The organism is Acidovorax sp. LjRoot117 (assembly GCF_964252695.1).
Lineage (GTDB): Bacteria > Pseudomonadota > Gammaproteobacteria > Burkholderiales > Burkholderiaceae_C > Acidovorax.
Genome location: NZ_CAXUPO020000015.1, coordinates 1 through 57047, shown reverse-complemented (window position 1 = coordinate 57047; position 57047 = coordinate 1). Strand labels below are relative to the sequence as shown.

At 67.6% G+C, this 57047-nt stretch carries 47 protein-coding genes and 1 other RNA gene (1 of these 48 running past the window's edge); 33 read left to right on the top strand and 15 right to left on the bottom strand.

Annotated features, from left to right (window positions below; all coding sequences use genetic code 11):
- The 3 genes from carB to ACSQ3D_RS25045 all read left to right on the top strand — a co-directional run.
- Nucleotides 1-69 carry the 3' end of a carbamoyl-phosphate synthase large subunit gene (gene carB / locus ACSQ3D_RS25055; protein ID WP_436128635.1) on the top strand. 3198 nt of this gene lie to the left of the window's left edge, so 69 of the gene's 3267 nt are visible here — the last part of the coding sequence; its start codon lies off the left edge, out of view; its stop codon occupies nt 67-69.
- Nucleotides 70-244: 175 nt separating this feature from the next.
- On the top strand, nt 245-721 hold the full coding sequence (gene greA, locus ACSQ3D_RS25050) for a transcription elongation factor GreA (protein WP_056413507.1): 477 nt from the start codon (nt 245-247) through the stop codon (nt 719-721).
- An 11-nt stretch (nt 722-732) separates the two neighbouring features.
- A complete protein-coding gene (locus tag ACSQ3D_RS25045) occupies nt 733-1203 on the top strand; it encodes a DUF4149 domain-containing protein (protein ID WP_056413505.1) in 471 nt (156 codons plus the stop codon).
- 156 nt (nt 1204-1359) lie between these two features.
- Here ACSQ3D_RS25045 and ACSQ3D_RS25040 read toward each other — a convergent pair whose 3' ends face one another.
- Nucleotides 1360-2154 carry a glycosyltransferase gene (locus tag ACSQ3D_RS25040; protein ID WP_436128634.1) on the bottom strand — a complete coding sequence of 265 codons (795 nt, stop codon included), beginning with the start codon at nt 2152-2154 and terminating at the stop codon, nt 1360-1362.
- Nucleotides 2154-2627 (bottom strand): YhbY family RNA-binding protein, encoded by a 474-nt coding sequence (locus ACSQ3D_RS25035; protein ID WP_056413300.1) that lies wholly within the window; start codon nt 2625-2627, stop codon nt 2154-2156. The genes ACSQ3D_RS25040 and ACSQ3D_RS25035 overlap by 1 nt, the downstream gene beginning before the upstream one ends.
- Before the next feature lie 70 nt (nt 2628-2697).
- Between ACSQ3D_RS25035 and ACSQ3D_RS25030 the strand changes: the two genes are divergently transcribed.
- The 6 genes from ACSQ3D_RS25030 to ACSQ3D_RS25005 all read left to right on the top strand — a co-directional run bounded on the left by ACSQ3D_RS25030 (nt 2698) and on the right by ACSQ3D_RS25005 (nt 9753).
- Entirely contained in the window at nt 2698-3360 is a 663-nt protein-coding gene (locus tag ACSQ3D_RS25030) for an RlmE family RNA methyltransferase (protein ID WP_056413296.1), read from the top strand.
- A gap of 179 nt (nt 3361-3539) precedes the next feature.
- The gene (gene ftsH / locus ACSQ3D_RS25025; protein WP_056413293.1) at nt 3540-5462 is read left to right on the top strand and encodes an ATP-dependent zinc metalloprotease FtsH; all 1923 of its coding nucleotides are present in this window, start codon (nt 3540-3542) and stop codon (nt 5460-5462) included.
- A 168-nt stretch (nt 5463-5630) separates the two neighbouring features.
- Nucleotides 5631-6476 carry a dihydropteroate synthase gene (gene folP / locus ACSQ3D_RS25020; RefSeq protein ID WP_436128633.1) on the top strand — a complete coding sequence of 282 codons (846 nt, stop codon included), beginning with the start codon at nt 5631-5633 and terminating at the stop codon, nt 6474-6476.
- 125 nt (nt 6477-6601) lie between these two features.
- Nucleotides 6602-7936 carry a phosphoglucosamine mutase gene (glmM, locus tag ACSQ3D_RS25015; protein WP_436128632.1) on the top strand — a complete coding sequence of 445 codons (1335 nt, stop codon included), beginning with the start codon at nt 6602-6604 and terminating at the stop codon, nt 7934-7936.
- A gap of 185 nt (nt 7937-8121) precedes the next feature.
- Nucleotides 8122-8694: a GNAT family N-acetyltransferase gene (locus ACSQ3D_RS25010; protein ID WP_436128631.1), complete on the top strand. Its 573-nt coding sequence runs from the start codon at nt 8122-8124 to the stop codon at nt 8692-8694.
- 21 nt (nt 8695-8715) lie between these two features.
- Nucleotides 8716-9753 carry an amino acid ABC transporter substrate-binding protein gene (locus ACSQ3D_RS25005; protein WP_436128630.1) on the top strand — a complete coding sequence of 346 codons (1038 nt, stop codon included), beginning with the start codon at nt 8716-8718 and terminating at the stop codon, nt 9751-9753.
- A gap of 244 nt (nt 9754-9997) precedes the next feature.
- Here ACSQ3D_RS25005 and ACSQ3D_RS25000 read toward each other — a convergent pair whose 3' ends face one another.
- The gene (locus ACSQ3D_RS25000; RefSeq protein ID WP_396505784.1) at nt 9998-12223 is read right to left on the bottom strand and encodes an EAL domain-containing protein; all 2226 of its coding nucleotides are present in this window, start codon (nt 12221-12223) and stop codon (nt 9998-10000) included.
- 173 nt (nt 12224-12396) lie between these two features.
- Nucleotides 12397-15378 carry a bifunctional diguanylate cyclase/phosphodiesterase gene (locus ACSQ3D_RS24995; protein WP_436128629.1) on the bottom strand — a complete coding sequence of 994 codons (2982 nt, stop codon included), beginning with the start codon at nt 15376-15378 and terminating at the stop codon, nt 12397-12399.
- Between the two features lie 177 nt (nt 15379-15555).
- Between ACSQ3D_RS24995 and ACSQ3D_RS24990 the strand changes: the two genes are divergently transcribed.
- The 5 genes from ACSQ3D_RS24990 (at nt 15556) to ACSQ3D_RS24970 (ending at nt 21057) form a co-directional block, all read left to right on the top strand.
- On the top strand, nt 15556-16392 hold the full coding sequence (locus ACSQ3D_RS24990; RefSeq protein WP_436128628.1) for a GNAT family N-acetyltransferase: 837 nt from the start codon (nt 15556-15558) through the stop codon (nt 16390-16392).
- Entirely contained in the window at nt 16392-17270 is an 879-nt protein-coding gene (locus tag ACSQ3D_RS24985; protein ID WP_056163685.1) for a UDP-2,3-diacylglucosamine diphosphatase, read from the top strand. The genes ACSQ3D_RS24990 and ACSQ3D_RS24985 overlap by 1 nt, the downstream gene beginning before the upstream one ends.
- The gene (locus ACSQ3D_RS24980; RefSeq protein WP_056413263.1) at nt 17267-18358 is read left to right on the top strand and encodes a glycosyltransferase family 4 protein; all 1092 of its coding nucleotides are present in this window, start codon (nt 17267-17269) and stop codon (nt 18356-18358) included. Before ACSQ3D_RS24985 ends, ACSQ3D_RS24980 begins: the two co-directional genes overlap by 4 nt.
- Before the next feature lie 93 nt (nt 18359-18451).
- On the top strand, nt 18452-20596 hold the full coding sequence (ppk1, locus tag ACSQ3D_RS24975; protein WP_436128684.1) for a polyphosphate kinase 1: 2145 nt from the start codon (nt 18452-18454) through the stop codon (nt 20594-20596).
- Nucleotides 20593-21057, top strand: a complete 465-nt coding sequence (locus ACSQ3D_RS24970; protein WP_056413260.1) for a SixA phosphatase family protein — start codon at nt 20593-20595, stop codon at nt 21055-21057. The genes ppk1 and ACSQ3D_RS24970 overlap by 4 nt, the downstream gene beginning before the upstream one ends.
- Before the next feature lie 130 nt (nt 21058-21187).
- Here ACSQ3D_RS24970 and ACSQ3D_RS24965 read toward each other — a convergent pair whose 3' ends face one another.
- Together ACSQ3D_RS24965 and ACSQ3D_RS24960 are read right to left on the bottom strand one after the other, a co-directional pair.
- The gene (locus ACSQ3D_RS24965) at nt 21188-21790 is read right to left on the bottom strand and encodes a hypothetical protein (RefSeq protein WP_436128627.1); all 603 of its coding nucleotides are present in this window, start codon (nt 21788-21790) and stop codon (nt 21188-21190) included.
- A 73-nt stretch (nt 21791-21863) separates the two neighbouring features.
- Nucleotides 21864-23342 (bottom strand): Ppx/GppA phosphatase family protein, encoded by a 1479-nt coding sequence (locus tag ACSQ3D_RS24960; protein ID WP_436128626.1) that lies wholly within the window; start codon nt 23340-23342, stop codon nt 21864-21866.
- Nucleotides 23343-23606: 264 nt separating this feature from the next.
- On the opposite strand from ACSQ3D_RS24960, the gene pstS reads away from it, so the two are divergent.
- From pstS to phoR, 7 genes are all read left to right on the top strand, one after another.
- Nucleotides 23607-24629 carry a phosphate ABC transporter substrate-binding protein PstS gene (gene pstS, locus ACSQ3D_RS24955; protein ID WP_056413251.1) on the top strand — a complete coding sequence of 341 codons (1023 nt, stop codon included), beginning with the start codon at nt 23607-23609 and terminating at the stop codon, nt 24627-24629.
- A 97-nt stretch (nt 24630-24726) separates the two neighbouring features.
- Nucleotides 24727-25749, top strand: a complete 1023-nt coding sequence (gene pstC, locus ACSQ3D_RS24950; RefSeq protein ID WP_056413248.1) for a phosphate ABC transporter permease subunit PstC — start codon at nt 24727-24729, stop codon at nt 25747-25749.
- A 36-nt stretch (nt 25750-25785) separates the two neighbouring features.
- Entirely contained in the window at nt 25786-26640 is an 855-nt protein-coding gene (pstA, locus tag ACSQ3D_RS24945; RefSeq protein WP_396505776.1) for a phosphate ABC transporter permease PstA, read from the top strand.
- 58 nt (nt 26641-26698) lie between these two features.
- The gene (pstB, locus tag ACSQ3D_RS24940; protein WP_056413242.1) at nt 26699-27481 is read left to right on the top strand and encodes a phosphate ABC transporter ATP-binding protein PstB; all 783 of its coding nucleotides are present in this window, start codon (nt 26699-26701) and stop codon (nt 27479-27481) included.
- A gap of 12 nt (nt 27482-27493) precedes the next feature.
- Nucleotides 27494-28195 carry a phosphate signaling complex protein PhoU gene (gene phoU, locus ACSQ3D_RS24935; RefSeq protein WP_056163712.1) on the top strand — a complete coding sequence of 234 codons (702 nt, stop codon included), beginning with the start codon at nt 27494-27496 and terminating at the stop codon, nt 28193-28195.
- Nucleotides 28196-28304: 109 nt separating this feature from the next.
- Nucleotides 28305-29012 carry a phosphate regulon transcriptional regulator PhoB gene (gene phoB / locus ACSQ3D_RS24930; RefSeq protein ID WP_056163714.1) on the top strand — a complete coding sequence of 236 codons (708 nt, stop codon included), beginning with the start codon at nt 28305-28307 and terminating at the stop codon, nt 29010-29012.
- Nucleotides 29013-29206: 194 nt separating this feature from the next.
- Complete coding sequence (gene phoR, locus ACSQ3D_RS24925) at nt 29207-30559, top strand: phosphate regulon sensor histidine kinase PhoR (protein WP_436128625.1); 1353 nt, start codon at nt 29207-29209, stop codon at nt 30557-30559.
- Nucleotides 30560-30639: 80 nt separating this feature from the next.
- Here the strand turns inward: phoR and ACSQ3D_RS24920 are convergent, their stop codons facing one another.
- The 5 genes from ACSQ3D_RS24920 to trxA form a co-directional block, all read right to left on the bottom strand.
- A complete protein-coding gene (locus tag ACSQ3D_RS24920) occupies nt 30640-31977 on the bottom strand; it encodes an MATE family efflux transporter (RefSeq protein WP_436128624.1) in 1338 nt (445 codons plus the stop codon).
- A 219-nt stretch (nt 31978-32196) separates the two neighbouring features.
- Nucleotides 32197-33894, bottom strand: a complete 1698-nt coding sequence (locus ACSQ3D_RS24915; RefSeq protein ID WP_056413231.1) for a hypothetical protein — start codon at nt 33892-33894, stop codon at nt 32197-32199.
- A 228-nt stretch (nt 33895-34122) separates the two neighbouring features.
- Complete coding sequence (locus tag ACSQ3D_RS24910; RefSeq protein WP_056163725.1) at nt 34123-34377, bottom strand: type B 50S ribosomal protein L31; 255 nt, start codon at nt 34375-34377, stop codon at nt 34123-34125.
- Nucleotides 34378-34648: 271 nt separating this feature from the next.
- A complete protein-coding gene (rho, locus tag ACSQ3D_RS24905; protein ID WP_056067265.1) occupies nt 34649-35911 on the bottom strand; it encodes a transcription termination factor Rho in 1263 nt (420 codons plus the stop codon).
- A gap of 261 nt (nt 35912-36172) precedes the next feature.
- Nucleotides 36173-36505 carry a thioredoxin TrxA gene (trxA, locus tag ACSQ3D_RS24900; protein WP_056413228.1) on the bottom strand — a complete coding sequence of 111 codons (333 nt, stop codon included), beginning with the start codon at nt 36503-36505 and terminating at the stop codon, nt 36173-36175.
- Nucleotides 36506-36614: 109 nt separating this feature from the next.
- Here trxA and ACSQ3D_RS24895 point away from each other — a divergent pair, with 109 nt between their 5' ends.
- From ACSQ3D_RS24895 to ACSQ3D_RS24885, 3 genes are all read left to right on the top strand, one after another.
- On the top strand, nt 36615-39197 hold the full coding sequence (locus ACSQ3D_RS24895; RefSeq protein ID WP_436128623.1) for a PD-(D/E)XK nuclease family protein: 2583 nt from the start codon (nt 36615-36617) through the stop codon (nt 39195-39197).
- Nucleotides 39198-39380: 183 nt separating this feature from the next.
- Nucleotides 39381-43052: a UvrD-helicase domain-containing protein gene (locus tag ACSQ3D_RS24890; RefSeq protein ID WP_436128622.1), complete on the top strand. Its 3672-nt coding sequence runs from the start codon at nt 39381-39383 to the stop codon at nt 43050-43052.
- Nucleotides 43053-43108: 56 nt separating this feature from the next.
- Complete coding sequence (locus ACSQ3D_RS24885; protein ID WP_436128621.1) at nt 43109-44476, top strand: TIGR03862 family flavoprotein; 1368 nt, start codon at nt 43109-43111, stop codon at nt 44474-44476.
- A 137-nt stretch (nt 44477-44613) separates the two neighbouring features.
- Here the strand turns inward: ACSQ3D_RS24885 and ACSQ3D_RS24880 are convergent, their stop codons facing one another.
- Together ACSQ3D_RS24880 and ffs are read right to left on the bottom strand one after the other, a co-directional pair.
- Complete coding sequence (locus tag ACSQ3D_RS24880; RefSeq protein WP_436128620.1) at nt 44614-45411, bottom strand: hypothetical protein; 798 nt, start codon at nt 45409-45411, stop codon at nt 44614-44616.
- A gap of 316 nt (nt 45412-45727) precedes the next feature.
- Nucleotides 45728-45824: signal recognition particle sRNA small type (gene ffs / locus ACSQ3D_RS24875), an RNA gene on the bottom strand.
- Between the two features lie 200 nt (nt 45825-46024).
- Here ffs and dnaX point away from each other — a divergent pair.
- The 6 genes from dnaX to ACSQ3D_RS24845 all read left to right on the top strand — a co-directional run bounded on the left by dnaX (nt 46025) and on the right by ACSQ3D_RS24845 (nt 51825).
- Nucleotides 46025-48067, top strand: coding sequence for a DNA polymerase III subunit gamma/tau (gene dnaX / locus ACSQ3D_RS24870; protein WP_436128619.1), 2043 nt, complete (start codon nt 46025-46027; stop codon nt 48065-48067).
- A gap of 235 nt (nt 48068-48302) precedes the next feature.
- Complete coding sequence (locus ACSQ3D_RS24865) at nt 48303-48635, top strand: YbaB/EbfC family nucleoid-associated protein (protein WP_396505769.1); 333 nt, start codon at nt 48303-48305, stop codon at nt 48633-48635.
- Between the two features lie 483 nt (nt 48636-49118).
- Nucleotides 49119-49709: a recombination mediator RecR gene (recR, locus tag ACSQ3D_RS24860; protein ID WP_396505768.1), complete on the top strand. Its 591-nt coding sequence runs from the start codon at nt 49119-49121 to the stop codon at nt 49707-49709.
- A gap of 104 nt (nt 49710-49813) precedes the next feature.
- Nucleotides 49814-50239 (top strand): MAPEG family protein, encoded by a 426-nt coding sequence (locus ACSQ3D_RS24855; protein ID WP_436128618.1) that lies wholly within the window; start codon nt 49814-49816, stop codon nt 50237-50239.
- Between the two features lie 191 nt (nt 50240-50430).
- Nucleotides 50431-51483 carry an ABC transporter substrate-binding protein gene (locus ACSQ3D_RS24850; RefSeq protein ID WP_436128617.1) on the top strand — a complete coding sequence of 351 codons (1053 nt, stop codon included), beginning with the start codon at nt 50431-50433 and terminating at the stop codon, nt 51481-51483.
- Between the two features lie 189 nt (nt 51484-51672).
- Nucleotides 51673-51825, top strand: a complete 153-nt coding sequence (locus ACSQ3D_RS24845) for a DUF3096 domain-containing protein (protein WP_082485775.1) — start codon at nt 51673-51675, stop codon at nt 51823-51825.
- A 118-nt stretch (nt 51826-51943) separates the two neighbouring features.
- Here ACSQ3D_RS24845 and ACSQ3D_RS24840 read toward each other — a convergent pair whose 3' ends face one another.
- Nucleotides 51944-53494, bottom strand: coding sequence for a transglycosylase SLT domain-containing protein (locus ACSQ3D_RS24840; protein ID WP_056413205.1), 1551 nt, complete (start codon nt 53492-53494; stop codon nt 51944-51946).
- Nucleotides 53491-54267 carry a hydroxyacylglutathione hydrolase gene (gloB, locus tag ACSQ3D_RS24835; RefSeq protein WP_436128616.1) on the bottom strand — a complete coding sequence of 259 codons (777 nt, stop codon included), beginning with the start codon at nt 54265-54267 and terminating at the stop codon, nt 53491-53493. Before gloB ends, ACSQ3D_RS24840 begins: the two co-directional genes overlap by 4 nt.
- On the opposite strand from gloB, the gene ACSQ3D_RS24830 reads away from it, so the two are divergent.
- The 3 genes from ACSQ3D_RS24830 to ACSQ3D_RS24820 all read left to right on the top strand — a co-directional run.
- Nucleotides 54266-55189 carry a class I SAM-dependent methyltransferase gene (locus ACSQ3D_RS24830; protein ID WP_436128615.1) on the top strand — a complete coding sequence of 308 codons (924 nt, stop codon included), beginning with the start codon at nt 54266-54268 and terminating at the stop codon, nt 55187-55189. The two genes, gloB and ACSQ3D_RS24830, sit on opposite strands and share 2 nt — an antisense overlap.
- On the top strand, nt 55186-55635 hold the full coding sequence (rnhA, locus tag ACSQ3D_RS24825; protein WP_056413196.1) for a ribonuclease HI: 450 nt from the start codon (nt 55186-55188) through the stop codon (nt 55633-55635). The genes ACSQ3D_RS24830 and rnhA overlap by 4 nt, the downstream gene beginning before the upstream one ends.
- Before the next feature lie 220 nt (nt 55636-55855).
- Nucleotides 55856-57047 (top strand): efflux RND transporter periplasmic adaptor subunit (locus ACSQ3D_RS24820; RefSeq protein ID WP_436128614.1); only part of this gene is annotated, 1192 nt, incomplete at its 3' end.

Genomic DNA, 57047 nt, shown 5'->3' with positions numbered 1-57047 from the left:
GGCATGAAGTACATGGACAAGCTCGACGTGTATTCGGTGCAGGAACTGCACGCGCAACTGGCGGCCTGAAGGCCCCCAAAAGCGGCATAATTGGCCGCTGAACAACACCGCCGCGCGGCAACGTGCGGCGGTTTCCTTTTGTAGGGTCGCCAATCGCACAGCATTGCTTGCCTTGCGGGCTGACCGACCGGTGCCGTGCCCCCGTGGCAGGCGCCGGCCTTGTTGACCTATGGAGACGAAAAACATGGCCACCATTCCAATCACCAAGCGCGGCTCGGAGAAGCTCAAGGAGGAGCTGCACCGCCTCAAGACCGTGGAACGCCCCGCAGTGATCACCGCCATCGCCGAAGCCCGTGCGCAGGGCGACCTGAGCGAAAACGCCGACTACGACGCTGCCAAGGACCGCCAGGGCTTCATCGAAGGCCGCATCCAGGAAATCGAAGGCAAGCTCTCGGTGGCGCAGGTGATCGACCCCAGCGCTGTGGACGGCGGCGGCAAGGTGGTGTTCGGCGCCACGGTCGAGCTGGAGGACGAAGAGTCCGGCGAAGCCGTCAAGTACCAGATCGTGGGCGAGGACGAAGCGGATCTGAAGCAGGGCCTGATCAATATTTCGAGCCCCATCGCCCGTGCACTGATCGGCAAGGAAGAGGGCGACACGGCCGAAGTGCAGGCGCCCGGTGGCATCCGCCGCTACGAAGTGGTGGGCGTGAGCTACCAGTGACCGGCCCGGGCATGCGCCAGCGTCTTCCCGCCCTCGTGGCGGCCCTGTGGTGGGGCAGCCTCACCACCATCGGATTCCTGGTGGTGCCGCTGCTTTTTGCCCACCTTCCGTCCCCGTCCATCGCCGGCAACATGGCCGCCAGGCTGTTCGCCGCGCAGACCTGGGTGGCGGTCGCATGCTGCGTGGTGCTGCTGCTGATGTCGCGTCCCAAACACGCGGTACGGCAATACCCGTGGGCGCAGGCTGCTATGGTTTTCATACTGGGGGGCATGCTGCTGGCATTGTTGTCCCAGTTCGGCGTGGCGCCGCGCATCGTGGCCCGCCAGGATCTGCGCCTGTGGCACAGCGTGGGGTCCGTCATGTATGTGCTGCAGTGGGGCTGCGCCCTGGCGGTGCTGTGGAGCACCTTGCGCCCAGGGGCCACCGATGCGCCCGGGTCGCCAGCGGACGATGCGGCCGGCGCGCCTGTCGACGGGCACTGACGCTGCGTCGAACCGTTTGAAGGGGCGCTGCCCGGGGCGGGCGGCGGTGCTGTGTGGCGTGCGCGCCCAAGCTTCGGTGCCGCCGTCAGCCAGTCACCGCAACGCCTGGCGTCGTGGGGGGCGGTGCAGTGCCCTGCAACACGCGCCTCGTCTGTCTTATTCCCGCCAGTGTTCCGCCACCCACGTGGCCGGGCGGATATAGCGAAACCGCCGATTGCGCCGTCCTGCCAGTGCATCGGGCGGATTGCATTCCCCGTGAAAGATCACGATGCGGGCCCCCGGCGGCACAAAAGGAGGCCGCCAGTAGTTGGTGGGCCAGGGCGGGATGCCGTGGTACTTGAAGCTCGGGCACCACTCGGCGGGCCAGTACTGCAGCTTGCCCTGCTTGTGCAGGAAGTCCGACAGGTACGCCTGCTCGTTGCGAAACTCCTGCCGGATCTCGGCAAAGTGCGCGCGAAAATGCTCCAGCACGTCCGGGTGCGCACCCAGCTCGAACCGGTAGACCGATGAATTGCCGGTGATGCGCCACGGGCGCTTGTAGTCGTGAATGATCAGGAACTGGCCGGGCTGGGTGAAGAACCCCTCCAGGCTACCGGTGACGACCACGTCCACATCGAGGAACAAGGCGGTGCCCCGCAGCCCGTGCAGATCAGCGGCGAAGGTGGCCAGCTTGGTCCAGCCGCGCTCCGGAATGCCGGGCGGCAGGTCGAGCGCCGGGATGGGCAGGCACAGCACCTCGGCGCGAATGCCCGCGCTGTCGTCCGTCAGGCAGACGAAGCGGAAGTCCCCCGCCAGATGCCTTCGCACCATCGCATACAGCCGATTGACATACTCGGGGCCGTACTTCGTGCCCCACTTCATGCACAGGATGTGGCGCACGGGCGCCGGGCCGGCCGGGCCGGGTGGGGCGGCAGAAGCTGCAGGTTCTGCAGAGACTGCGGGCAGGCCCATCAGTCGGCCTGGCGCTTCTTGATGGACTTTTGCTTGGGCTTGGCGCGCTTGATCTGGCCGCCGGAGGTCAGGCGCTGGTTGCCCAGCACGCGCAATTGCTTGATTTCCGGGCGCTGGCCGCCGCGCTTGCTGAACTTGAGCACCTTCACGTCGCGCGGGCCGGGCATGCGGTCTTCATCCACCGCCTTTTCCTTGGCGGGCACGGGGCGCCACAGCACCAGCAGCTTGCCGATGTGCTGCACGGGGGCGGCGTTGAGGTCGGCAGCAAGCTCCTGGTACATCAGCTCGCGGGCTGCGCGGTCATCGCCGAACACACGGACCTTGATGAGGCCGTGGGCATTGAGCGCAGCGTCGATCTCTTTTTTGACGGCAGGGGTCAGGCCGTCGCCGCCGACCAGGACCACGGGGTCCAGATGGTGGGCATCAGCGCGGTGAAATCGGCGCTCGGCGGGGGTCAGTTGAATTTGGGGCATGGGCCGTATTATCCGCGGCCTGCCGTCCGGTGCCCCGGTCATCTTGCGTGTCGGGAGACAATACGGCCGTATGAAAGTCAAAACGCAGAGCAAGAAGGTCAACAAAGCCTGGTTGAACGACCACGTGAACGACACGTACGTCAAGCTGGCCCACAAGGAGGGCTACCGCGCACGGGCGGCCTACAAGCTCAAGGAGATCGACGAGCAGCTGGGGCTGGTCAAGCCGGGCCACACCGTGGTGGACCTGGGCTCGACCCCCGGCGCCTGGAGCCAGTACCTGCGCCGCCGCATGTCACCCGCCGGGGCGGCAGCGGGGCAGCTCAACGGGACGATCATCGCGCTGGACATCCTGCCCATGGAGCCCATCGAAGGCGTCACGTACCTGAACGGCGATTTCCGCGAGGCCGATGTCCTCGCACGGCTGGAAGAAGCCCTGGCAGGCAAGGTGGTGGATGTGGTGGTGTCCGACATGGCGCCCAATCTGTCGGGGATCGAGTCGGCCGACGCAGCGCGAATCGCCCATCTGGTGGAGCTGGCGGTGGATTTTGCTTGCAACCATTTGAAACCGGATGGCGCGCTGGTGGTCAAGCTCTTCCATGGCAGCGGCTACAGCGACCTGGTGACGCTTTTCAAGCAGACCTTCAAGGTGGTGAAACCCTTGAAGCCCAAGGCGTCGCGCGACAAGTCGTCGGAAACCTTCCTGGTCGGGATGGGGCTCAAGAAAACCGCCTGAATCGCCTTGTCCGGGGTCAAGAAGCGTGACGGATGGCCGCAAAGTCCGTGCTGTTTCCATGGCCGATAGGGGGAATAGCTATGGCCGGGTGGCTTGAAAGACCTAAAATGGGCCACACATGCAAGCCGTGACGTGACGGCAGTGTGTCCGTTTTCTGTTTCCTGCAACTGGAGCCCCGCTTGAACAATCAGTGGTTTTCAAAAATTGCCGTGTGGCTGGTCATCGCCATGGTGCTTTTCACGGTGTTCAAACAGTTTGACACCCGTGCAGGCGCCAGCGCAGGCCACGTCGGCTACTCGGAGTTCCTCGAGGAAGTCCGCAGCAACCGCATCAAGAGTGCAACCATCCAGGAAGGCCAGGGCGGCACCGAGATCGTGGCCGTCACCAACGACGACCGCAAGATCCGCACGACCGCCACCTACCTCGACCGCGGCCTCGTGGGCGACCTCATCAACAACAACGTCAAGTTCGACGTCAAGCCCCGCGAAGAAGGCTCCCTGCTCATGACCCTGCTGGTCAGCTGGGGCCCCATGCTGCTGCTGATCGGTGTGTGGGTGTACTTCATGCGCCAGATGCAGGGCGGCGGCAAGGGCGGTGCCTTCAGCTTCGGTAAAAGCAAGGCGCGCATGCTCGACGAGAACAACAACCAGGTCACGTTCGCGGACGTGGCTGGCTGCGACGAGGCCAAGGAAGAAGTCAAGGAAGTCGTGGACTTCCTCAAGGACCCGCAGAAGTTCCAGAAGCTCGGCGGGCGCATTCCGCGCGGCCTGCTGCTGGTCGGCCCTCCCGGTACCGGCAAGACCTTGCTGGCCAAGTCCATCGCGGGCGAAGCCAAGGTGCCGTTCTTCAGCATCTCGGGTTCGGACTTCGTGGAAATGTTCGTCGGTGTGGGCGCGGCCCGTGTGCGCGACATGTTCGACAACGCCAAGAAGAACGCTCCTTGCATCATCTTCATCGATGAAATCGACGCCGTGGGCCGCCAGCGTGGCGCGGGCCTGGGCGGCGGCAACGACGAGCGCGAGCAGACCCTGAACCAGATGCTGGTCGAGATGGACGGTTTCGAGACCAACCTGGGCGTGATCGTGGTGGCTGCCACCAACCGCCCGGACATCCTGGACGCCGCCCTGCTGCGCCCTGGCCGCTTCGACCGCCAGGTGTACGTGACGCTGCCCGACATCCGGGGCCGTGAGCAGATCCTGAACGTGCACATGCGCAAGATCCCGATCGGGCAGGACGTGGCGCCCGGCATCATCGCCCGTGGCACGCCCGGCATGAGCGGTGCCGACCTGGCTAACCTGTGCAATGAGGCGGCCCTGATGGCGGCCCGGCGCAATGCGCGCACGGTGGAAATGCAGGACTTCGAGAAGGCCAAGGACAAGATCCTCATGGGTCCCGAGCGCAAGAGCATGGTCATGCCCGAGGAAGAGCGCCGCAACACGGCCTACCACGAGTCCGGCCACGCCCTGATCGGCAAGCTGCTGCCCAAGTGCGACCCGGTGCACAAGGTCACCATCATTCCCCGTGGCCGTGCCCTGGGCGTGACGATGAGCCTGCCGGCACAGGACCGCTACAGCTACGACCGCGAGTACATGCTCAACCAGATCAGCATGCTGTTCGGTGGCCGCATCGCTGAAGAAGTGTTCATGAACCAGATGACCACCGGCGCCAGCAACGACTTCGAACGTGCCACGCACATTGCGCGCGACATGGTCACCCGCTACGGTATGACGGATGCCCTGGGCCCGATGGTCTATGCGGAAAACGAAGGCGAGGTGTTCCTGGGCCGTTCGGTCACCAAGACCACCACGATGAGCGAGCAGACCATGGAAAAGGTCGACATGGAAGTGCGCCGCATCATCGACGAGCAGTACAACCTGGCCCGCCGCCTGATCGAAGAGAACAGCGACAAGATGCACGCCATGGCCAAGGCCCTGCTCGAATGGGAAACCATCGATACCGAGCAGCTGGACGACATCATGGCTGGCAAGGAACCACGTCCACCCAAGGACTGGACGCCACGCACGCCCCCCTCGTCGGGTGGCGACAATTCCAGCGGCGGCACACCGGCCGTTGCCACGGACACCGCTCCTTCGGCTGCCTGACGGCTGGGGTGCGTTCCCATCGCTGAATGAACGGGGCCTTGTGCCCCGTTTTTCTGTTTCAGCGCGCCGCATGATGCCCCGCGTTTGCCGGCCGCTCCGATCCATGCCATCCGGGCGGGCCGTCCCGCTGCAGCCCAATTCCACAGAGTCTTTTTCCTGCGATAGACCATGATCTGGCAGACCTCCCGTTTCGTCATCGACCTCAGCAGTCCGCAGATCATGGGGATCGTCAATGTCACGCCGGACTCGTTCTCCGACGGCGGACACCATGGGTCCACGCTGGCCGCATTGAGGCACTGCGAACAGTTGCTGCAGGACGGCGCGGACATCCTCGATATCGGGGGGGAGTCCACGCGCCCTGGCAGTCCGGCGGTCCCTCTGGACGAGGAGCTCGCCCGTGTGGTGCCGCTGGTGCGCGACGCGGTCAGCCTCGGCGTGCCGATCTCGGTAGATACCTACAAGCCTGAGGTCATGCAAGCCGTCCTGGACCTGGGTGCTGACATCGTCAATGACATCTGGGCCCTGCGGCAGCCGGGCGCTGTTGCCGCCGTGGCCGCGCACCCGCGCTGTGGCGTGTGCCTGATGCACATGCACCGCGATCCGCAGACCATGCAGGCCGCGCCGATGGAGGGCGACGTGGTGGCGCAGGTGCTATCTTTTTTGCAGCTGTCGGCGCAGAATCTGCTGGCCGCAGGCGTGCACAAGGATCGCATCGTGGTCGACCCGGGCATCGGCTTTGGCAAGACCGTGGCGCAGAACTTCGCCCTGCTCGCGCACCAGAAACGGCTGCGCGATGCGGGCCATGCAGTGTTGGCCGGGTGGTCGCGCAAGTCGTCGCTGGGTGCGGTGACGGACCTCCCGGTGGACCAGCGCATGGTGCCCAGCGTGGCCGCTGCCGTGCTGGCGGTGGAGCGCGGTGCGTCGGTCGTGCGCGTGCACGACGTGCGAGACACCGCCTCGGCATTGAAGGTGTGGAGTGCGTGCCATGCAGCAAGCCGGGGGCCGATGCAGTGAGATGGATGCAGCCGGCGCCCGAAGGCGCAGGCGCAGCGGATTCGAGGGCGCCGAGGGTGGCCCGCGACCGGTAGCCAATAAATAGCCAACAACCAACAACGAGATACACGAGGAGACGCTCCAACATGACGCGCCAATATTTTGGAACCGATGGCATCCGCGGCACGGTGGGCCAGCCCCCCATCACCCCGGATTTTGTGCTGCGCCTGGCCCATGCCGTGGGCCGCGTGCTGCGCCGCACCGAAGAGCGCCCGACGGTGCTGATCGGCAAGGACACCCGCATCTCGGGCTACATGCTGGAGAGCGCGCTCGAGTCCGGCTTCAATTCCGCCGGGGTGGACGTCGTGCTGCTGGGCCCATTGCCCACGCCGGGCGTGGCCTACCTCACGAGGGCCCAGCGGGCCAGCCTGGGCGTGGTCATCAGTGCCAGCCACAACCCCTACCCTGACAACGGCATCAAGTTCTTCAGTGCCCAGGGCACCAAGCTGTCCGATGCCTGGGAGCTGGCCGTCGAGGCCGCCCTGGCCGAGCCCCCGGTGTGGGCCGATTCCGCCAACCTGGGCAAGGCGCGGCGCCTGGACGATGCGGCCGGCCGTTACATCGAATTCTGCAAGAGCACCTTTCCGCAGGACCTCACGCTCAAGGGCCTGAAGATCGTGGTCGATGCTGCACACGGCGCGGCCTACCAGGTGGCGCCCAAGGTATTCCACGAACTGGGGGCCGAGGTGCTTTCCATCGGCTGCTCGCCGGACGGCCTCAACATCAACCGCGACGTGGGCGCCACGCACCCCGATGCGCTGGTGCGGGCGGTGCGTGCCAACCGCGCGGATTACGGCATTGCCCTGGATGGCGACGCCGACCGCCTGCAGGTGGTGGACGCCACGGGCCGTTTGTACAACGGCGACGAACTGCTGTACCTGATGGCCGCCGACCGCATGGGCCGCGACGAGCATGTGCCTGGCGTGGTGGGCACGCTGATGACCAACATGGCGGTGGAAGTCGCCTTGCAGGCACGCGGCGTGAAGTTCGTGCGCGCCAAGGTCGGCGACCGGTACGTGCTGGAAGAGCTGGCCCGCCACCGCTGGGTGCTGGGCGGGGAGGGCTCCGGCCACCTGCTGGCCCTGGACCGCCACACCACGGGCGACGGCCTGGTGAGTGCGCTGCAGGTGCTGCAGGCCTGCGTGCGCAGTGGCCGTACGGTGTCCCAGCTGCTGGCCGAGATCACGCTGTACCCGCAGGTGCTGCTCAACGTTCGCCTGGCGCCGGGCCAGGACTGGAAAGCCAATCGCCTTTTGGAAGACACCACGCGCAGCGTGGAGCAAGAGCTGGGCTCGTCAGGCCGGGTGCTGATCCGCGCCAGCGGCACCGAGCCCTTGCTGCGGGTGATGGTGGAGGCGCGCGACGCCCAGCAGGCCAGCCTGTGCGCGCAAAGGCTCGCGGATGCGGCCCGAGCGGGCTGATCGCGCCAACAAGCACCTCGCTTCCGGCACGCCGAGCCCCAAACGCCGTTCAGCGCCGCCGCGCAGCCCTCCATCCCTAGTTCATCCATTTCGCTCGGCCTGGCGGCGAGCGGGCGGGGTGGGCGATCCGGTACGCTGTCACTTTTGCGGCTGAAGCTCCTCGGCCGCCGCTCAGGATTCCTCTCATGCCGTCTACCGCTTTGACTTCCACCTCGACACCCCTGGCCATCCACGTCCGCCGCGTCGACTTTGCCAACGCCCGCGATGCGCGGGCGCTGGTCGATCTGCTCGATGGCTATGCACGCGACGCAGCGGGCGGCGGAAAGCCGCTCAGCGACGAAGTGAAGCAGGGGCTGCCCGCGGCCCTGCGGCAGCGCCCCCAGGCCTTCAGCGTGATCGCCTGGGCTGCAGACGCTGCCGCGCCGCACGGCGAGGTTCCGGTGGGGCTGATCAATTGCCTCGAGGGGTTTTCCACCTTTGCCTGCAAGCCGCTGGTCAACGTGCACGACGTGGCCGTGGCGCCCGGGTGGCGCGGCCACCGCATCGCGCAGCGCATGCTGCAGGCGGTGGAGGTGATCGCCCGGGAGCGGGGCGCCTGCAAGCTGACCATGGAGGTGCTGTCGGGCAACCACAGTGCCTTGCGCGCGTACGAGCGCGAAGGCTTCGCGGCCTACACTCTGGACCCCGGCATGGGGCAGGCGCAATTCCTGCAGAAGGTGCTGCACGGCCCCGGGCCCGCCGCAGCGCCCGCACTCTGAACTTTCCCCGGAGACCTCCGCATGAAGACATTTTGGCACCGGATCGCTGTGATGGGATGGGCCGCGCTGGCGGCTGTGGCTGCGGTGCCCGCCGCGCACGCAGGCAAGACGCTCGACGGCATCAAGGCGCGGGGGCAGGTGGTGTGCGGCGTCAACACCGGCCTGGCCGGGTTTGCGATGGCGGACGCGAGCGGCAAGTGGTCGGGCCTGGACGTGGACGTGTGCCGCGCCCTGGCTGCGGCCGTGCTCGGCGATGGGCACAAGGTCAAGTACGTGCCGGTGGACGTGCCCCAGCGCTTCACCGCGCTGCAGTCCGGCGAGGTGGATGTGCTCTCGCGCAACACCACGTTCTCGCTCACCCGCGACGCCTCGCTGGGCCTGCACCAGACCGTGGTGACCTACTACGACGGGCAGGGTTTCATCGTGCCCGCCAAGAGCAAGATTAAAAGCACCCGCCAGCTCAAGGGGCAGACCGTGTGCGTGCAGTCGGGCACCACCACCGAGAAGAACCTGCTCGACTACTCCCGCACGAACGGCCTGGACGTGAAGCCGGTGATGTTCGAGAAGATCGATGCCGCCACCAGTGCCTATCTGGCCGGCCGCTGCACGGCCTACACCACCGATGCGTCGGGCCTGGCCTCGCTGCGCAGCACCATCCGCGATGGCGCCGCCACCCATGCCATCCTGCCCGAGCTGATCTCCAAGGAGCCGCTGGGGCCCCTGGTGCGCCGGGGCGACGACGAGTGGTTCGCCGTGGTGAAGTGGGTGATCTACGGCCTGATCGAGGCCGAGGAATACGGCGTGACCCAGGCGAATGCGGAGCAGCTGAAAACCAGCAGCACCCATCCCGTGGTGCAGCGCATGCTGGGCACGTCGGAAGACACGGGCAAGCTGCTGGGCCTGGACCGCGACTGGCTGCTGCGGGCGGTGAAGACCACCGGCAACTACGGCGAGATCTTCGAGCGCAACGTCGGCCCCAAGTCCGCGCTGGGGCTGCCGCGCGGCCTGAACAACCAGTGGAACAAGCAGGGACTGATGTACGCCGTACCGATCCGCTGAGCGCGTGGTGGCAGGTGGGTGCGCACGCTTTGGGTGGGCGCCATGGCGCCACGGTCGCATGGGCTGACATGCCCCGTGCCTCGACGTAGCAACGTTTGCTATTGAAAATATAGCTGCCCGCGCTTGTCCATCAAGCGGTAGAGCCTGTTTTTATCTGAAGGCGACGGTTGGGCGGGCACGGGCCGGCGCTGCCCTCGCGTTCTGCCGGCCGTGCTGCAGCGCTGCCGTCGTGCCTGCTGGCGTGTCAGTGCGCCAGCCGGCGCATGAAGGCTTCCAGCTCGGGCGCTGCCAGCGGCATGCTGAAGTGGTAGCCCTGCGCTTCGTCGCAGCCCTGTTCCAGCAGGAAGGCGAGCTGCCCTTCGGTTTCCACGCCTTCCGCCGTGGTGCGCATGCCCAGCGCCTGCGCCATGCGGATGATGGCGCTCACGATGGCGCGGTCGTTGCCCGCGTCGCCCAGGTCCCGCACGAACGACTGGTCGATCTTGAGCTTGAAGATCTGAAAGCGCTTGAGCTGGCTCAGTGATGAATAGCCCGTGCCGAAGTCGTCCATCGACATGCGCACGCCGCGCGCATGCAGCTGGTCCATGGTGGCCACGGCGGCATGGGGGTCGTCCACGGCCACGCCTTCGGTCAGCTCGAGTTCCAGCGCATCGGGGGGCAGGTCGAACTCGGCGAGGGTGCGGCTGACCATCTCGGGCAGCTGCGGCTGCCGGAACTGGATGGCCGACAGGTTGACCGCCATCATCAGCCGGGGGAAGCCGCTCGCGCGCCACACCTTCAGCTGCGCGAGCGCGGTGCGCAGCACCCATTCGCCAATCTGCAGGATCTGGCCGCTGTCCTCGGCGATCGGGATGAACTCGGCCGGCGATATGCCGCCCAGTTGCGGGTGGTTCCAGCGCAGCAGGGCCTCCACGCTGCGCACGGCGCCCGTGGTCAGGCTCATCTGGGGCTGGTAGTGCAGCTGGAGCTGGTTGCGCTCCAGGGCCCGGCGCAGGGCGTTCTCCAGCTGCAGCGCGCGCACGGACTGGGCCTGCATCTCCGGCGTGAAGAACTTGAAGGTGTTGCGCCCGTCGAGCTTGGCGCGGTACATGGCCACGTCGGCCGACTGGGTCAGCGTGTCGAAGTCCGCACCGTCCTGCGGAAACAGCGCAATGCCCATGGACGGCGCCATGGTCAATTCGTGGTGATCGATCTGGTAGTGCTGGCGCGAGGCCTCCTGCAGCTTGCCCGCCACGCGGGCCGCGCCGTGGGCGTTGGCCCCGGGCAGCAGCAGCACGAACTCATCGCCACCCAGGCGTGACACCGTGTCCTTGTCCCGCACCACGGCGCGCAGCCGCTTGGCGATCTCCACCAGCAGCGAATCGCCCACACGGTGACCCAGCGAGTCGTTCACGTGCTTGAAGTGGTCCAGGTCCAGGAAGATCACGGCCAGGGGCGTGTTGCCTTCCTGCGCCACGCGAATGGCCTGCTGCGCGCGTTCGGACAGCAGCGTGCGGTTGGGCAGGCCCGTCAGGGCGTCGTAGTGGGCCAGCCAGTAGATGCGCTCCTGGTCGGCCTTGCGGTCGTTGATCTCGCGGTGCAGGTCGTCCACCGTCTCGCGCAGCTCGCGGGTGCGGTCCTGCACCTGCTGCTCCAGGTCCTCGTGTGCGCGCGCCAGGGCCGCCTGGGCCTGCTTGCGCTCGGTGATGTCCATGGTGATCCAGATGGTGCCCTGGGACGGGTCTGACGCGTCCAGCGACTTGCTGCGCACTTCGCAGATCACCGGGGTGCCGTCCTTGCGGCGCAGCTCGACCTCGCCCTCGTAGGTCAGGCCCGCTGCCATGGGGGGATAGCACCGGCGTCCCACTTCGTCCCAGGCCGCATCGCTGGCATACCAGCGGCGCGACGGGCTGCCGACCAGCTCGCCAGGCTGGTAGCCCAGCATCTGCTCGAAATGGTGGTTGCAGCGCGTCAGCTGCCGCTCGCGCAGGAAGACGATGCCCACCATGGCGCTGTCGAACAGCAACTGCTTTTCCGTCACGGCCGCGTTCAGCGCGGCGGCGGCGCGCTTTTGCTCGTCGATGTCGTCCACGATCCAGATCGAGCCTTCGGCCGTGTCGTGCGGGTTGATCAGGCGCCCGGTCAGGCTGGCCCAGAACAGGCTGGCGTCACGCCGGCGCAAGGGGCGTTCGACGCGGAAGGAGAGCCCTTGCGCCAGCACGGGATAGGCGGTGCGCCCCAGCTCGCGGAAGGAGTCTCTGTCGGGGTAGAAGGCTTCGGTGTTCAGCCCGACCAAACGCTCGGGGGCGGCATAGCCGAAGATCTCGGCGTACCGCTGGTTGCAGCGCACCACGCTGCGCTGGCGCAGAAAGACAATGCCCACGCCTGCACTGTCGAGCAAGGTTTGCTGTTCGCGCAAGGCGCGCTGCAGAGGCGTTTGGGGGGCGGCTCCAGGACGCTGCAACTCTGGAGCGCCGTAGGGCGCGGACATGGAACCGGGAAAAATGGAAAGCCGGGCGGCAGAAAATTTGTACCAAAGTGTAGCAGTGCTGCCTTACAACCGTTCCTGCCAGGGTGTGGCGCGCAGCCTGAAGGCCGGCCTGTGCATTGCGATGCGGCGGCCAGCGCGGAACGGCCCCACTTTCCCCGCGCCCCGGAGGCTGCCTAGGCAGGCAGGCGCAGCTGGTCCCGCAGATACGCCTCAAACGCGGCGGCGGGCAGGGGGCGGCTGAAGAGATAGCCCTGGCCCTCGTCGCACCCCTGGGCTCGCAGAAAGTCCAGTTGCCCGTCGGTCTCCACCCCCTCGGCCGTGGTCTGCATGCCCAGGGCCTGGGCCATGCGGATGATGGCGCTCACGATGGCGCGGTCGTTGGCATCGTCTTCCAGGTCCCGCACGAACGACTGGTCGATCTTGAGCTTGTAGATCTGGAAACGCTTGAGGTAGCTCAGCGACGAATACCCGGTGCCGAAGTCGTCCATCGACAGGCGCACGCCACGGTCGTGCAGCTGGTCCATCATGGCCAGCGCGGCGGCGGGGTCGTCCACCGCGGCGCCTTCGGTCAGCTCCAGCTCCAGCCGCCGGGCGGGCAGCCCGGCCTGCTCCAGGCAGCGCGTGACCATCTCCGGCAACTGCGGGTGGCGGAACTGCACGGCCGACACATTGACCGACACCGCGCGCAGTGGCAGCTGCATGTCCAGCCAGCGCTTGATGTCGCTCACCGCGGTGCGGATCACCCATTCGCCGATCGCGACGATCATGCCGCTGCTTTCTGCCACCGGCACGAACTCGGCCGGCGACACCATGCCCAGCTCAGGGTGGCGCCAGCGCAGCAGGGCTTCCGCGCCCATCAGCTTGCGGCTGTCCAGCGACACCTGGGGCTGGTAGTGCAGCTCGAACTGGTTGCGCTCCAGGGCGCGGCGCAGGGCGTTCTCGATCTGCAGGGCCCGTGCGGTGCGGGCTTCCAGATCGGCGGTGAAAAAGCCGTATCTGTTGCGGCCGTTCTGCTTGGCGCGGTACATGGCCGCGTCTGCCCGCTGGTACAGCGTGTCGAACGACTCACCGTCCGCCGGATACATCGCAATGCCCACCGACAGCGTGGTCGTGAGCTCGTACGTGTCCAGCTGAAAAGGCTCGGCCACTGCCGTCAGCAACCGGTTGGCCACCTCTGCCGCTGCCGCTGCGGAGGTGGCGGGCAGCAGCAGCAGGAATTCGTCGCCGCCCAGGCGCGACACCGTGTCGTGCGGCTGCAGCAGGGACTGCAGCCTCCGCGCCACGGCGACCAGCAGGATGTCGCCGATGCGGTGGCCCAGCGAGTCATTGACGTTCTTGAAGTGGTCCAGGTCCAGAAACAGCAGCGCCAGGGTGCCGCCACGGGAGCGCTCTTCGTCGATATGCCGCTGCGCGCGCTCGGCCAGCAGCGCGCGGTTGGGAAGCTCGGTGAGCGGATCGAAGTGCGCCAGGCGCTGGATGCGGTCCTGCGCATCGCGCTGCTGGGTGATGTCGCGAAACAGCGTGATCGAGTGCGTCACCACGCCTTTGCCGTCGCGCACGCTGCTCACCGACAGCCATTGCGGGTACGTGGATCCGTCCTTGCGGCGCCCGCGGACCTCGCCCTCCCAGCGCCCGTCCTGCGTGAGACGGGCGTACACCGTGTCGGTGTCGAAGTCGCGCACCGATTCTGCCGCCGTGAGCAGCCGCACAGACTGCCCGATGGCCTCGCTCTCGGAGTAGCCGGTGATGCGGGTGAACGCCTTGTTGATGCGCACCACCGTGTGCGTCGCATCGGCGATGACGATGGCCTCGCTGCTCTGGTCGAACACCTGCGCGGTGAGCTGCAATTGCTCCTGTGTGCGCTTGCGGTCGGTGATGTCGCGCGACAGCACGATGTACCGCGGTACATCGCCCGGGGCGGTGGCCTTGCGCGCGGCGGACAGCTCGAACCAGCTCGTGCCCAGCCCGGGCAGGTCGACCATGATCTGCCGTCCCGTGGACCAGCCTTGCTGCTGCGCCTCCTGCAGCACGTCCATCACCGCCAGGGCCGCAAGCGCGGGCAGCATGTCCGTCACGTTGCGCCCGATCAGATCGGCAGCGGGTGCCATCAGCAGCTCGGGCCGCTGGCTGTGCACGCTGCAATAGAGACCTTCCTGGTCGATCTCGAAGAGAGGATCGGGAATGGCGTCGATGGTGGCGCGCAGCTGCTGCTGCGTGGCCTGGATCTCGGCCGTGCGCTGCGCGACCTGCTGCTCCAGGCCTTTTTCGTGGGCCTTGAGCCTGAACAGCAGCCAGGCCAGGTACGCCATCATCAGTGCGAACCCCAGCCCCAGGGCGCACCGCACCGCCAGTACGCCGGGGTTGCCCCAGCCCTTGTCAGGGGCCAGGCTCAGCGTCCATTGCCCGTTGGGCAGGTTGAGCGCGCGCCCGACGGCCTGGTCTGCCGCAGGGGGTGGCGTGGATTGCGCAATGGTCTGCTCTTCGGACGTGCCGGGCCGCACGCGCCACAGCCGGTAGTGGTAGCCCCGCTGGGTCAGCTGCGGCAGCCGCGCCACCTCCAGCACGTCCGGCAGGCGGATCGTGACGTAGGTGAAGCCCCAGAACGTGCGCTGGCCCTGGGCGTTGTCCAGGTACACCGGCTGGCGGCCCACCACGCCCAGCCCGCCCTGGACCAGCTCCAGCGGCCCCGCGAGCGTGAGTCGCCCGGATTCGCGGGCCAGCACCGCCTCCGGACCCTGGCGGGGGTCGTTGAGCTGGTCGAATCCGATGATGTTCTCGTTGCCCTGCCGGGGCACCACCTGCCTGACGACGCCTTGCGGAGCAAGGCCCATGGCCGCAATGCCCGGGTAGAAGGGCAGCATCTGGGTGCCGATGTCCTCGAACTGGGTCACGGTGCCCTGGCCCTGCCGCACCAGGGCCACCAGGGTGTTGTTGGCCGACAGCGCCAGCTCGATGGCCCGCTGCAGCGCCTGCACATGGTCGCCCGCGATATCGGCCACCTGCGTGTGCTGCTGGTCGCGTTCCTGCTGCTCCAGCGTCCAGATCAGCCCGGCCGCACACAACGCCGACAGAACAAAAACCACCAGGGGGCCCGTGAGGGACCTGCGGGATCGGGTGGGAGGAGGTGTCTGCACAGCGTGGTTTCCTGAATCCATTATGCAGGCCCACAGGCCGGCTCCCGCGTCGTGGAAAACGCTTGCCTGTCATGCCGCTGACATGCTGTGGACATGGCGATGTCATGGACGAATCCCACACTGCGACCCAGGGACCCGGTTCCCTGGCCGCTGCGGGAATGTTCGCTGCGCCGGCCCTACATCAGGAGATGTTGCACCATGAATGAGCTGTCCGCCTTGACGCCGATCCTGCCCCACGATGCGCAGCCCCGCAGCGCCCTGCAATCCCCCGGCGCGGTGCCCGGCGCAGCCAGGGCAGCGCCCGAGCGCGGTGCGATTCAGGTCACCTGGGCACGGCATGAAGACGAGGTGCGCCAGGCGCAGAAGCTGCGGTTCGATGTGTTCGCGGCGGAGATGGGCGCTCGATTGACGACCCCCATCCCCGGCCACGACGTGGACCTGTTCGACGATTATTGCGAGCACCTCCTGGTGCGCGACGCGCAGAGCCAGCAAGTCATTGGGACTTACCGGGTGCTCACGCCGGCGCAGGCCAGGCGCGTGGGCAGCACCTACAGCGACACCGAGTTCGACCTGACCCGCCTGCGCACCCTGCGCCCCCGCATGGTCGAGCTGGGCCGCAGCTGTGTGCACCCCGACCATCGCCACGGCGGCGTGATCATGGCCCTGTGGAGCGCGCTGGCCGACTTCATGGTGCGCAACCAGCTCGACACCATGATCGGCTGCGCCAGCATTCCCATGCTGCACAACGGCGTGATCAGCGGCGATGCCGCCGCCAGCATCTGGAACCAGGTGCGCCAGACGCACCTGGCCCCCATCGAATACCACGTGCTGCCCCGCCTGCCGCTGCCCATCGACCAACTGGACGGCTCGGTCTTCGTGGAGCCGCCGGCCCTGATCAAGGGCTACCTGCGCCTGGGTGCGCGGGTGCTGGGCGCCCCCGCGTGGGACCCGGACTTCAACACGGCAGACCTGCCCATGCTCATGCGGCTGGCAGACCTGCACCCGCGCTACCGCAAGCACTTTCTGGGGGCCTGATGCGCGCCGCGTTCGACGCGCTCGGCGACTGGACTGCACACGTGGGAGGTGGGCAGGACCCTGCCGCCGACGCCGCCGACGACGCGCATCCACCAGGACACCGGCATCTGCGGGCGGTGTTCATCTCCGACCTGCACCTGGGCACCCCCGGCTGCCAGGCCGAGGCCCTGCTCGACTTCCTGAAGCACCACCCCAGCGACCATCTGTACTTGGTGGGCGACATCGTGGACGGCTGGCAACTGCGCCGCCGCTGGTTCTGGCCCCAGGCCCACAACGATGTGGTGCAAAAGCTGCTGCGCCGTGCGCGCAAGGGCTGCCGCGTGGTCTTCGTGCCCGGCAACCATGACGAGTTCGCCCGCGCCTTCGTCGGCCACTCGTTCGGCGGCATCGAGGTGGCCGAGGACACCGTGCACACCACGGCCGACGGCCGCACGCTGTGGGTGACGCACGGCGACTACTTCGACGGCGTGATCCAGTGCGCCAAGTGGCTCGCCTACGTGGGCGACAACCTGTATGAGTTCACCCTCAAGCTCAACCGCTACCTGAACACCCTGCGCGCACGCATGGGGTTGCCGTACTGGTCGCTGTCGGCGTACCTCAAGGGCAAGGTCAAGAAGGCGCTGAACTACGTGACCGACTTCGAGGTGGCGGTGGCTGCCGAGGCCCGCCGCCGCGGCCATGGCGGTGTGGTGTGCGGCCACATCCACCGCGCCGAGATGCGCGAGATCGACGGCACGCTGTACTGCAACGACGGCGACTGGGTGGAGAGCCGCACTGCGCTGGTCGAGCACATGGACGGCCGGCTCGAACTGGTGCAATGGCATGCGCCCGCGCCGCAACGCGCAGCGTCCCCTGTGGCAGCGGAGGCTACGGTATGAGAATCGCACTGGTCACCGACGCATGGCGTCCCCAGGTCAACGGTGTGGTCACCACCCTCCTGGAGCTGGTGCAGGAGCTTGAGGCGCTGGGGCACGAGGTGCGGGTGATCGAGCCCGGCCAGTTCCAGACGCGTCCATGCCCGGGCTATGCGGGCATCGACCTGGCGGTGCGCCCCGCAAAGCAGGTGGCCCGCATGCTCGACGAGATCCAGCCCGACGCCATTCACCTGGCCACCGAGGGCCCGCTGGGCTGGGCCGGGCGGCGCCATTGCCTGCGCAAGGGCCTGGCGTTCACCACGGCTTTCCATACGCGCTTTCCGGAGATATTGCAGGCAGCGCTGCGCGTGCCGCTGTCGTGGGGGTATGCCTTGTTCCGGCATTTCCACCGGCCGTCTTCAGGTGTCATGGTGCCCACGCAGGGCGTGCTGCAGATGCTGGCCCAGCGGGGCTTTCGCAATTTGCGCCTGTGGACGCACGGTGTCGACACGCAGGCGTTCTCCTTCCATGGCGCGGTGACGCACAGCCCGCTCACCGGCACGCTGGCCCACCCCGTGGCCCTGTATGTCGGGCGGGTGTCGTACGAGAAGAACATCGAGGCCTTCTTGCAGCTGGACATGCCGGGCACGAAGGTGGTCTGCGGCGTCGGTCCGCTGGAAGAGCGCCTCAAGGCACGTTATCCGCAGGTCCGCTGGCTGGGCATTCTGGAGCGGTCGGCGCTGGCACAGGTCTACGCGGCAGCCGATGTGTTCGTGTTTCCGAGCCGCTCGGAAACCTTTGGCCTGGTGATGCTGGAGGCCATGGCCTGCGGTACGCCGGTGGCGGCGTTTCCGGTCGACGGGCCCATGGAAGTGCTCGGGGCCCATGCGGGCGAGGCGCCGCAGGGCGGGGTGCTGCATGACAGCCTGCTCATTGCCGCGCAGGAAGCGCTGGCCATTCCCCGGTGCGAGGCGCGGGCCCGCGCGCTGGATTTCACCTGGGCGCACGCGGCGCGCCTGTTCGAGCAGCACCTGGTGCCTGTGCGTTCCGGCGCTGTGACGGTGCCGGCGGCTGTCACAAAATCTGTCACATCATTGTCATCTGGGCGTTAAATACTGAGGCCATCCCGCACTTGCCGCGCTTGCGTACCCATGCTGCCTTTGCCTTTTGATGACGCTGCCGCCATGCGGTTCGATACCGCTGCCATGACCGAACACCCTCCTGCTGCCTTGTCACATGACCGTCATGACGGTGCCCCGGCTGCACTGGCGCAATCCGCGCAGTGGCCGGCTTTCCTGGACCGGGACCACAGCATCCTGGCCTTCAACGAGCGCGTGCTCGACTGGGCCGTGCGCAGCGATGTGCCGCTGCTGGAGCGGCTGCGCTACCTGTGCATCGTGTCGTCCAACCTCGACGAATTCTTTGAAGTGCGCGCCGCGCCGCACATCACCGCGGCGCAAAAAGGCGAGACGCAGGGCCGCTATTCCACCGCGTCGTTCGAGGCTGTGGCCGCCAAGGTGCATGGCCTGGTAGAGCGCCAGTACGCGCTCTACAACGAGGCGCTGGTTCCCGCATTTGCCGAGCACGGCATCCGCATCCTGGGGCATGGCGAGCGTTCGCCGGCGCAAAAGCGCTGGGTGCAGGAGTATTTTGCAAGCGAAGTGCGGCCGCTGCTGATCCCGGTGGGGCTCGACCCCGCGCACCCGTTTCCGCAGGTAGCCAACAAGTCGCTCAATTTCATCGTGCGGTTGAAAGGCCGCGACGCCTTTGGGCGCGAAAACGAAATCGCCATCGTCAAGGTGCCGCGGGCGCTCCCGCGGCTGGTGCGCATTCCGGAGCGCGCTGCCTCCGAGCGCAATCAGTTCGTCAGCCTCTCCAGCATCGTGCGGTCGCACCTGGAAGACCTCTTCCCCGGCCGCGAGGTCACGGAGTTCTCGCAGTTCCGGGTGACCCGGCACTCGGACCTGGCACTGGACGAGGAAGACGTGCGCAACCTGCGGACCGCCTTGCGCCAGGGGTTGCAGCACCGCCACTACGGCCAGGCCGTGCGGCTGGAAGTGTCGTCCGGCTGCTCCCAGTTCCTGTCGGACTTCCTGCTCGCGCAATTCGGCCTGCCTGCTGCTGCGCTGTACCGGGTTCAAGGCCCCGTGAACCTGGTGCGCCTGACCCAGTTGGTGGACCTGGTGAACGACCCGTTGTTGCTGTTTGCGCCGTGGAACTCGGCCTGGCCGCGCCAGTTGCAGCCCGGCATGCCGATCATGGACCAGATGCGGCGCCGCGATGTGCTCATTCATCAACCGTTCGAGAGCTTCGACGGGCTGCTGGCATTCCTGCGGGAAGCGGTGAACGACCCCAACGTGCTGGTCATCAAGCAGACCATCTACCGCACGGGCTCCGACTCCGAACTCATGGATCTTCTGACCGAGGCAGTGCGCCGCGGCAAGGAGGTGATGGCGGTCGTGGAGCTGAAGGCGCGCTTTGACGAAGAAGCCAACATCAACTGGGCCGAGGCGCTGGAGTCCATCGGCGCGCAGGTGGTGTACGGGGTGGTGGGGCTCAAGACCCACGCCAAGATGCTGCTCGTCACGCGCAGGGAAGGGCGGCAGCTCAAGCGCTACGGACACCTGTCCACCGGCAACTACAACATGCGGACTGCCCGGCTCTACACCGACCTGAGTTACCTCACCGCCGACGAAGACATGACCGCCGACATGGACGGCGTCTTCAACCATCTGGCCAGCCAGAACAGGCCACCCCGGTTGCGCAAGCTCATGCTGGCCCCGTTCCATCTGCACCGGCGCATGCTGGAGAAGATCGAGCAGGTGGGCCTGGCCGCCAGCCGGGGCGAGGGCGCGCGCATCGTCGCCAAGATGAACTCCCTCACCGACGAGGCGCTCATGCGGGCCCTCATCCTGGCTGGGCAGCGCGGTGCGCGCATCGACCTCATCGTGCGCGGCGCGTGCATGCTGCCGGCAGGGCTGCCGGGCGCGACGGAGAACATCCGGGTGCGCTCGGTCATCGGGCGGTTCCTGGAGCACACGCGGGTCTTTTACTTCCTTGCGGGCGAGCAGGAGGACCTGTACCTCTCCAGCGCCGACTGGATGAACCGCAACATGATGCGGCGTGTGGAACTGGCCTGGCCCGTGACCGACCCATCGCTGCGCCAGCAGATCGTGGACGAGTGCCTGGTGGCGTATCTGCACGACAACCGGGATGCCTGGACGCTGAACGCCGAGGGCGGTTATGACCGTGCGGAGCACCCCACCGACGGCGTGGGCGCGCAAGACGCACTGATGGTTCGCTACGGGCCTGTGCCGCCCGCGGGGGCTGTCGAGCAAGGGGCTGCATGATGGACCTCATCCTGTGGCGGCATGCAGAGGCGGAAGAGCCGCAAGAGGGCCATGACGACCTGGCGCGGGCGCTGACGCCGCGGGGGGAAAAGCAGGCTGCGCGCATGGCCGCCTGGCTGGACCGGCAACTGCCGGAAGGCTTGCGCGTGCTGGCCAGCCCCGCACGGCGCACCGAGCAGACGGCCAGCGCGCTCGGCCGCAAGTTCAAGATGCGGGCCGAGCTGCTGCCCGGCGGGACCCCGCAGGAACTGCTGGAGCTGGCGCAATGGCCGCGTGCGAAGGGGGCTGTGCTGGTCATCGGGCACCAGCCCGTGCTGGGGCAAACCATTGCGCAGCTGATGGGGCTGCAGGCGGCCGACTGCGCCGTGCGCAAGGGGGCGGTGTGGTGGCTGCGCCAGCGGCAACGCCTGGATGAGAGCCAGACCCTGCTGCTGGCGGTGCAGTCGCCCGACCTGCTGTAGCCGCCGCGGCGCGCCGGGTGGCGGGGTCCGCTGACGGGCCTTGCCTGCCCGGGCCCGCCTGGCCTGCCTGGCCTGCCTGGCTCTAGCAGGACCAACCGGTGCCCTGCAGAAGCATCGCAGGTGCCTTGGGTTACTTGCGGCTGGCTTTGGCCGTCTTCGAGGCCGTCTTTGCAGTCGCCTTCACAGCCGGCTTGGCGGCGGGCTTGGTGGTCGTGGAGCTTGCCGGCGCGGCCACCGGCTTTGCTGCAGGGGCCTCGGCCTTGGGGCGGCCCGTCTTGATGGACGGCACGGCTTGCAGGGCGGAGCGCAGGGCAGTGTCGGACAGGGCTGCCAGCACCTTGAGACCGGCACGCAGCAACTCGCTTTTCTTGACGGGCTGGGCCAGTGCCGCCGAGCGCTGCTTGAGCGTCTCGATGACGGCGTACTCGTCCTTGGGGATGGTGAAGCTGTCGCGCACCAGCTTGGGCTTCTTCGCCTTGCTGTCTTTCGCGCTCTCTGCGGGCGCTGCCTTGGCGGCTTTTGCAGGCTTGGCGGGCTTGGTCGCCTTGGCAGCAGGCTGCTGGGCTGCGGCCGCCTTGGGTTTGGCGGCGGGCTTGGCGGCGGTTTGTGCGGGGGCCTTGGCCGCTGGCTTGGGGGCTGCTGCAGCGGTGGTTTTCACCGGCTTGGCGGCAGGGGCAGGGGCAGCGGGCACTGCGGAAGTGGCTGGAAGCGGAGCGCTGGAAGAAGTAGTCATGGCATCGATGAAATAAACGGTATAAACAGTTTATACCGTTTTATGTCAGCGCTCAACACGCCCGCTCCCGACTTCAGGCCAGGCTGACGGCCAGCTCCCAGGGGGTCTTCAGCCATGCCAGCGCTTCCTCGCGCAACAGGTGGGCCGATTGCGGGTACGCCGCGGCCCAGCCACCGCGTGTTGTCAGATGAAAGCGCGCACCGTCCTGGCGCAGCGCCAGGCCCGCGGTGTCGGGGTCGCGACGCGCATGGCACAGGGCCACGGCCAAGCGCAGGCTCAGCAACTGCAATGCGAACATCGGGTCTTGCAGGTCCGCTTCGATCTTGCGGACCTTGCCGCGCTGCCCCTGCACCAGGATTCCCAGGCGGTGCAGCTCGGGCACGGCAAATCCGGCGGCATCGGTGTTGTCCAGGATGTAGGCACCGTGGCGGTGGTAGTCGCTGTGCGAGACGAGGCAGCCGATCTCGTGCAGGCGGGCTGCCCAGTCCAGCTTGCGTGCGGCGCGCTCGCTGCCGGCAGGGGCGGCCTGGTCGAACAAGGCGCATGCCGTGCGCGCCACCCGCTCGGCATGTTCCGCATCCACCCCAAAACGCTGCATCAGCCCGTTCACGGTGGTGGTGCGCAGGTCGGTGCCGGGCTGCTCGCGGTCCAGCAGGTCGTACAGCGCGCCCTGGCGCAGCGCGCCTTGCGCGACCTGCATCTGGTCGATCTCCAGCAGGTCGAACACGGCCCGCAGCACGCTGACGCCGCCGCCGATCACGGCGCGGCGCTCTTCCTTCAGACCGTCCATGCGCAGGCGTTCGGCAGTCTGCGCCCGCAACAGCCGCTCGTGCAGCCACGCCAGCCCCTCGCGGGTGATGGTGCCGGGCGTGCCCCCGGCAGCGGCCAGAATGTCGCCCACCGCGCCTGCGGTGCCGGACGAGCCATAGGCCACTTCCCATGCATCCGGGCGGAACGTTCCCAAGGCCTCGTCGAGCACGGCCTTGGCCGCAATCTCCGCGGCAAGGAATGCCGTGGCCGTGAATTCGCCTTGCGGAAAGTAGCGCTGCGACCAGGCCACGCTGCCCACGCGAAACGATGCCACCGCATGGGGCGTGAATTGCTGCCCCAGGATGAGTTCGGTAGACCGCCCGCCGATATCGACCACCAGGCGGCGCTCGTCGGACTGGGGCAGCAGGCGCGCAACGCCTTGGTAGATGAGGCGCGCTTCTTCGGGGCCCGACACCACGTCGATCGGGTAGCCCAGCATCTCGCTGCCGCGCGACAGGAACTCCTCGCGGTTGCGCGCTTCGCGCAGGGTCTGCGTGGCCACCGCACGCACCTGGGCGCGGGGGAACCCGGCCAGGCGTTCGCCGAAACGCGCGAGACAAGCCCATCCACGCTCCATGGCCTCCGGTGTCAGGTTGCGGTCTTCGTCCAGGCCGTTGCCCTGGCGGACGGTTTCCTTGAGGTATTCGACGCGCTGAATGTGTCCGAACTCGTAGCGCCCGATTTCAAGGCGAAAACTGTTGGAGCCGAGGTCGACCGCGGCGAGGCGTGTGCCGTTGTGCATATTGTTCTGGTAGGAGCTTCGACCGGCATCCTACCGCGTGCCACGGCGCATGGAAGCTGCTGCCCGCGCACGGCAGGAGAAGAGGAGGGAATGGCCAGCGTCAAGCCAGTGTGTTGTGGTTGTGTGACGGGTTCGTGACATTGCCTTTTGGGTGTTTTACCTCTGTAGCGCACGGTCAAATGGGTGGCTTTTTGTCACTGAATTGTCATCTTGGCCCCCTAGAGTTCACGGTGTTCCTGTTAACCCTAGTCCAAAGGTAACCTCATGAAACGCACATTTCTCAAAACCGTTGCAGTCGCACTGGCCACCTTCGCGGTCGGTGGTGCCTTTGCAGCGGACATCACCGGCGCTGGCGCTACCTTTCCCTTCCCGATGTACGCCAAGTGGGCAGAAGCCTACAAGAAGGAAACCGGCACGGGCCTGAATTACCAGTCCATCGGCTCGTCCGGCGGCATCCGCCAGATCCGCGCCAAGACCGTCGTGTTCGGCGCCACCGACGCCCCGGTCCCCGGTGCTGACCTCGACAAGGACGGCATGGTGCAGTTCCCCGCCATCATCGGCGGCACGGTGCCCGTGATCAACCTGGACGGATTCAAGCCCGGCGAACTGCGCGTCACGGGCCCCGTGCTGGCCGACGTGTTCCTGGGCAAGATCGCCAAGTGGAACGACGCCAAGCTGGCGGCCCTGAACCCCGGCAAGACCCTGCCTGACCAGAACATCACCGTCGTGCACCGCGCCGACGGCTCCGGCACCACCTTCAACTGGACGGACTACCTGTCGTCCGTGAGCAAGGAGTGGGCTGACTCCGTGGGCAAGGGCGCTGCCGTCAAGTGGCCCGCAGCGTCGTCCGTGGGCGGCAAGGGCAACGAAGGCGTCGCCGCCAACGTCTCCCGCGTGAAGGGCTCCATCGGCTACGTCGAATACGCCTACGTCAAGAAGAACAACATGAACTTCCTGCAGCTGCAAAACGCTGACGGCAAGTACGTGAGCCCGGACGACAAGACCTTCGCCGCCGCTGCCGCCAGCGCAGACTGGTTCAGCGTGCCCGGCATGGGCATCTCGATGGTCAACGCCAAGGGTGCCGACAGCTGGCCCGTCAGCACGGCCTCGTTCATCCTGATGTACAAGGACCCGGCCGACAAGGCGCAATCGGCCGAAGTGCTCAAGTTCTTCGAATGGGCCTTCAAGAACGGCAAGGGCATGGCCACCGAACTGGACTACGTGCCCCTGCCTGACAGCCTGACCGCCGAGATCCGCTCGAAGGTCTGGTCGCAAATCAAGAAGTAATTAACTCCAACAATAAAAGCAGTCTGCCCCAAAATAGTACCCATCGGCCGGCCGGTCTGGCCGATGGGTACTGGTTTGTGGGGCCTCCAGAAGCCAGATGGGAGTCAACATGAGCGTGGGAACCACCATGAGTTCGCAACCCGTGTCCGTCAATAAAGTGACGGGCGCCCCCACAGAGTCCATGGTCTCGATTGCCAAGCGGCAACGCCTGCAGGACATCTTTTTCCATCGCCTGACCCAGAGCCTGTCGCTGCTCGTGCTCGCTGCGCTGCTGGGCATCATCGTTTCTCTTTTCGTCTACGCATGGCCCACGTTCCACAAGTTCGGCGTCCAGTTCATCTGGCGCGTGGAATGGGACATCATCAATGAACAATTCGGTGCTGCGATCGCCATCGTCGGCACCCTGGCCAGCGCGGGCATTGCGCTGCTGATCGCCGTGCCGCTCGCTTTCGGCATCGCCCTGTTCCTGACCGAAACCTGCCCTGTGTGGCTGCGCCGTCCGCTGGGCACGGCGGTAGAGCTGCTGGCGGCCGTGCCGTCCATCATCTACGGCATGTTCGGCCTGTTCGTGTTCGCGCCGCTGTTCGCGGACTATTTCCAGATGCCGGTGCAAAAGCTCCTGGGCTCCATGCCGCTGGTGGGCTTCCTGTTCGGTGGCAGCACCAACGGCTTCGGCATCCTGGCGGCGGGCATCGTGCTCGCTTTCATGGTGCTGCCCTTCGTGGCGGCCGTGATGCGCGACGTCTTCGAGATCGTCCCTCCCATCCTGCGCGAGTCGGCCTATGGCCTGGGCTGCACGACATGGGAAGTGGTGCGCCGCGTGGTGCTGCCCTACACCCAAAAGGGCGTGATCGGCGGCGTGATGCTGGGCCTGGGCCGCGCTCTGGGCGAGACCATGGCCGTGACCTTCGTCATCGGCAACGCCAACCGCATGCCCACGTCGCTCTTCTCGCCCGGCACGTCCATCGCCTCCACGCTGGCCAACGAGTTCGGCGAGGCCGCGGACTTCCACCTCTCCACGCTGTTTGCCCTGGGCTTCCTGCTCTTCGTCATCACCTTCGTGGTGCTGTCGGCCGCCAAGATCATGCTGCTGCGCGCCGAGAAGGCCAAGGGCCTGTAATCTGGACCATGAACCCACTCAATTGAGACAAGCTCCATGGAATTCAACCAACAACTGTACAAAAAGCGCCAGCGCTCCAACGCCATCGGCCTGACCCTGTCCCTGGGCGCGATGGTGCTGGGCCTGTTTGTGCTGCTCTGGATCCTGAGCGTGCTGCTGTCCAACGGCTTCGCCGCGCTGGACTGGAACATGTTCACCCAGTCCACCCCAGCCCCCGGCTCGGAAGGTGGTGGCTTGGCCAACGCCATCGTGGGCAGCCTGATGATGGTGGGCTTCACCGTGCTGGTGTCCACGCCCATCGGCGTGCTGGCCGGCGTCTACCTGGCCGAGTACAGCGGCCAGAGCAAGACCGCCGAGCTCACCCGCTTCGTGACCGACATCATGCTGTCTGCGCCCTCCATCGTGCTGGGGCTGTTCGTCTACGCGATCGCAGTGGCCACCGTGGGCAACTTTTCCGGCTGGGCCGGCAGCCTGGCGCTGTCGCTGATCGCGGTGCCCGTGGTCGTGCGCACCACCGAGAACATGCTGCGCCTTGTGCCTGGCAGCCTGCGCGAAGCGGCGTTTGCGCTGGGCGCACCGCGCTGGAAGGTGTCCGTCATGGTCACCCTGCGCGCAGCACGCAGCGGTGTGATGACCGGCCTGCTGCTGGCCGTGGCCCGCATCAGCGGCGAGACGGCGCCCCTGCTGTTCACCGCACTGAACAACCAGTTCTTCAGCACCAACATGAATGCGCCCATGGCGAACCTGCCCGTGGTGATCTTCCAGTTTGCGCTGAGCCCCTACGAAAACTGGGTGCGCCTGGCCTGGGGCGGCGCACTGCTCATCACGCTCTCGGTGCTGATCCTCAACGTCGTGGCGCGGGTTTTCCTGCGCGAGAAGAGCCGCGCCTGACCTGTCTGCCCCCGTACGCAGACACCCCCCAGACAGTCCCCATTTTCAGGATTTGACAATGACCGCTACTGCTACCGCCACTGCCAGCAAGAACGCGCTGGAACTGCGCAACCTGAGTTTCTTCTACGGCAAATTCCAGGGGCTGCGCAACGTCAGCCTCAACATCGCAGAACACAAGGTCACCGCTTTCATCGGCCCCTCGGGCTGCGGCAAGTCGACCCTGCTGCGCACGCTCAACCGCATGTACAGCCTGTACCCCGGCCAGCGGGCCGAGGGCAAGATCAACTTCTACGGCCAGGACATCCTGGACCCCAAGCAGGACATCAACCTGCTGCGCGCCCGCATCGGCATGGTGTTCCAGAAGCCCACGCCGTTTCCCATGTCCATCTACGACAACATCGCCTTCGGCGTGAAGCTGTACGAGAGCCTGAGCAAGAGCGAGATGGACGACCGCGTGGAATGGGCGCTGTCCAAGGCCGCGCTGTGGACCGAGGTGAAGGACAAGCTGCACCAGAGCGGCCTGTCGCTGTCCGGCGGCCAGCAGCAACGCCTGTGCATTGCACGCAGCGTGGCGGTCAAGCCTTCGGTGCTGCTGCTCGACGAGCCCACTTCGGCGCTGGACCCGCTGTCCACCGCCAAGATCGAAGAGCTGATCGACGAGCTCAAGCACGACTACACCATTGCCATCGTGACGCACAACATGCAGCAGGCCGCACGCTGCAGCGACTACACCGCCTACATGTACCTCGGTGAAATGATCGAGTTTGGTGCCACCGAACAGATCTTCTTCAAGCCCGAGCGCAAGGAAACCGAAGACTACATCACCGGCCGTTTCGGCTAAGGAGACAACGAGATGCCCGATAAACATCTTTCCTCGCAGTTCGACAGCGAACTCAACAGCGTCTCCGCCCGCGTCATGGAGATGGGCGGCCTCGTGGAGTCGCAGATCCGCCAGGCGGTCTATGCCCTGTCCCAGTTCAGCCTGGAGGCCGTGGAAACCGTCGCCTCGATGGAGACCCGCATCAACGCGATGGAGGTCGAGATCGACCAGGAGCTGTCCTCCATCATCGCCCGCCGCCAGCCCACCGCGCGCGACCTGCGCCTGCTGCTGGCCTTCTCCAAGGCCACGGCCAACCTGGAGCGCATGGGCGACGAGGCCAACAAGATGGCGCGCATGGTGCGCTCCATCATCGAGAGCGGCGCCCCGCGCTCGCTGCCGTCGAGCGACCTGCGCACCGCCGCCGAGCTGGCCTCGGGCCTGCTGCGCAAGACGCTGGACGCGTTTGCGCGCCTGGACGTGAAGGCCGCCGTGGCCATCCTCAAGGAGGACGACCTCATCGACAAGGAGTTCGACGGCTTCGTGCGCAAGCTCGTCACCTACATGATGGAAGACCCCCGCACCATCTCCCCCAGCCTGGACCTGCTGTTCCTGGCCAAGGCGATCGAGCGCATCGGTGACCATTCCAAGAACGTGGCGGAGCTGATCATCTATCTGGTCAAGGGCAAGGATGTGCGCCACACTGCCCTCGACGAGATCGAGTCGGCCGTTCTATAAGAAGAAAGGGCTTTGGCAACACCATGACAGAACTCACCCCCACGCTCCGCCGCCGCGCGGGTCGCTGCTTTCTGAGCGCAGCGCTTTCTCACCTGGGGGCGGCCCAGCGATGAGAAAACTCCCACGCGTCCTCATCGTCGAGGACGAACCCGCGATTGCCGAGCTGATTGCCGTCAATCTGCGCCACAACGGATTCCAGCCCTTCTGGGCGGAAGACGGCGAGTCCGCCCAGCGCGAGCTTGATGCCGTGCTGCCCGATGTCATCCTGCTGGACTGGATGCTGCCGGGCCAAAGCGGCCTGTCGCTGGCCCGCAAGTGGCGTGCCGACAGCCGCACCAAGCCGATCCCCATCCTCATGCTCACCGCACGCGGCGACGAGCCGGACAAGGTGGCGGGGCTCGATGCCGGTGCCGACGACTACATCACCAAGCCGTTCTCCACGCAGGAGCTGCTGGCCCGCATCCGCGCCGTGCTGCGCCGCCGCGCGCCGGAGCAGGTCAGCGACAGCGTGACCATCGGCGAGCTGGTGCTCGATGCCGGTACATACCGCGTGACCTTCCAGGGCCAGCCGCTCAAGGTGGGCCCCACGGAGTTCAAGCTGCTGCACTTTTTGATGAAGCATGCCGAACGCGTGCACAGCCGCTCGCAGCTGCTCGACAAGGTGTGGGGCGACCACGTCTTCATCGAGGAGCGCACGGTGGACGTGCACGTCAAGCGCCTGCGCGAAGCCCTCGGGTCCGCGTCCGTCATGGTGGAGACCGTGCGCGGCGCAGGCTACCGCCTCACGGCGCAGCCGCAGGTGCAGTTGCAGGCCTGATATCCATTTGCCTTCAAAAATATAAAACCCGTTCACGCTGAGCTTGTCGAAGCGCCGCGCGAGGCTTCGACAAGCTCAGCCCGAACGGCATTGAATGATTGAACGCAAATCCGTATGAGCTTGTTTTTCTTGCTGTCTTGAACGGGGCGCACGCGTTGCGCCCCTGGTGTTTTTGAAAAGGCGTTGCGGACCGGATGCTGTGGCGAATTACGTATTTTCTGCTCTGGCAGATTGCGGGCGGTAGCCTGGGCTGGTGGCAGGGAGGGCCGTGGGGCGCCGCACTGGGTGCCGCGCTGGCCGGGTGGGCCTGGTTTGTGTGGGACCTGCTGCGCGGCGCGCGCGTGCTGCGCTGGCTGCGCACGGGCGATTTGACCGACGTGCCGTCCATGCGCGGCATCTGGGGCGAGGCGGCCGACCGGGCGCGGCGCCTGCTGCGCCGGCAGGAAGCGCAGATCCGCGACAGCCAGGACCGGCTGCAGGAGATCCTCGCCGCCCTGCAGGCCACGCCCAACGGCGTGGTGCTGCTCGATGCGCAGGGGCGCATCGAATGGTGCAACCAGATGGCGGCCAACCAGTTCGGCTTCGACGCGCAGCGCGATGTGATGCAGTCCATCGGCAACCTGGTGCGCGACCCCGAGTTCACCGCGTATTTTGCCGAGCAGGACTTTGCGCACGACGTGGTCCTGGAAGGGCGTTTCAGCACGCCGTCGCGGCCGGTGCGCATTTCGGTGCACCTGCACCCCTACGGTGATGGGCGCACCCTCCTGCTGTCGCGCGACGTCACGGCCCTGGAGCAGGCCGACGCCATGCGGCGCGACTTCGTGGCCAACGTGTCGCACGAGATCCGCACGCCGCTCACGGTGCTGACGGGCTTTGTGGAAACCCTGCAGACCCTGCCCTTGAACGCCGACGAGCGCTCCCGCTACCTGGGCATGATGGCGCAGCAGGCCCAGCGCATGCAGAGCGTGGTGCAGGACCTCTTGACCCTGTCGCGGCTGGAGGGCAGCCCGCCGCCCGGCATGGCCGAATGGACCCCGGTGCAGGCGCTGCTGCAGCGCTGCGAGGAAGAGGGGCGCGCGCTGTCTGCGCTGCTCACGCAAAACCTGCCGCTGCAGCATGTGATGGTCTTTCCGGGCGCTGAGAGCCTGCGCATGGAAGGCCAGATCGCCGGCGTGCCTGCCGAGCTGCAAAGTGCCCTGTCCAACCTGATCAACAATGCCGTGCGTTACACGCCAGCAGGTGGCTCCATCACGATCGCCTGGCAGCGCAAGGACGACGGCAGTGCCGTCTTCTCGGTGCAGGACACCGGTCCCGGTATCGCGCCCGAACACATCCCCCGCCTGACCGAACGCTTCTACCGCGTGGACCGCAGCCGCTCGCGCGAGACCGGTGGCACCGGCCTCGGGCTGGCCATCGTCAAGCACGTGCTGCAGCGGCACGGCGCCACGCTCGAGATCTCCAGCACGCTGGGCAAGGGCTCGGTGTTCGCGGTGACCTTCCCTGCCAACCGGTTGCGCGGCTTTACGCTGCCTGCGGTGGCCGCCTGACAGGCCAGACGGTCAGACGAACCACGCAGGGCAAGATGGGGCCAGGCAGGGCCAATGCGCGCAACCGAAGGCGGCGCACCTCAGCCCTTCCGGTGAATGGCCCGCCACAGCATGGCCACGAACAGCAGCGCCGTGGCCAGCAGGGCCGCCGCGCTGGCGGCCCAGAACGGCATGGGGGAGGGCGCTACCGCCCACATGCCCGCGCCGTGGTAGGCCCACAGGTAGCCGCCGCCCAGGCCCGCGCCCCACAGCAACACGCAGTACACCACCAGCGGTGCCACCGTGATCCGGTAGCAGCGCAGCACGAACACGCACAGGGTCTGCATCGCATCCGCCAGGTGGTAGGCGGCCACCCAGACCAGCACGCCGCCCGCCATCGCCACCACCGCAGCATTGCTGGAGTAGATGCTGCCCAGGTGGTGTCTTGCTATGAATAATATAGCTGCCAGCGCAATGGCAGAGAGCGCCGCAAGCCTCAATCCCAGCAGAACCACCTGCCGGGCACGCGCCGGCTCGCCCGCCCCCAGCCAGTAGCTGGTGCGTGCGCTGGTGGCGATCGACAGCGACAGCGGCACCATGTAGAGCACCGCTGCCAGGTTGGACGCGATCTGGTGCGCAGCCGATGCGATGGTGCCCTGGCGCGCGATGAACAGCGCCATGAGCGTGAACGAGGTCACCTCCACCATGACTGCCAGCCCGGCCGGCACGCCCAGCCGCGCGAACCCGGCGATGGTGGGCCAGTGGGGGCGCTCCATGCGGCGCCAGATGGCGAGCGGGTCGTAGATGTCCCGCGTGCGCAGCAGCCAGATGGCCAGGCCCAGCATGCTGCAGTTGACGATGAGCGTGGCCCAGGCGCAGCCCACCACGCCCTGCGCAGGCAGCCCCATGCCGCCGAAGGTGAACCAGATCGACAGCGGCAGCTTGATGAACAGCGAGCCCACCTGCAGCCAGGTGACGAGCTGCGGGCGCCCCAGCGCCTGGTTCAGGGTGCTGTAGATGCGAAAGAGCAGGGCCGGTGGCAGCGCCAGCGCGAGCACGGCCAGGTAGCGCTCGACCTCGGTGCGCAGGGCGGGCGGCACTTCCGTCCAGCGCAGCAGGGGGCCGGGCGATAGCAGGATGGCCATGCCCACCACCGATGCCGCCGCGCACAGGTACATCGCCTGCCGCAGTGACCGGCCGATGGCCTCGGTCTGCCGCGCGCCGCGCTGTTCCGCCCACACCGGCAGCAGCGCCTGCAGCACGCCGATGAGCGCCACGTACACGCTGATGAAGATGGCCGAGCCGACCGACAGCGCGGCCAGCGAGGCCTCGCCATAGCGGCCCGCGACGATGGTGTCCGTCACGCCGAACGCCATGACGGCCAGTTGCCCGGTCAGAACGGTGGCGGCGTGCCGGGAGATGGTGGATAGCTCGGACATGTCAGGGTGTGTGTAGCGCTGTGCCTGCCGGCCGTCCATGCAGCCAGCGACGGGTCAGCCCGTGGAGATTTTCAAATGCGCCCTGCAAGGCTTCACGTCGACACGCTGCGTGGCCAGGCCAGCGGCGCAGGGGATGTGAAAGCCTTTAATGCTGGCATGCTGGCAGCCACGCTGCGCGCCCCGTGAGTGCCAGGGCGTGACGCCGAAGGGGCTGGCGCGTCAGCTCCCCCTGCGCCGCAGCACCAGGAGGTGATCGTTCTTGTCGGTGGGGCGGGGAACGACCGCCAGGCGCTCCCAGAGCGCCGCGTTGACCATGCGCTCGGACGCCGGCCAGGATTCCATGTCCGCCACCAACCAGTTGCATTCGTCCTGCAGGCCCGCGCGCTCCAGCCTGAGCTGGCCGTGGTACTGCAGTGCGGCAACCTGCGCGCGGCTCAGGCCCACCGTCTGCACACACCCGGGGTTCGTGCCCAGCACCGCCTGCACGGCGCGCACCTGGGGGCCGTAGCTGCGGGCATAGTCCAGCAGCGGCAACCACAATGTCATCAGCAGGACCCAGCCCAGCGCCGCACCACCCGCGGGCAGCACCAGGCTCTTCCAGATCGGCGCGCGGTCGCGCGAGGCGCGCCACCACACCAGCACGCACCAGCCGGCGGTCGCCGCCAGAGCCACCACCAGCGCCAGCGCAGAAAACTGCGGCACAAAGCCCGGTGCCAGCTTGGCCACGTTGGCCGCCGGCTTGGCCGGAAAGCCTGTCTGCATCGCGATCCAGATCACCCAGATGGCCAGGGCCGACACGGTGAAGAACAGCAGCGTGAACCAGTCGATCAGCGCGCCCACGCTGCGCCGCAGGGTGGGCAGGGCAAATGCCGCCAGCGCGGCCAGCGCCGGCAGGCCCAGCAGCAGCGCCCGGTCGGCCGGCTGCGTGGTGATCGTGGCGGCAATGGAGACGGCAGAGAACCACAGGGGCAGCAGCAGATGCCGATGGCCTTGCCGGCTGAAGATCTGCTTGCGCCAGCGCCACAGCGTCCACAGGGCCAGCGGCCAGGCGGGCCAGCCAAACCACAGCAGCAGCCGCGCCAGGCTCTGCCATTCCTTGCCGCCAGAATTTGCGCCCACGATCCGCCAGCGCCACAGGTCGAGCTTCCAGGCGACCAGCGCAGCCACCACGGTGATGGCGGCCAGCGCCAGGGTCCAGGGCAGGCGACGGTCGGTGCTGCTGCCCGGGGCCAGCACCACCAGCACCACGCTGCCCACGCCCAGCAAGGTGGCCAGCGCCGGGGCGCCTGCGAGCGTCAGGCCCAGCATGCCCACCACCAGCGCGATGGCAGGGGCCACGGTGCGGTGGGGCATGGCCGCCACGGCAAAGAAGAGCAGGGCGGTGCAGCTGAGCTGCACCAGGTAGCTGGTCACCTCGTGCGACAGCTGGGCCAACCCCAGGCAGGCGATCAGGGCGAGCAGCGCGCCGTCGGCGATCGCGCGGGCATAGTCGGGCGGGTTGGCCTCGCCGCCAAACGCAAAGGCCACCGGCTGCGCGCCCGGGCTGCGTGCCAGGTAGTACACGCCGTACCAAGTGGCCATGAGGGTGATCACCAGCAACGCGGCAAAGGGCACGCGCACCGCCATCTCGGGCGACAGCAGCCACGCTGGCGTGATCTGGATGGCCCAGGCGCCCAGCCAGTAGGGCAGCAGACCCTCGGTCTCGGGGGGCATGCCGCCCAGCAGGGGAGCCAGCCACGGCGTGCGCTGCTGCGCCAGCTCCAGCATGTAGCCGAATGCGGTGACATCCGCACTCTTCCAGGGATCACGGCCCACGAAGCCCGGCACCACATAGGCGATGCACAGCAACAGCAGCGCCCACCGCGGCAGGGGGCGGACGGCGCTTTGGGTCACGATGGCGGGGGTGGGAGGAGTCACGCGTCAGAAAGGCAGCAAAAGCGGAGCCGTCGAGAATAAGCGCAAAAACGCACCAAAACGATACAGGATGCAGGGACCGCCAGCGTCGGGATCAAAAACTCCTGCGTTCTTGTCCCCGCCGGCCCGCGGCCAGCGCGGTGATGCCCACCACGGACCAGCCGCTGCAAAGCAAAAAGGCAGCACGGTTGCCCGGGCTGCCTTTTGTGGCGGTAACGCGCAGGAGGCGAATTACTTCGCTGCGGTCTTGCCGAAACGGTTGCGGAAGCGCTCGACGCGGCCACCCATGTTGTCCACCGACTTTTGTGTGCCGGTGTAGAAGGGGTGCGACTCAGAAGAGGTATCCAGCTTGAACAGCGGGTATTCCTTGCCTTCGAAGGTTTCGGTTTCCTTCGTGTTCACGCACGAACGCGTCACGAACTTGAAACCGTTGGACAGGTCCGAGAACAGGACTTCGCGGTAGTTGGGGTGAATGCCTTCTTTCATGATCAATCCTTGTCAAGTGCGGGAGCCGTGCTGAACCCGGTGCAACCTTTGCGCCGTGGAACATCCAGCGTACTTTCCGCAGAAAAAGCCCTCTATTATGGCACAGGCGCTTGGACGGCTTTTTGCGATGGCCCGTGACGGCTGAAACTGGCGCGGCCTGGGCCCGAACCGCCGCGCAAGGGACGCCCCGCCGCGCTGGCGGTGTCCCCCTTCCCGAATTGCGTAGCAATTCGAGAGAAGGGGGAAGGCGCGACAGCGCCTCAGGGGGTTGTCACCCGCCTCTTCTCATCATGTCGAAGAAGTCCACGTTGGTCTTCGTGGCCTTCATGTTCTTGATCATGAGCTCCATCGACTCGATCTCATCCATGTTGTACATGAACTGGCGCAGGATGCGGGTCTTTTGCAGGATCTCGGGGGCCAGCAGCAGCTCTTCGCGGCGCGTGCCGCTCTTGTTGAGCTCGATGGCGGGGAACACGCGCTTTTCGTACAGGCGGCGGTTCAGGTGGATTTCGCAGTTGCCGGTGCCCTTGAACTCTTCGAAGATCACTTCGTCCATGCGGCTGCCGGTGTCGACCAGTGCGGTGGCGATGATGGTAAGCGAGCCACCTTCCTCGACCTTGCGCGCGGCGCCGAAGAAGCGCTTGGGGCGCTGCAGCGCGGCGGCGTCCACACCGCCGGACAGCACCTTGCCGGACGAGGGCACGACGTTGTTGTAGGCGCGGGCCAGGCGGGTGATGGAGTCGAGCAGGATGACCACGTCCTTCTTGAGCTCGACCAGGCGCTTGGCGCGCTCGATCACCATCTCGGCCACGTGCACGTGGCGGGCGGCGGGCTCGTCGAAGGTGGAGGCGATGATCTCGCCCTTCACCGTGCGCTGCATTTCGGTCACTTCTTCAGGGCGCTCGTCCACCAGCAGCACCATCAGGTGCACGTCGGGGTTGTTGGCCGTGATGGCGTGGGCGATGTGCTGCATCATCACCGTCTTGCCGCTCTTGGGCGGGGCGACGATCAGTGCGCGCTGGCCGCGGCCGATGGGCGCGATGATGTCGATGATGCGGCCGGTGATGTTCTCTTCGCTCTTGACGTCGCGCTCCAGGCGCATCTGCTCCTTGGGGAACAGGGGCGTCAGGTTTTCGAACATCACCTTGTGCTTGTTCTGCTCCGGCGGGCCGTCGTTGACCTTGTCGAGCTTGGTCAGGGCAAAGTAGCGCTCGCCGTCCTTCGGCGTGCGCACTTCGCCTTCGATCATGTCGCCGGTGTGCAGGTTGAAGCGGCGCACCTGGCTGGGCGAGATGTAGATGTCGTCCGTGCTGGCCGTGAAGCTGGTGTCGGGGCTGCGCAGAAAGCCGAAGCCGTCGGGCAGGATTTCCAGAACGCCATCGGCAAACACCTGCTCGCCCGCTTTGGCGCGCTTCTTGATGATGGCAAACATCAGCTCCTGCTTGCGCATCCGGCCGGTATTTTCGATTTCGAGTTCTTCGGCCTGCTTCAGGACTTCAGACACGTGCAGTGCCTTGAGTTCGTTTAAGTGCATGGAGTGACTCCTTGGCGGAGCTGGTGTGAATCTTGGGGGAGAGGGCAGGTGCCGGGAAAGCTGCTGTTTGCAGGCCTGGCATGCCGGGGATCTTGTTCCGGCTGCCAATGCGTGCAGGCCGGTGATCGGAAAGAATTATGACAGGAAAAAAATCGGGATATTCAGGGGCTGGCGATTTGATCGATCGCCAGTGCAGCCCAAGGTGCGCAAGCCCAAAGAAAAATGCCCCGCCAGACTGCCAGATCTGCGAGGCATGGGGGATCAGGCCAGTTGCTGATCGATGAAGGCGGTCAGCTGGGCCTTGCTCATGGCGCCGACCTTGGTGGCGGCCAGCTGGCCGTCCTTGAAGAGCATCAGCGTGGGGATGCCGCGGATGCCGTACTTGGCGGGGATCTCGCGGTTCTCGTCCACGTTCATCTTGGAGATCTGCAGCTTGCCCTGGTAGGTGCCGGCCACTTCGTCCAGGATGGGGGCGATCATCTTGCAGGGGCCGCACCATTCGGCCCAGTAGTCCACCAGCACCGGGGTGCCGGCCTTCAGCACGTCGGCTTCGAAGCTTGCGTCGGAGAGATGTTTGATGAGTTCGCTGGCCATGGCGTATTCCTTGTGTCTGGGCGGGTTGCGACCGGGGTACGTATAAAGTCTGGGCATTGTGACAGAAACCAATCCCACGTACACCGGTATGGCCGGGCCCTGTGACGCTATGACAGTCATAGCGAAAACCGATCAGTGCACCCTCTTGTGGCGGCGTGTTCTGGCCCAGGTCGCCCTGCACATCGAGCAGTGCGCCGCCCACCCGGCGCGCACGGTGGTGCTGGTGCCGTATGCGCAGCTGATGCCCTGGGCACACAGGTATTGGGGCATGGCGCACCCGGATGGCTTTGCGCCCCGTTTCGAGACCACGCGCAACTGGGCGCGCCAACTGGCGGCTTTCGTGCCGCAAGGGGACGACCTGGCGGGGGACGTGGCGCGCGATACGCTCACTGCCCGCCTGTTGCTCGACAAGGCCGGTTTGTCGGCGCAGCGTGATGTGCTGGCCACGCCCCTGCAGGAGGCGGCGGCCCAGCTGGCACCGGCAGTGGCTGCCGTGCCGCCGTCGCAGCGCGAGGCCTGGGGCGAGCAGGCGCGCGCACTGCTCCCGCCCGCGGACGAAGGCTCGGCCCTGCGGTTCGAGGCCGTGGTGGCGCGCATTGCGCTCGAATGGGTACTGGCATCGCGCCACGCCACCGACGTGCTGTTCGAGCCCGGCGTCGCCAGGTCCATCGATGCGCTGGTGCTGCTGCCCGGCTTTCAGCCCGATGCGCTGGCCCAGGCGCTGCAGGCGCATTGGGGCGGCAAGGCGTCGTCCCTGGCACTGTGGACCGGATCGCCCGACAAGCCCGCGGCCGGCCACGGCCGCGTGGCCCTGCATGCGGCGCAGGACGCCGAAGACGAGGCGCAGCGCGCAGCCGCCTGTGTGCTGGCCCACCTGGCTGCAGGGCGCATTCCGGTGGCGCTGGCCGCCAACGACCGCGCGCTCACCCGCCGCATCGGCGCCCACCTGGCCAGCGCCGGTGTGGCGGTGCGCGATGAAAACGGCTGGACCCTGTCGACCACGCGGGCTGCCGCGCGCCTGATGGCCGCGCTCACCGCCTGCGCCTGGGACGCCACCACGGACGCCGTGCTGGACTGGCTCAAGCACGTGCCCCGTGCCGATGCCGCGCTGCTGGCCCGCCTGGAGCGCGCACTGCGCAAATCCGCCATGGCATCGTGGGGCCACGTGGCCCGGCACGACTGGGCGAGCGTGCCCGACGTGGCGCTGGTGGTGGCGCAGGTGCAGGACTGGCGTGACAGCCTGCGGGCGGCGCGTGCCTTGCCCCAGTGGCTGCAGGCCCTGCGCACGCTGCTGGTCGACACCGGGCAATGGACGGTGCTCGAAGAAGACGCCGCCGGCGCGCGCGTGCTGTCGGCCCTGCGCCTGCAGGCCGGGCAGGAGGCGGAGCTCGACGGCTGGGGCGACGGCGCGGGCCGCCGCATGACGCTGGCCGAGTTCACGCGCTGGGCCAACGAGGTGCTGGAGGCCGACCGCTACGTGCCCGCGCAGATGGGCGATGCGCCGGTGGTGGTGCTGCCCATGCCCCAGCTGCTGGCGCGCCCGTTTGCGGCGCTGGTGCTGCCCGGTTGCGATGAAAAGCGCCTGCAGGCCGCACCCGAGCCGGCCGGCGAATGGACGCAGGCGCAACGCGAAGCCTGGGGCCTGCCCACGCGGGCATCGGCAGAGATGGCCCAGCGCGCCGCCTGGCAACACGCGCTGCAGACCCCCGCCGTGGACGTGCTGTGGCGCACCGGCGACGAGGGTGGCGAGCCCCTGCTGGCCAGCCCGCTGGTGCTGGCGCTGCACCTGGACGGCGCGGCGCAGGGCGGCGCAGACAGCCGCACGCAGCGCACCGTGGACGCCGCCCCCACCGAGCGGCCCCAGCCGCAGGGCGACCGGCTGCCCGTGCAGCGCCTCTCGTCGACCGCGTATTCAGACCTGCGGCACTGCCCGTACCGATTTTTCGCTCTGCGCCAACTGGGCTTGCAGGAGGCCGATGAACTGGCCGCCGACGTGGACAAGCGCGACTTCGGCAACTGGCTGCATGCGGTGCTGCAGCACTTTCACGAAGCCCTGCTGGCCCACCCGGTGCAGAGCCCGCCCGAGCGGGTGGCGCGCATGGACGCGGCGGCCCAGGCAGTGACCCGCGAGCAGCGCCTGGGCGAGGGCGACTTCCTGCCCTTTGCAGCTGGCTGGCCGCAGGTGCGCGACGGCTACCTGCGCTGGCTGGCCCAGCACGAGCAGACCGGTGCCCGCTTTCGCCAGGCCGAGCTGCGCACCACGCAGCCGCTGGGCAGCCTGGAGCTCGTCGGCACGCTCGACCGCGTGGATGCCGTCGATGCCGTCGACACCGTCCCTGCGGTGGCTGCGCAGGGCGAGCCTGCCACGCTGGTCATCGACTACAAGACCGAGAACGACACCGTGACGCGAAAGCGCATCCAGTCTGGCGCCGAGGACACCCAGCTCGCGTTCTACGCCGCGCTGCTCAGCCACGACACGCTGCGCGCCGCCTATGTGAACGTGGGCGAGCGCGGCGAGACGCAGATGCACGAGCAGGAGGACGTGGTGCACCTGCGCGACCTGCTCGTCGAGGGCATACAGCACGACTTCGAGCGCATCGCCGCGGGTGACCCTTTGCCCGCGCTCGGTGAGGGCATGGTGTGCGAATACTGTGCGGCGCGCGGGCTGTGCCGCAAGGATTTCTGGAAATGACGAGAAGGCACCCCCCTGAGGCGCTGCGCGCCTTCCCCCCTCTCTCGGCTGCGCCGGGAGGGGGGACGATGCCAGCGCGGCGGGGCGGCCCTTGCGCGGCATCTCGCGCTGGGGGCGCGTCGGTATCGCAGGTCAGGGGCAACGTGGCGGCTGGTATTGCGGCAGGAAAAGTGGATTCCGGAAATGACTGAACAAGCCGCCTACGAACACAACGGCCGGCCCGTCTCGCGCGAGGCGTTTTACGCCATCGCCTGCGACCCGCAGCGCAGCGTGGCGGTGGAGGCCTGCGCGGGCGCGGGCAAGACCTGGATGCTGGTGTCCCGCATGCTGCGGGCGCTGCTCGACGGCTGCGCGCCGCACGAGATCCTGGCCATCACCTTCACCAAGAAGGCCGCGGGCGAGATGCGCCAGCGGCTGCAGGAGTGGCTCGAAGCCTTTGCCCATGTCCCGCTGCCCGACCTGACCCGCGAGCTGATCGCACGCGGAATCAGCCCGGAAGGCGCACTGGAAAAGCGCGAGGCGCTACAAGATCTATACCGCCAGATGCTGGCCAGCGGGCGGCCGGTGCAGATCCGCACCTTCCACAGCTGGTTCGCGGCGCTGCTGGGCACGGCGCCGCTGGCGCTGCTGCAGTCGCAGGGGCTGCCTGCCCACTTCGAGCTGCTGGAGGACGACGCCGAAGCCGTGCGCGAGGTCTGGAGCCCCTTCCTGCAGGCCGTGGCCGACAGCCCCGGCCTGCGGGCCGACTACGAAGCCGTGGTGGCGCAGCACGGCCGCTCGCAAACGCACAAGGCCCTGGCGGCCGCGCTGTCCAAGCGGGTGGAGTTCGACCTGGCCGATGCGGTGGGCGTGGTGGATGCCTCGGTGCCGCCGTTCCAGGCCGCGTACCCAGACCTCGCAGGCTGCGCCGACCCGGCCGATGCGCTGCAGGGCGATGCCTGCCACCAGCGCTGGCTGGCCCGCGCCAAGGCGCTGGGGGCCGAAGCCAACAAGACCCCGCAAAAGGCAGCCGACGCCATCATCGACGCGCTGGCGTGTGCTGACCTGAACCAGCGGCTCGATCAGCTGCGCCGCGCGATGTTCGTGGCCAAGGAAGACCGGCTGTCCAAGAACCTGGAGAAGTTCCCGGCCGCGCAGGAGGCAGAGCCCGAGCTGCAGCGCCTGCTGGTCGCGCGGCGCCAGCACGCCGCCTGGCAGCACCAGCAGCGCATGGCGCGCCTGGCGCGGCGGCTGATCGCGGAGTTCGCCGCGGTGAAGAACCAGCACGGCTGGGTGGACATGAACGATGTGGAGCGCACTGCGCTGGTCATGCTGTCCGACCCCATCCTGTCAGGCTGGGTGCAGGAGCGGCTGGACGCGCGCGTGCGCCACCTGCTGGTCGATGAGTTCCAGGACACCAACCCGCTGCAGTGGCAGGCGCTGCACGCGTGGCTGTCGGGCTACGCGGGCTCGGGCGGCGGCGCCACGGCGCCCAGCGTGTTCATCGTGGGCGACCCCAAGCAGAGCATCTACCGCTTTCGCCGCGCCGAGCCGCAGGTGTTCATCGCGGCGCAGGCCTTTGTGCGCAACGGCCTGGCGGGCGACCTGCTCAGCTGCGACCACACGCGCCGCAACGCCACGTGCGTGATCGCCGCCGTCAACCACGTGATGGGCACGGCGCAGGCGCAGCACGAGACCACGGGCTTTCGTGACCACACCACCGAGTCGACCGACGCGGGCACCTTGCTGCGCCTGCCGGCCATCCTGCCCGCGGATGCCGACGATGGCCCCGGCACCGACCCCATGGCCTGGCGCGACAGCCTGACCGAGCCGCGCCACGAAGCCGAAGAAACCCAGCGCATGCGCGAATGCACCCAGGCCGCCGCCTGGGTGGCCGCCCAGATCGCGCAGGGAACACCGCCGAACGAAGTGCTGGTGCTGGCCCGCAAGCGCGACCGCCTGGCCGCCATGCAGGACGCCCTGCGTGCGCTGCACCTGCCGTGCGTGCAGCCCGAAAAAGCCGACCTGTTCGACGCGCCCGAAGTGCAGGACATCGTGGCGCTGCTGGACGCGCTGGTGTCCACCGGGCACGACCTGTCGCTCGCGCGGGCGCTGCGATCGCCGCTGTTCAGCCTGCCTGACGACGCCCTGGTGGCGCTGGCCCTGCTGCGCCGCCAGCCGGAGCATGCGGCCACCAGTTGGTTCGATTTGCTACAAAAAACAGAGCTGCTGGCGCCCGACCATCAAGCGGTAGGGCCTGTTTTGATGCAATACAAAGCCTGGGTGGACAGCCTGCCGCCGCACGACGCGCTGCACGCCATCTACCAGCACGGTGACGTGCTGGCCCGCTTTGCCGCCGCAGCGCCTGCCACCCAGCGCCTGGCGGTGCAGGCCAACCTGCGCGCGCTGCTGTCGGCCGCGCTGCAGCACGATGGCGGGCGCTACCTCACGCCCTATGCGTTTGTGCGGGCCATGAAGCGCGGCGGCGTGCGCGCGCCGGGCCGTGCCGATGCCCAGGCGATCCGCCTGCTGACCGTGCACGGCGCCAAGGGGCTGGAGGCGCGCTGCGTGCTGCTGCTGGACACCGACACGCGCTCGCAAAAGGCCGAGACCATGGGCGTGCTGGTGGACTGGCCGGGCGAGCAGACGGCGCCCACGGGCTTCGTCTTTCTGGCCAGCGAATCGAGCCCGCCGCCCAGCGCGGTGGACGTGCTCGCCACCGAGCAGCAGGCCCGCCAGCGTGAAGAGCTGAACATGCTCTACGTGGCCATGACACGTGCCAAGCACTGCCTGGCGATCTCGTCGGTGCAGCCCAGCGCGTCGGCCCCGGGCAGCTGGTGGAACCGCCTCACGCCGCTGATGGAGGATGTGGACATGGCCCCGGGCGGCGTGCCTCCGGGCGGTGCGCACGAAGGCCTGGAGGGCGCTGGAGAGCGTGCAACGGGCGCCGCATCGCCCGCGCGCTTCATGCTGGCCGAACTGCCGTCCGTGCCCGAGCACCTGCGCATGCCCCCCGCCATCCCCGCAGTGGCTGCTGCAGATGCACCCACCAACAGTGCGGTGGACCTGGAGCACGGCGTGGCGACACCGTCCACCCCCGCATCGCGCCTGGGCGAGGCCATGCACCAGCTGATGGAGCAGGCGGGCGTGGCCGGTGCACCGCTGGCCGACCTGCGTGCCCACGGCTGGCCCGCCGTGCGCGTGGCCCGCCTGGCGCAGGACTTCGACATCGCCCCCGCCGCAGCCCGGGTGGCCGCGCAGACCGCCCAGCGCATTCTGGCGGGCGAGGGCGCCTGGGCGTGGGACCCTGAGGCCGTCGACACCGCCATCAACGAGGCCCCGCTGCGCCATGGCGGCCAGAGCCTGCGCCTGGACCGCCTGGTGCACTGCACGCAACCGGCCGAGCGTGCCGGCTGGTGGGTGCTCGACTACAAAAGCGCCGCCGAGCCCGAGCGTCAGCCCGCATTGATGGCCCAGCTGCGCCGCTACCGCGACGCGGTGCAGCGCCAGACGCCGGGCGAGCCCGTGCGCGCCGCATTCCTCACCGGCGACGGGCGGATGGTGAGGGTGCAGGAGGGCCATGCCGAGGTTGCGAGGTTTGCCGCGCCTGCCGTGGAGGCACCACCAGCCGCCCGGCTGGCCCAGGCAGCAGCGCCAGCGTCAGCACCAGCACCAGCACCAGCACCAGCACCAGCACCATTGTTGGCGTCGTCAACCCCCGCTGGCCCCGCCCATCCCGCCTCCCCTGCGGGAAGCAGCGAGGGCATCAGGCATACTCCGGCCCCCGCTGCGCCGCCCGCAGCGTCCGCGCCCACATCCACGCCCGCTACGCCTGCGGGCATCAACCCCGATTCGCCGCAGCGTTCACTGTTCTGAACCTGGCACGCCGCTACCCGCTACCGCCACACGCTCCCCTTCACAAGGTTTCCTTCATGACAACAACCACGCCTTCTTCGCCCGACCCGGTGGCCGACCTGCACTGCGACGTCGCCGTGATCGGCGGCGGCCCCGCCGGGCTGATGGCCGCCGAGGTGCTGGCGCAGGGCGGCGTCGGCGTGCATCTGTTCGACGCCATGCCCTCCGTGGGCCGCAAGTTCCTGCTGGCGGGCAAGGGCGGGCTCAACCTCACGCATTCAGAGCCGCACGACGCCTTCGTCACACGCTATGGGGCGCGCCAGCCCCAGGTCGCGCCGCTGCTGCAGGGCTTCGACGGCCCCGCGCTGCGCGCCTGGGCACAAAGCCTGGGGGTGGAGACTTTCGTCGGCACGTCGGGCCGCGTGTTCCCGGCCGACATGAAGGCCGCCCCGCTGCTGCGGGCCTGGCTGCAGCGCCTGCGGGGGCAGGGCGTGCAGTTCCACATGCGCCACCGCTGGCTGGGCTGGAAAGGCGATGGCGCGCTGCGTTTTGCTGCCCCATCGGCGGGCGGTGAGCCTGCTGAATCGACGGTGCGCGCGCGTGCCGTGGTGCTGGCCCTGGGCGGCGGCAGCTGGGCGCGCCTGGGGTCCGACGGCGCCTGGGTGCCCTTGCTCGCCGAGCGCGGCGTGGCCGTCGAGGCGCTGCGGCCGTCCAACTGCGGCTTCGACGTCATGCGCTCGGCCGCGCCCACCGGCGAGACCCGCCGCGAATTCCTGCAGGAGCTGCTGGGCCGCACGCCCGCCCCGGTGGTGGGGTGGACGCCGCACTTTGCCGAACGCTTTGCGGGCCAGCCCTTCAAGACCGTGCAGCTGAACTTCACCGACAGCCAGGGCCGCACATTCAGCCGCCGCGGCGAGTTCGTCGCCACCGCCACGGGCGTGGAGGGCAGCCTGGTCTATGCGGTGTCGCACCTGCTGCGCGACGAAGTGCAGGCCCAGGGGCACGCCACCTTCCACCTGGACCTGCTGCCCGACCACAGCCCCGAACGCGTGCTGGTCGAAGTGCGCCACCCGCGCGGATCGCGGTCGCTGTCCAGCCACCTCAAGAGCCGCCTGGGGCTGGACGGCATCAAGGCGGGCATCTTGTACGAACACCTGGGCAAGGACGGCGTGAGCGACGCCGTGGCCCTGGCCCACGCCATCAAGGCCCTGCCCATCACCGTGGTCGCCACGCGCCCGCTGGACGAAGCCATCAGCACCGCCGGCGGCGTGGACTTCGAAGCGCTCGACCCCCACCTCATGGCCACGGCCGTGCCCGGCGTCTTCTGCGCTGGCGAAATGCTCGACTGGGAGGCCCCCACTGGCGGCTACCTGCTCACCGCCAGCATGGCCAGCGGCCGCGTGGCCGCCGAAGGCGCCCTGCGCTGGCTGGCGCAAGGCGCATAGAAAAAGATTACTGCCGTCCGCAACTGGCGCTCCACCAACGCCCGCGCCACCGTGGATCCGGCTCCGCCGGTCCACCGGAGGCGTCCCCCTCAGGGGAAGACGCGCAGCGTCTCAGGGGGAGTCAGAGCTTCAGGGGGTCAGAATTTAGCTCTGTAGTACAGCATGGGCCCGCCCTTGCGTGCCCGCAGCACCAGGCGGGAGCCGCCCTGCAGCTGCACCCCGATGGCGCCGAATTCTGGCACCAGGCCGCGGGTGCGCGACGAAGCCCACTGCATCTCTACCCGCGTGCCGTACACCGGCTGCTGCTGTTGCCAGATCAGGCCCATGGCATCGGGCGACTGCGCCAGTTGCGGCGTCTGTGCCCAGGCCGACACATCCAGGTGACGGCCGCTGGCCAGGCGCGACCGCCACCGCACGCCCAGGTCCAGGCTGGAGGGCGCGGCAGGCGCGCCGTTGAGGCTGTTGCCGGCATTGGCGAGCGAATGGGCCGACGGCGCGGCCGATGTGAGGCCCAGCGAGAAGCCCACGCTGCGCGGCGCATCCGGCGTGAGCCAGCGCGTGACGTCGATGTGCTGCGTGGCGTTGGCAAAGCCGCTGGCGCTGCCGGGGCGCTGCGACGGGTTGTTGCTGCCGAAGGAGGTATCACCCAGATTGGGCAGGACCAGGGTGTTGACCTCATACGCTGGCGCCGCGGTGGCCGAGCGCGTCTGCTCTTGCAGCGACGCCATGGTGTCATCGCCGAACCCTGAGGACTCCACGGCCAGCGCCGGCAGCGCCAGCGCGGCCGACAGGCATGGGGTGACCCAGGCGGCCACCTTGCGAGAGGCATGCCTTCGGGGCGCGGGGGTGGGCGCTTGGGCGGGTGTATGGGGACTGCCCGTCGTGGCATGCGCGGGCGCACGGGTGGGGCGGAACAGAAACAGCTTTGTCGCCAACGGGCGGCGAGTGGAAGACACCTGCGCTGTGTTGCGGTTTGGCATGGCGGCACCCATGAGAAGAAAGGCTGAAACGATGCAACAAAGTGTGCTGTCATCGCCTGTGCAGGTTCAGCATCGAATGCCTCAAGACGGCGTGGGAAATCACTGACACCGCTATGCGCAGCGGGCAGCGGGGCGCCAGCGGCATACGCAAGCCATGGAGGGCGCGGTGGTGTGGATGGGGGTGCGGCCAGAGCGGCATGTACTGCGCACTGGCGATCCTTGCGCATGGGCTGCAGCACGAGATGGCAGCACACGCAAAGATAAAAAAGAAGTTGACGAGCCTTACCCCCGGCACTGACTCCACAGTTAGGGCTGCTTGGTTCCCCACCTGACCCGGTTGGCCGCTTCACCATGCGGGGAGGCCCGTCACCCACGATTGTACGCTGGATGCGGCGGCCTCTTTCCGTCCACGGTGCATGGCCTTGGCTGCCGCAAGGCTTCGCTGCGCGGCCGGAGGCGGGCCACTGCACTCTAGGCCGGTGGGGGGCCGCCGCAATCCTGAACGGCCCGGTATCCGATCGCCCCCCGGACCGGCAAAGCCGCCGGCTCAACCCGTAGAATCGACCGAATGTCCTATCTCGTGCTCGCCCGCAAGTACCGTCCCCGCAATTTCACGGAAATGGTGGGGCAGGAGCACGTGGTGCAGGCGTTGACCAACGCCCTCACGCAGCAGCGGCTGCACCATGCGTACCTGTTCACCGGCACGCGGGGCGTGGGCAAGACCACCGTGTCGCGCATCCTGGCCAAGTCGCTCAACTGTCAGGGCACGGATGGCCATGGCGGCATCACCGCCACGCCCTGCGGCGTGTGCCAGGCGTGCACCGACATCGACAGCGGCCGCTTCGTGGATTACACCGAGCTCGACGCCGCCTCCAACCGCGGCGTGGACGAGGTGCAAAGCCTGCTGGAGCAGGCCGTGTACAAGCCGGTGGCGGGGCGCTTCAAGGTCTTCATGATCGACGAAGTGCACATGCTCACGAACACGGCGTTTAACGCCATGCTCAAGACGCTGGAAGAGCCGCCCGAATACCTCAAGTTCGTGCTGGCCACGACCGACCCGCAGAAGGTGCCGGTCACCGTGCTGTCGCGCTGCCTGCAGTTCAACCTGCGGCCCATGGCGCCCGAGACCGTGCTGGACCACCTGACCCGCGTGCTGGCGCAAGAGAACGTGCCGGCCGAGCCGCAGTCCCTGCGCCTGCTGGCGCGTGCGGCGCGTGGCTCCATGCGCGATGCGCTGTCGCTCACCGACCAGGCCATCGCCTTCGGCAGCGGCCAGTTGCAGGAGGCCGGCGTGCGCCAGATGCTGGGCGCGGTGGACCGCTCGTACGTGTTCCGCCTCATCGACGCGCTGGCGCACTCCGACGGCCGGGCAGTGGTGGAGACCTCCGATACGCTGCGCCTCAATGGCCTGTCGGCCGCGTCTACCCTGGAAGAGATGAGCGCCGTGCTGCAGCGCATGGCGGTGTTCCAGGCCGTGCCGCAGATGGCCGCTGCCGTGGACGCCAATGACCCTGAAGCCGTGGAGACTGCCCGCTTGGCCAGCCTGATGCCCGCCGACGAAACCCAGCTGCTGTACAGCCTGTGCCTGCACGGGCGCGGCGAGCTGGGCCTGGCGCCGGACGAATACGCCGCGTTGACCATGGTGCTGCTGCGCCTCCTGGCCTTCAAGCCCAGCGGCGAATCGGCTGAAAAAAAAACTCTGACGCGGGCTGAACCCGCACCGGCGCAGGCCTCTGCGGGGCCGGCACCGCACGCCGCGGGCGCACCCGCTTCGGCGATGCAGGCCACACCGGCCGTGGTGCGGCCCGTGCCTGCTGCGGCACCAGAAACCGCCGCCGTCGCGCCCCAGCCATCGGCCGCGCAGCCTCCCGCTGCGGCCGCCGTGGTCGCCGCGCCTTCTCCTTGCGTTGTGCCGCCAGCGCCTGCGCCTGCTGCCGCGATGGCGGATGACGATGCGTCGTCCGAGCCGCCACCCTGGCCAGGCTCCGACGAAGAGGCGGGCGGCGCAGCAGTCGCGGTGGCGCCCGCAGCCTCCGGCACGGCCATGGCCTTGCCCGTGCGCGATGCCCAAAGTTTTGATCGCCAGGCCCGTCCGCCGCAAGCTGAATCAGCGCAAGGCGCTCCTGAATTCGTAGCAATTCCGGTGCGCGTGGCGCCCGAACCCTGTGCGCGCCTGCAGCCTGCGCCGCATTCGGCCCCGGTGCCCGTGTCCTCGCGCTACACACCCACCGAAGAGGGCGACGTGTGGCACACCACTGTGCAGCAGCTGGTGGCGGCAGAAGCCATCAGTGCCCTGGTGCGCGAACTGGCCCTGCAGTCCCAGCTGGTGGCGCGCGACGGTGCCCACTGGCTGCTGCGGGTGGAGCGCGAGTCGCTCAACCAGGCCACCGCCCGCGAGCGCCTGCGCGCCGCGCTGGAGAATGCCGGGCACGCCAGCCAGATCAGCGTGGAGGTGGGCGTGGTCATCGACAGCCCCGCCCGCCGCAATGCAGCTGCCGCGGCCGAGCGCCAGCGCCGCGCCGAGGACATCGTGGCCAACGACCCCTATGTGCAGTCGCTGGTGCGCGACTACGGCGCGAAAATCGTGCCGGGCAGCATCAAGCCGGTGTAGAGGATGAAGCGCCCCCTGAGTCGCCTTCGGCGCCTTCCCACTGTCTCGCTGCGCGGGAGGGGGAAGCACTCGGTGGCCTGGCGGAGCCAGTTCCACGAGTGCACTGGCCTCTGGAGCGCCAGTTTCTGAGGCTGGCGGCGTTGCAAAGCACAATGTTGTTTGCGCAATTCAGATACCGAATTCAGGCCCCTTCAGGGGTATCGATCAACCAGAAAGAAAGCAAAGGAAACACACCATGTTCAACAAAGGACAACTCGCCGGCCTGATGAAGCAAGCCCAGGCGATGCAGGACAACCTGAAGAAGGCCCAGGACGAGCTGGCGTTCATCGAAGTCGAGGGCGAGTCCGGCGCCGGCCTGGTGAAGGTGCTGATGACCTGCAAGCACGACGTCAAGCGCATCACCATCGACCCCAGCCTGCTGGCCGAAGACAAGGACATGCTGGAAGACCTGGTGGCGGCAGCGTTCAACGCGGCCGTGCGCAAGGCGGAAGAGACTTCGCAGGAGAAGATGGGCAAGCTGACGCAGGGCATGCCAGGCCTCCCCCCCGGCATGAAGTTCCCGTTCTGAGGATGGCTACCGAGCGGGCGATCTGCGTCGTTGGGCGGTGCTCGGAATCCTCACGTACTTCAAGTGCGTTCCGGTTCCTGCGCTCCGTCCGCCTGGCAGATCATCCCGCTCGCTACGCCCGTGACGGCGGGGTGTGTGAGGGTTGGCTACCGAGCGGGCGATCTGCGTCGTTGGGCGGTGCTCGGAATCCTCACGTACTTCAAGTACGTTCCGGTTCCTGTGCGCCGTCCGCCTGGCAGATCATCCCGCTCGCTACGCCCGTGACGGCGGGGAGTGAATACCGGGTTTTTTAGCGAGACTTTTTTTGTTGTTTGTTTGTTTGTGGTGGCGGGCTTGTGTGGGGTGAAGCGTCTTCTCCGCACAACCGTTCGGGCTGAGCTTGTCAAAGCCAGCGTCCGCACCCCAGACTGTTCGGGCTGAGCCTGTCAAAGCCGTCCTTGGCGCCACAAGCATCCCAAGTTTTTCAGATTTTCATCCCAACCCATGTCCACCACCGATTCCCTCGACGTTTTGATCCAGGCGCTGCGCCGGTTGCCGGGGGTCGGGATCAAGTCTGCGCAGCGCATGGCTTTCCATCTGCTGCAGCATGACCGGGAGGGGGCGCAGGTGTTGTCGCAGGCGCTGCAGCATGCCGTGGGGTCGGTGCACCACTGTGCGCGCTGCCATACGTTCACCGAGGCGGAGGTCTGCAGTACCTGCCTGGACCCGTCGCGCGATGCGTCGCGGCTCTGTGTGGTGGAGACGCCCGCGGACCAGGCCGCGATGGAGCGCACGGGCGCGTTCAAGGGGCTGTACTTTGTGCTCATGGGCCGGCTCAGCCCGCTCGATGGCGTGGGACCCAAGGAGATCGGCCTGCACAAGCTGCTGCAGCGCGCCGCCGAAGAGGGTGTGCAGGAGGTGATCCTGGCCACCAATTTCAACGCCGAGGGCGAAGCCACGGCGCATGTGATCAGCGAGACCCTCAAGGGCCGCGGCGTGCACGTCACGCGGCTTGCGCGCGGGGTGCCCGTGGGCAGCGAGCTGGAGTATGTGGACCTGGGCACCATCGCGCATGCGCTGTCGGACCGCCGCTGAGCAGAGCGGCTGTGCCGGGCCCATGCCGTACCGGTAGAATACTCACAATTTAATAGCTGCTGGCGCTTGTGTACCAAGCGGTAGCGGCCCAAAAGGCATACAAGATGAATACCACCATGCATGTCGCACGGTTTACGGTGGCCTACTGGTGCGTGCTGATCGCGGCGTTGCTGCCGCTGGCCTGTTCATGGCTTGCCAAGAGCGGCAGCTGGGGCAAGCCGCGCAAGCACGGCGGCTTCGACAACCACGACCCGCGCGCCTGGATGGCGCGCCAGACCGACTGGCGGGCCCGTGCCAACGCGGCGCAGGCCAACAGCTTCGAGACACTGCCGTTCTTCATCGGCGCGGTGATCATCGCGCACCTGCTGGGTGCCGGGCAGACGCTGCTCGACATGCTGGCTTTCCTGTACGTTATGCTGCGCGTGTTCTACATCCTGATGTATGTCTCGGACATGCCCACCGTGCGCAGCGCCGTGTGGGCTGCAGCCCTCATCGTGAACATCGCGATTCTCTTCGTGGGGTATCGGTAGCCTGGATCGGTAGCCCCGCGAGGCGCTGCGTGCAGTCCCCTCCCGCGCAGCGAGAGAGGGGAAGACGCCGCAGGCGGCCCAGGGGTGGGCAGGTTCTTACGTAGAAACCCCGCTGGGAATCCCCCTAATGCGGGATGGCCCACTCTGCGGCACGATTGTTGCGGTGCAACAATCGTCCTTTTGCTGATTCCATGAACCGTCCTTTGCTCACCCGCCGCGCCTTTGGTGCACTGTCCGCTGTTTCGGCGGCCACGGTGTTCGCACCTGCGGCCGTGCGTGCGCAGGCAGAGGCCACGCCGCTGGGCCGCGTGACCATCGCCGTGGGCGGGCAGGGCGTGCTGTACCACCTGCCCTTGGCGCTGGCAGATCAGCTGGGCTACTTCCGGGCGGAAGGCCTGGACGTGGCTGTGCGGGACTTTTCCGCCGGTGCGCTGGCGGTGCAGGCGGTGCAGGACGGTGCAGCCGATGTCTGCGCTGGTGCGTTCGAGCACACGCTGCGCCAGCAGGCGCGGGGCCAGGCCTACCGCTCGATCGTGGTGCAGGGGCGCGCACCGCAACTGGCCCTGGGCGTGTCGCAGCGGTCGATGCCGGCTTTCAAGGACCTGGGAGACCTGCAGGGGCGGCGCATCGGCGTGTCGTCCGTGGGCTCGTCCACGCACCTGGCCGCCAGCCTGCTGCTGGGCCGCGCGGGGCTCACGCCCAAGGACGTGTCTTTCGTGGCCGTGGGGTCCGGCACGGCGGCGCTCAATGCCCTGCGCTCCGGGCAGGTGCACGCCCTGTGCCATGCCGACCCGATCATGACCTTGCTGGAGCAAAAGGCCGACACCCGCATCGCGGGCGACCTGCGCTCGCTCAAGGCCGCGCAGGAGATGCTGGGCGGCAACATGCCCGCCAGCTGCCTGTATGCGCCGCAGGCCTTCCTCCAGAAGAATGCGCCCCAGGCGCAGGCCCTGGCCAACGGCATCGTGCACGCGCTCAAGTGGCTGCAGACGGCGGGCCCGGCCGACCTGGTGCGGGCGGTGCCGCAGGGCTACCTCATGGGAGACCGGGGGCTGTATCTGGCGGCCTTCAGCCGGGTGCGCGAAACCTATTCCACCAACGGCCTCATGGCGGACGACGGGGCGGCCACGGCCTTGCGCGTGCTGTCGCGCGTCCACCCCGAAATGGCGGATTTCAAGGTCGACCTGTCACGCACCTACACCAACGATTTCGTGCGCAAGGCGCGCCAGAAATTCAACGTGTAGACGGCGTGCCCAGGCGGGCCGCAAAACCATCTGGCGGGCCATGCCTACAGCCGCCTGGCACCGCGTCCTGCGACGGAAAAATCAGCGAACGGATGCACTACAGTCCTGGGCTCTCCGGTGCTGCAACCCATAGCGCCGCACCGGTGTCATCCCACCCTTCTTTCGCTCTTATTCCTCAAGGATTGCGCCATGACGTTCAGCCTCAGCATCGGTCCCCTGGTTTCCCTGATCGCCGGCATTCTGATTCTGGTGATGCCCCGCCTGCTCAGCACCATCGTGGCGCTGTACCTCATCATCATGGGCATCCTGGGGCTGCTGGGCATGCACAACCTGCGCTTCTGAGCGCGGTTCCATACGGGGGGCACAGCGCAGCACGGCGGCGGCGCTGCCGTGGCTTTCCGCAGCGCCGCCTTCAGCGCGTGAACCGCTGCCTGCGCCGGTGACCCTGCGGCGATGCCGCTCAGCGGCGCTTGACCTTCGAGGGCGTGCCGCCCTTGCGCGAGGGTGCCGACACCGACCGCTTGCCGCCGCCACTGCTGTGCGCTGAAGCGCGCGTGCTGCCGCTGCTGCGTGCGCTGGCCTGCGCCTGCCGCACGGGCAGATACACCACGACCTGCTGCCCGAGCTTGAAGGCCGCATTTGCGCGCACGTCGTTCCAGTCGGCCACGCTGGACGCCGCCAGCTTGTAGCGGCGTGCGATGCTGGCCACCGTTTCGCCCTTGCCGGCGCGCACGGTGGTCTTGCGGGTGACCACTTCAGGGGCAAAGGCCAGCTGTCCGTTGTCGGCCAGGTGGGAGGACACGTCCTGGCGGATGGCCGCCGAGCGCGGCACCATCAGCGCCGAGCCTGCCTTGATCAGCATGCGGGGCGGGATGCTGTTCAGGCTGCGCAGGTCGTTTTCGCTCATGCCCGCACGCTGGGCGGCCTCGGCCACCGTCATGTTGGACGGTACGGACCAGACGGTCCAGCTGGCGTACTGGCCTTCGCGGCGCGCTTCGAGGTTGCGTTGGAAGACCTTGGCGTTGTCCCAGGGCAGCAGGATCTGCGGCGTGCCCGCGGCAAGGATCACCGGGCGGTGGAACGAGGGGTTGAGCGCGCGGAAGTCTTCTTCGCGGATGCCGGCCAGCTGCGCCACGAGCGCGACATCCATGTCGTGGGTGATGTCCACGGTCTGGAAGTACGGGTGGTTCTCGATGAGCGGCAGCTCGGTGCGGAAGGCTTCGGGGTGGGCCACGATGTTTTTCACGGCCTGCAGCTTGGGCACGTACATGCGGGTCTCGGCCGGCATGTTGAGGTCGGTATAGCTGGTGCCCAGGCCTAGCTTCTGGTTGCGCGCGATGGCGCGGCCCACGCTGCCTTCGCCCCAGTTGTAGGCAGCCAGGGCCAGGTGCCAGTCGCCGAACATGCCGTACAGCTTTTGCAGGTAGTCGAGCGCGGCGCGGGTCGAGGCCAGCACGTCGCGGCGGTCGTCACGGAATGCGTTCTGCTTGAGGTCGAAATAGTTGCCGGTGGCGGGCATGAACTGCCACATGCCGGCCGCCTTGGCGCTGGACACCGCCTGGGGGTTGAAGGCGCTTTCGATGTACGGCAGCAGGGCCAGTTCGGTCGGCATGCCGCGGCGCTCCAGCTCTTCGACGATGTGGAAAAGGTACTTGCTCGAGCGCTCCGTCATGCGCTGCATGTAGTCGGGCCGGGTGGCGTACCACTGCTCGCGGTCCTGCACCAGTTCGTGCTGCAGGTCGGGCATCGCAAAGCCGCGGCGGATGCGGTCCCACAGGTCGGCGGGGGCCGAGAGCGATGCGACCTCGCCGCTGGCGGCCTGGGCTGCTGTAATGGGGCGCAGCGGGCCGTTGGGGATGACGGGGGTGTGGGGGACGCGGGCCGACGGGGTGCTGGCGGTGGTGGTGGCCTTGGCGTCGGTGGTGGCGTTGGGGTCTTGCGTGGTGCCCGTGGTGGCGCAGCCGGTGAGCCATACGGCTGCTGCCAGGCAGGCAATGTGCAAAATTTTCATCGGAACTCGTTCTTCCATTGGCGCAGCGCGGCCAGTACCGCTACGGCGTCGTCTTGGTGGACCTGCGCATCGAAAGCCTGGGCCGCGTGGGCCACGCCAGGCTGCCGTGTGCGCAGGAAGGGGTTGATGTCTCGCTCCAGCGCCATGTTCGAGGGCAGCGTGGGCTGGTGGCCGGCACGCAGCGCTTCGCACTGGGTGGTGTAGTGGAGCAATGCTGCGTTGCCGGGTTCCACGGCGCGCGCAAATTTCAGGTTGGACAGTGTGTATTCGTGCGCGCAGCATACGCGGGTATCGCCGGGCAACGCCGCGAGCTGGTCGAGCGAGCCGAGCATCTGGGCCGGCGTGCCCTCGAACAGCCGTCCGCATCCGCCCGAAAACAAGGTGTCGCCGCAAAACAGCAGCGGCGCCCCATCGAACGCCGCGCAGTAGTAGGCGATGTGGCCCGCCGTGTGGCCGGGCACATCGATCACCGCAAAGTGCAGGCCCAGCGCATCCACGGTGTCGCCCTGCGCCAGCCGCACCAGCGGCTCGGGGATGCGCTCGCGGGCCGGGCCGTAGACCACGGCGCCGGTGGCCTCGCGCAGCGCATCGACCCCGCCGACATGATCGGCATGGTGGTGCGTGACTAGAATGGCCTGCAACTGCACGCCCAGGCGCTTCAGGGCCTGCAACACAGGCGCGCAATCCCCGGGGTCGACGACGATGGCCTGGTGCCCGTCGTGCAGCATCCAGATGTAGTTGTCGGTAAAGGCGGGCAGCGGCAGCAAGTTCATGAGCGATCAAATTATAGGTTTGCACCGGTGGTTCGACTCCCCGCCGGGCCGGTACCTGCTGGCGTGGGAGCAGGCGCGCTTCGATGACGCGGTGGCCGATATCTTCGGCTACCACAGCCTGCAGCTCGGCATGCCGCTGCTGGACGGCCTGCGCGCCAACCGCATGCCGCACCAGTGGCTGGCGCTGGGGCAGGAAGGTTTTGCGGCAGGCGCCATGTCGGGCCCATGGGCCGGCGCCGCTGATGCTGATGCGGTGTCTGCGGGAGGGTCTGTGCCGCCCGAGCGCCGCGCCATCGACCTGCTGACAGAGTCCGTGGCCCTGCCGTTTGCAGAAAACAGCCTCGACCTGCTGGTGCTGCCCCACACCCTGGAGCTGAGCATCGACCCCCACGCCACGCTGCGCGAGGTGGAGCGGGTGCTGATGCCCGAGGGGCGGGTGGTCATCAGCGGCCTGAACCCCGCCAGCCTGTGGGGCCTGCGCCAGCGGCGGGCGCGGCTGTACCAGCGCCTGGGCAAGGGCCACCTGTACCTGCCCGATGTGGGCGAGTTCATCGGCTACCGCCGCCTGCGCGACTGGCTGCGGTTGCTCAGCTTCGAGGTCGAGTCGGCCCAGTTTGGCTGTTATCGTCCTGCAGTGCGCAGCACCCAGTGGCTGGACCGCTTCGGCTTCATGGACCCCTGGGGGGAGAAGTGGTGGCCCATCTTCGGGGCGGCTTACTTCGTGGTGGCCGTCAAGCGGGTGCACGGCATGCGGCTGCTGGAGCCCGCCTGGCGCACGCAGCGCCAGCGGTCCGCCGGCACCGTGCCCATTGCCAACCGGGCCCACACGGCAACGGCGCCGGCCGCACCCGCAGCGCAGCCCGTGGCCCGCAAGCGCCCGGCATCGTTCAAGCAACACGACAAAGACAGGAATACGGTTTGAATCAGGTAGTGATATACACAGATGGCGCCTGCAAGGGCAACCCCGGCCCCGGCGGATGGGGCGTGCTGCTGCGCGCGGGCGACACCGAAAAGGAGCTGTTCGGTGGCGAGCTGGGCACCACCAACAACCGCATGGAGCTGATGGCGGTGATCGAGGCGCTGACGGCGCTCAAGCGGCCCTGCGCGGTCACGCTGTTCCTGGACAGCGAATACGTGCGCAAGGGCATCACGGAGTGGATCCACGGCTGGAAGGCCAAGGGCTGGCGCACCGCATCCAAGCAGCCCGTCAAGAACGTGGAGCTGTGGCAGCGCCTGGATGCGCTGGTCAGCACCGGCGGCCACCGCATCGACTGGCGCTGGGTGAAGGGGCATTCGGGCGACCCCGGCAATGAACGCGCCGATGCCCTGGCCAACAAGGGCGTGGACCAGGCCCGCGGCAGGGGCTGACGCGCGCCTTTGGGCATTGAAGCTGGCACGCGGTGTGCATTCCAGCAACACAGCGCCTCGGGATCTGCGCCGCAGCGCCTGGGGTGAGTGGTCGCTTTGTGTAAAGCCTGCGTAAAACTGGGGAATTGACCTTCGGTCAAGGCGTCAGTCACTGCAGTGTCTGACACGGACTGATACATTCTTTGGTTGCATTCCGCTCTTCCACCGGTTTCATTGATCCATGGCGTCCAAGAAAAGAACCATCGTTTTCGCTGTCGTCGGCATCGCAGCTGCCCTGGGTGCTGCATGGTGGCTGCAAAAACCTGCCCAGGCTCCGCGCGCTGACGGAGCGCCCGCAGCGCCCGCCGCCGCCAGTGGCGCCCCGGCCGGCTCTGCACGTGGTGGAGCGCAGGGCGGCGGTGCGGGCCGCGTGGCCATGGTGGAAGCCGTGCCCGTGCGCCAGATGGCGCTGCGCGACGACGCCGAGGCCGTGGGGAGCCTCAGGTCGCGCCAGAGCGTGGTGCTGCGCCCCGAGGTCAGCGGCCGCATCACCCAGCTGAACTTTCGCGACGGCCAGCGCGTCAAGCGCGGCCAGGTGCTGGTGCAGTTCGACGACCAGCTGCCCCGCGCCCAGATCCAGCAGAGCCAGGCGGAGATGTCCATCGCCCAGGCCAACCACAAGCGCAACCAGGAGCTCGTGGCCCAGGGCTTCATCAGCCAGCGCTCGGTGGACGAGAGCGCCGCCAACCTCGAAGTGGCGCAGGCCAAGCTGTCGCTGGCGCAGGCCACCGCATCGCGCCTGAAGATCGTGGCGCCCTTTGACGGCATCGCCGGCATCCGCGGCGTGAACGTGGGCGACTACCTCAAGGACGGTGCCGACATCGTCAACGTGGAAGACCTCGACGCCGTGTACGTGGACTTCCGCCTGCCCGAGCGCCTGCAGAGCAAGGTGCGCACCGGCCAGACCGCGCAGGTCTCCTTCGATGCGCTGCCGGGCGTGCGCTACGGCGCCGTGGTGCAGGCCATCAACCCCCAGATCGACGCCGACGGCCGCTCCATCGCGGTGCGTGGCTGTATCGACAACCGCCGCCTGCAGCTGCGCCCCGGCATGTTCGCCCGCGTGACCGCCGTGTTTGCCGAGCGCGCCAATGCGAGCGTCATCCCCGAAGAGGCCGTGGTGCCTGAGGGCACCAACCCCTATGTGTTCAAGATCGTCGAAGGCAAGGAGCCCGGCAGCCGCGTGGCCCGCCGCACGCCGGTGAAGCTGGGCGCACGCACGCCCGGTTTCGTCGAGGTGGTCGATGGCCTGAGCGCGGGCGACCTGGTCGTTTCGGCAGGACAGCAGCGCATCCAGAAGGACGGCGCGCCCGTGCGCGTGGTGGAGCTGGGCAAACCGGCCGGTGGCACGGCGCCCGGGCCCGCACGGGCGGCAT

What these genes read in the sequence shown, in the direction of transcription:
- greA (WP_056413507.1), top strand. Translation starts at nt 245, where the DNA reads ATGGCCACCATTCCAATCACCAAGCGCGGCTCGGAGAAGCTCAAGGAG.
- ACSQ3D_RS25045 (WP_056413505.1), top strand. Translation starts at nt 733, where the DNA reads ATGCGCCAGCGTCTTCCCGCCCTCGTGGCGGCCCTGTGGTGGGGCAGC.
- ACSQ3D_RS25040 (WP_436128634.1), bottom strand. Translation starts at nt 2,154, where the DNA reads ATGGGCCTGCCCGCAGTCTCTGCAGAACCTGCAGCTTCTGCCGCCCCA.
- ACSQ3D_RS25035 (WP_056413300.1), bottom strand. Translation starts at nt 2,627, where the DNA reads ATGCCCCAAATTCAACTGACCCCCGCCGAGCGCCGATTTCACCGCGCT.
- ACSQ3D_RS25030 (WP_056413296.1), top strand. Translation starts at nt 2,698, where the DNA reads ATGAAAGTCAAAACGCAGAGCAAGAAGGTCAACAAAGCCTGGTTGAAC.
- folP (WP_436128633.1), top strand. Translation starts at nt 5,631, where the DNA reads ATGATCTGGCAGACCTCCCGTTTCGTCATCGACCTCAGCAGTCCGCAG.
- glmM (WP_436128632.1), top strand. Translation starts at nt 6,602, where the DNA reads ATGACGCGCCAATATTTTGGAACCGATGGCATCCGCGGCACGGTGGGC.
- ACSQ3D_RS25010 (WP_436128631.1), top strand. Translation starts at nt 8,122, where the DNA reads ATGCCGTCTACCGCTTTGACTTCCACCTCGACACCCCTGGCCATCCAC.
- ACSQ3D_RS25005 (WP_436128630.1), top strand. Translation starts at nt 8,716, where the DNA reads ATGAAGACATTTTGGCACCGGATCGCTGTGATGGGATGGGCCGCGCTG.
- ACSQ3D_RS25000 (WP_396505784.1), bottom strand. Translation starts at nt 12,223, where the DNA reads ATGTCCGCGCCCTACGGCGCTCCAGAGTTGCAGCGTCCTGGAGCCGCC.
- ACSQ3D_RS24995 (WP_436128629.1), bottom strand. Translation starts at nt 15,378, where the DNA reads ATGGATTCAGGAAACCACGCTGTGCAGACACCTCCTCCCACCCGATCC.
- ACSQ3D_RS24990 (WP_436128628.1), top strand. Translation starts at nt 15,556, where the DNA reads ATGAATGAGCTGTCCGCCTTGACGCCGATCCTGCCCCACGATGCGCAG.
- ACSQ3D_RS24985 (WP_056163685.1), top strand. Translation starts at nt 16,392, where the DNA reads ATGCGCGCCGCGTTCGACGCGCTCGGCGACTGGACTGCACACGTGGGA.
- ACSQ3D_RS24980 (WP_056413263.1), top strand. Translation starts at nt 17,267, where the DNA reads ATGAGAATCGCACTGGTCACCGACGCATGGCGTCCCCAGGTCAACGGT.
- ppk1 (WP_436128684.1), top strand. Translation starts at nt 18,452, where the DNA reads ATGACCGAACACCCTCCTGCTGCCTTGTCACATGACCGTCATGACGGT.
- ACSQ3D_RS24970 (WP_056413260.1), top strand. Translation starts at nt 20,593, where the DNA reads ATGATGGACCTCATCCTGTGGCGGCATGCAGAGGCGGAAGAGCCGCAA.
- ACSQ3D_RS24965 (WP_436128627.1), bottom strand. Translation starts at nt 21,790, where the DNA reads ATGACTACTTCTTCCAGCGCTCCGCTTCCAGCCACTTCCGCAGTGCCC.
- ACSQ3D_RS24960 (WP_436128626.1), bottom strand. Translation starts at nt 23,342, where the DNA reads ATGCACAACGGCACACGCCTCGCCGCGGTCGACCTCGGCTCCAACAGT.
- pstS (WP_056413251.1), top strand. Translation starts at nt 23,607, where the DNA reads ATGAAACGCACATTTCTCAAAACCGTTGCAGTCGCACTGGCCACCTTC.
- pstC (WP_056413248.1), top strand. Translation starts at nt 24,727, where the DNA reads ATGGGAGTCAACATGAGCGTGGGAACCACCATGAGTTCGCAACCCGTG.
- pstA (WP_396505776.1), top strand. Translation starts at nt 25,786, where the DNA reads ATGGAATTCAACCAACAACTGTACAAAAAGCGCCAGCGCTCCAACGCC.
- pstB (WP_056413242.1), top strand. Translation starts at nt 26,699, where the DNA reads ATGACCGCTACTGCTACCGCCACTGCCAGCAAGAACGCGCTGGAACTG.
- phoU (WP_056163712.1), top strand. Translation starts at nt 27,494, where the DNA reads ATGCCCGATAAACATCTTTCCTCGCAGTTCGACAGCGAACTCAACAGC.
- phoB (WP_056163714.1), top strand. Translation starts at nt 28,305, where the DNA reads ATGAGAAAACTCCCACGCGTCCTCATCGTCGAGGACGAACCCGCGATT.
- phoR (WP_436128625.1), top strand. Translation starts at nt 29,207, where the DNA reads ATGCTGTGGCGAATTACGTATTTTCTGCTCTGGCAGATTGCGGGCGGT.
- ACSQ3D_RS24920 (WP_436128624.1), bottom strand. Translation starts at nt 31,977, where the DNA reads ATGTCCGAGCTATCCACCATCTCCCGGCACGCCGCCACCGTTCTGACC.
- ACSQ3D_RS24910 (WP_056163725.1), bottom strand. Translation starts at nt 34,377, where the DNA reads ATGAAAGAAGGCATTCACCCCAACTACCGCGAAGTCCTGTTCTCGGAC.
- rho (WP_056067265.1), bottom strand. Translation starts at nt 35,911, where the DNA reads ATGCACTTAAACGAACTCAAGGCACTGCACGTGTCTGAAGTCCTGAAG.
- trxA (WP_056413228.1), bottom strand. Translation starts at nt 36,505, where the DNA reads ATGGCCAGCGAACTCATCAAACATCTCTCCGACGCAAGCTTCGAAGCC.
- ACSQ3D_RS24895 (WP_436128623.1), top strand. Translation starts at nt 36,615, where the DNA reads ATGACAGTCATAGCGAAAACCGATCAGTGCACCCTCTTGTGGCGGCGT.
- ACSQ3D_RS24890 (WP_436128622.1), top strand. Translation starts at nt 39,381, where the DNA reads ATGACTGAACAAGCCGCCTACGAACACAACGGCCGGCCCGTCTCGCGC.
- ACSQ3D_RS24885 (WP_436128621.1), top strand. Translation starts at nt 43,109, where the DNA reads ATGACAACAACCACGCCTTCTTCGCCCGACCCGGTGGCCGACCTGCAC.
- dnaX (WP_436128619.1), top strand. Translation starts at nt 46,025, where the DNA reads ATGTCCTATCTCGTGCTCGCCCGCAAGTACCGTCCCCGCAATTTCACG.
- ACSQ3D_RS24865 (WP_396505769.1), top strand. Translation starts at nt 48,303, where the DNA reads ATGTTCAACAAAGGACAACTCGCCGGCCTGATGAAGCAAGCCCAGGCG.
- recR (WP_396505768.1), top strand. Translation starts at nt 49,119, where the DNA reads ATGTCCACCACCGATTCCCTCGACGTTTTGATCCAGGCGCTGCGCCGG.
- ACSQ3D_RS24855 (WP_436128618.1), top strand. Translation starts at nt 49,814, where the DNA reads ATGAATACCACCATGCATGTCGCACGGTTTACGGTGGCCTACTGGTGC.
- ACSQ3D_RS24850 (WP_436128617.1), top strand. Translation starts at nt 50,431, where the DNA reads ATGAACCGTCCTTTGCTCACCCGCCGCGCCTTTGGTGCACTGTCCGCT.
- ACSQ3D_RS24845 (WP_082485775.1), top strand. Translation starts at nt 51,673, where the DNA reads ATGACGTTCAGCCTCAGCATCGGTCCCCTGGTTTCCCTGATCGCCGGC.
- ACSQ3D_RS24840 (WP_056413205.1), bottom strand. Translation starts at nt 53,494, where the DNA reads ATGAAAATTTTGCACATTGCCTGCCTGGCAGCAGCCGTATGGCTCACC.
- ACSQ3D_RS24830 (WP_436128615.1), top strand. Translation starts at nt 54,266, where the DNA reads ATGAGCGATCAAATTATAGGTTTGCACCGGTGGTTCGACTCCCCGCCG.
- gloB (WP_436128616.1), bottom strand. Translation starts at nt 54,267, where the DNA reads ATGAACTTGCTGCCGCTGCCCGCCTTTACCGACAACTACATCTGGATG.